This is a genomic window from Paenibacillus sp. FSL M7-0656 (assembly GCF_038003225.1).
Taxonomy (GTDB): domain Bacteria; phylum Bacillota; class Bacilli; order Paenibacillales; family Paenibacillaceae; genus Paenibacillus; species Paenibacillus amylolyticus.
Window position 1 is genome coordinate 1,845,486 of record NZ_JBBOOT010000001.1, and the last position, 57,671, is coordinate 1,903,156.

Consider the following 57,671-nt stretch of genomic DNA (forward strand, 5'->3'; position numbering starts at 1 on the left):
CGTCATAATACAGATTGGAGATTGGCGCACGCCAGTCGTAGACCAGAAAAGATTCTTCCTTCTCATCCAGCAACGATGCAATGCCGAGATAAATGCGTTCTGCATTTGGATATCCATCTTCCTTAAAATCAATGCGGCCAAAATACGGTGAATGATGCAGTCGTTTCATTTTATCCAACGCAGCTGCTGTATTTAGATGGCTGCGCTCCCGATCGGACAATACCTGTGACTGCTGCCGCATGCTGGTTGAAGTCTCCCCAACATCATCCGCTTCGCTAAAGTTCATCGTGACTTCGTCCCAGAAGTCTTTTCTCATGCCAACCACTTCGTCACGGAAGGAACCAACTTCATCTTCCAGCGTTGTGATCTTGCGTTCAATCTGATCGGTCACGGTGTTGACCCGTTGTTGTTCCTCATTCCATTGCTGATCTGTACTCATATGTTAATAGCCCCTCTTTCCCCGGATTGTGTCCTCATAATCCCATTTGACAAGCCCGAAAAGGCAATGGTATAATTATTAGAAAGTAAACATTTTAATTATATGTTAATTAGTTCTAATTTTCTGAAAACCATTTTTTATTGTACCAGTGACAACGTCCCGATGCAAGCGGAGGCGTTTTTTGTTGTTTTCTTCTTCATTATTACCCAATCACCGGGTCCTCAACTGACCTAGCTACTCCTGCCTACTTTCGTAATTCTTCAATTGTCTCTTTCCAGCGTGTAATTGCTCCAAGTTCATCTTTTAATTGAAAGGTTATTCCTGAAGTGATCTCCGCATATGGCGCGTGATCCACACGTACATGGAGCACTTGTGCTTCAAAACGATCTCTCGGATGAACAGCCCCCTTCATCTCAGGCAGCCGTTCTACTTCTATACGGATATGCAACAATCGATGTCCTTGAACCGCAATCAAGGTAGCCTTGCCTGTTTTGCTCATGTTCATACTGGTCTGTGTACCTTGCCATAGAGCCAGTCTAAGCTGATGCGGATTTATCGCAATCACTTCCCCCATACTAATCATCGCCTGATGCGGCCACTGATCCTCAGATACAGTTAGCAGTTGCATGGCTTCATGCTGTTTATGCTCCAGATTTGTCCCACTCAACCATTCCATTAGTTCAGCGTCTAATTCCTCTATAATCATGTCTCTATCCCTCAGTTCGTTAATATTCATTCATGCCCTTCAGCCCTATGTATGACAAAACAACCCGGACACGATTGTCCGGGCTATGTTGTAACTACATTGTATATGATCGCCAAGCAGGTGCGCAATTCGCACTTAGAGGTTGTTCAAAAAGTCTAATTTTGATTACGAATCATGCCTAACGGCATCATCAGCATCGAATATGAAATTCAGCCGAAATGTCCGTTGCTCACGTAGTTTTCCTACGCTCCGCTACTCCATTTCTATCTTCATTCCATCTTCTTGGTACTGAAAACCAGACTTTTTGAACTTGAATTTAAGGCCACTTAAGCCAATTCAAAATTTTGTCCTGTGATTCTTTGTCTTCACTGGCGCTATGCACATGTTCGGCAAGTCGATTCAGACGTTCCAACTGATATCCATAATCATAAATGGCAGCAGCCACGATGGACAATCGTAACATCCCTTCCTTGTCGATATCAAACTGGGTGATCGCCTGCTCCATGAAACGGTCATTATCCAATACAAACTGTGCAGCCTCTTCCCCATTAGGTTTCAGCTTATCCTCGAACTTGAGCAGTGCATGCTCATGGAATTTGATAACCAGTTCAAGATGTGAGTCAAAAAACTGATCCATGGCCGTTGTCCGCGGTGCCTGGAAATAGTGGCGTTCCACCGAATCCAGCACCTCGTACCCTTTTTGCAAACTCAGCAGCATTTGTTTGTAGACCACCATCTGACGAGTTTCGCTGAATTTCGAACGTTTCATCTTTTTCTGTTCCTCTTCGAACAAGTTATACTTGTCGGAGAGAGACTTAATGGAACCGCCCAGGTTACTTTTCTCCTCCCGGAATACAACTTCCTTGATCTCATCCGAGATCGAAGTTCGCAGAAGCAACGACATACCGCTGAATACACTATGGATCTGCTTCACGAACTGAACCTTCGGTTTCGGAGGAAATACCGTAATGTTGATGAGAAACGCCGATACAATACCAACCAATGTCAACAGAAAACGATTGAGTGCAAAATGCCAATCACCCGAGGCTTCCATAATGGATACAACCGTGACCAGTGTCAGGCCAACCGTCTCACCCATATTCAATTTAAGACAGATCATGATGACAAGTACAATAATTAATCCAACGGCGATTGGCTCATTGGACAACACCATGCCCCCCACCAGGGCGACGATAGCTCCCAGCGTGGTCGTTTGCAATTGATCCAGGAAGTATTTCCAGGAACGATAGATGGAAGGCTGCATGGCGAATATAGCCGCGATTGCGGCAGGCACGGGAGATTGCGGGTTCAAGAACAGGCTGCTTAGGTACAAGGCAAGCGTGACCGCGATCCCCGTCTTAAGTACACGCGCACCAAACGACATGGTGGTGACCCCTCCTCTTTACCGAACCTGAAATTTTACATTTGATAATCATGTTCATTATTACCTCATATTTCTTTTTTTGCCTGAATTCATTCAGGAGAACGATTTATTGTACCATGTAAGGTCTTCCGTTGCCATGTCATAAGTCAGAGGTATTATGAAATTGATTTCTTTATGTATGTTAATACACATTATTAACCCAAAAAGAAGCAAATCTTCAAAATGGATTTTCGCCACTTCAAAGATTCGCCTCTGTTACTAATTATACCTCTTTGGAATACTCATGCTTATTATGCCTGCCTAACGGTCCGTGCCCTCCCATTCCCTTTTGAACTGGTCCACAAACTGCACCATATAATCATGACGCTGTTCCGCCAGCTCCCTGCCATAGGAGGTATTCATCAGATCCTTGAGCTTGAACAACTTCTCGTAAAAGTGATTTATCGTTGTGCTGCGCCCATTGCGATATTCCTCACGGGTCATCTGCTCTCGTGGGGGAAGGGACGGATCGTACATCTCGCGCCCTCTGGCGCCTGAAAAGGCAAAGGTTCGCGCGATCCCAATCGCACCCAATGCATCCAGTCGATCCGCATCCTGTACAACCTGTGCTTCAAGCGAGCTGACCGCAGGACGCTGTCCTCCCGCATATGAGATGGTGCTAATAATCCCCACAACCTTATTACGTATATCCGGGTCAAGAGGCTGGGTATCCAGCCAGTCATTTAGTTTGGCCATCCCGGCTTCCAAGCTCTCATTCAGCTTCTCATCCGGTACATCATGTAATAATGCAGCCAGTTCGCAGACAAATGGATCTGCACCCATACGGTGAGCGAGTTCAACCGCAAGTGCGGTTACCCGTTCAATGTGCGGCCAGTCATGACCATCACTATGCTTGGATGAGTCCCCTTGAACAAAGGATCGGGCGGCGCGCAGAACAGCCTCTCCTACCGTTATTCCATCTATATTATGCATGTGCCCTAATTCTTGCAGATTCCCACCAGGTTGAAGAGGGTTCTCTGACATCTTACGATTCCCCGCCTTCACGGGCCTGTTCACGAGGAATACGTCGAGCTACACCCGTCTTAATAGCTGCTTCAATTACGCGACTGCGCATCGATTTGACTACTTTATCATTGAACACACTCGGAATAATGTAATAACGTGTACGCTCTTCGTCCGTAATGGCCGAAGCAATCGCTTGCGCGGCTGCCAGCTTCATTTCTTCATTAATTTCGGTGGCTCGGCAATCCAAAACTGCCCTGAAGATGCCCGGGAAACATAACACATTGTTAATCTGATTCGGATAATCGGATCGTCCTGTTGCCATTACAGCCACAATGTCTTCCACCAAGGCAGGCATAATCTCAGGCACCGGGTTTGCCATTGCAAACACGATTGGATCTTCTGCCATGGTCTGTACATCTTCGCGAGTTAACAGATTCCCGCGGGATAGGCCAATGAACACATCGGCTCCACGAATGACATCACGCAGCGAACCAGTCTCCAGTTCGGGATTAGTACGAGCTGCATAATCACTCCAGACTTCATTCTCATAGGTTTGTGTCCGTACAATTGCACCTTCACGATCGACACCTATAAGCCGGCTGGCTCCCGCGGACAATAATATATTGCTGCATGCCACACCTGCTGCACCGATACCACAGACCACAATCTTCACATCTTCAATGGACTTGCCCACCAGTTTGAGTGCATTGATCAGACCGGCATATAACACAACCGCTGTGCCATGCTGGTCATCATGAAATACAGGAATGTCCAATTCCTCATTCAGACGACGTTCAATTTCGAAACAACGCGGTGACGAGATATCCTCCAGATTAATGCCGCCAAAACCAGGTGAGATCGCTTTCACAGTACGTATGATTTCCTCGGTATCCTGTGTGTCCAGGCAGATTGGGAAAGCATCCACACCAGCAAACTGTTTGAATAACATCGCTTTACCTTCCATGACAGGCATCGCTGCACGGGGACCAATGTTGCCCAGTCCAAGTACCGCACTGCCATCAGATACGACGGCTACTGTATTCCGTTTAATTGTCAATGAGAAGGCTTTGCCGGGTTCTTCTGAAATGGCTGAACACACACGAGCCACATCCGGAGTGTACACACGTGACAGATCTTCCCGGTTTTGAATCGGGGTCTTTGGTGTTACTTCGATCTTACCGCCCAGATGAAGCAGGAACGTCCGATCCGATACATTAATAATGGACACACCTTTAAGCTGGCGCACCCCTTCTATAATTTTACTGTTATCTTGTGCATCTGTAACTGCGACCGTCAAGTCGCGCACGCTTACATCCTGATTGGTGGAAATCACGTCGATGGCAATGATGTCTCCCCCAGCTTCCGAGATGACCGAAGCCACTTCGCCAAACTTGATATCCTTAGTTGTCATTTCCAGTCGAATAATAATGCTGTTACCATCCAGATTTCTTTGATTCATTTCCATTCCTCCCAGACTGAAAGTCTTGAGTTACATGTTACGTGTTTGTCTTCGCTACGCGGACACGTTTATCCTTTATCTTGTCCAGAAAAAATGGTTCAACAGCCAAATGCATAAAATTAAAAAAGATGCCCTGAACACCAATGCAGGCGTTCAGAGCACTCTTTGTCTAATTACTAACTTCATTTATTTAGTAACATATAGAATCTACATTATTTCCGGGCAACCGGTCTGCGCAGAACACAAATGTCATATGGCTTCAAGCTGAGACTTGCTTCCACAGCATCACCACTGAGCAGATCGGTATAGGACTGTCCATCTAGTTTAACCAGCTTCTCATCTGGCGTGTAGTTCTGTACAAACACATAATCTGCTGTACCATCTGTACGCGTATGTGCCGTTGTTCCGGCAGGCAGCTCGGTTTCAAGTCCACGCTCAATGTTCAGGTCAGCGATAAGCTTCGCATAGAAATCATCATAGAATGGTGCTTTCAGACGTGTCGCTACGTAATATGCTTTTCCTGAACCCAACTGGTTAACCGTCAATGCCGGACGTCCGGCATAAAAGTCAGAACGGTACGTAGCCAGGGACTTCGCGCCTTCGAGATGAATAAGATCACACAGTTCAATTGCATCATACGCTGTATTGAGCTGAAGCTCATTGCCCTTCTCAGGGATAATTCCGTTCAGATCACGATCATGCAGTCCGTCAATTTCCTCGGACCAGATGCCAAGTGTCTTACGCAGCGGGCCTGGGAATCCACCCAGGAAACACAGATCGTTTTCGTTAACAATACCAGACCAGTAAGTTGCTACAAACGTACCACCTTGTTCTACAAACTTCTCAATACGTTCCCCGACACCTTCACGTACCAGATAGAGCATTGGCGCAATCAGCAACTTATACTTGGACAGATCTGCATCCATATCAATAACGTCTACAGCGACTCCCTTTTTCCAAAACGCTTCGTAATGCTCTTCCACCGTCTGCTCATACTTCACACCGATATTACGCGGACCCTGGGAATCATTAACGGCCCAGCGGTTTTCCCAATCAAATATGATTGCAACTTCTGCCGGAACCGCTGTTCCTACAATAGCTTCCATGCCTTCAAGAGCCGTTCCTACGTCGGTGACATCTTGGAACACTCGAGTGTGTTCCGTTCCTACGTGGTCTACCACCGCACCATGAAGTTTCTCACTGGACCCCCGGCTTTTTCTCCACTGGAAGTACTGAACACTATCGGAGCCGTGTGCCACAGCCTGGAGAGAAGAGAGCAGATGCATGCCAGGTTTTTTCAGCTTGCTGACATCTTGCCAATTCGTCGAACTTGGAGTACTCTCCATCAGCAAGAACGGCTGACCGCCTTTGATGGAACGAACGATATCATGCATCATCGCGATACGTGATGCCTGTTTCGCGTCGTCATCTGCATCATGCCAAGTCGGATAACTGTCCCAAGAGAGGAAATCCAGAATATCAGCGAACTTCCAATAGTTCAGACCGCCATAAAATTCCATCAGGTTGGTTGTGACTGGCAGATCAGGATTCTGAGCTTTTAACGGTTTTGTTTCATGCACGATAAAATCAGCTGTCTGATCCGTAACGAAACGGCGCCAGTCCAGATTCATTGCGTGTACCTGTGTCTCACCGTGTGGCGCCGGAGATTCCACTTGACTCCAGTCTGTAACCGTATGGCTCCAGAATGTGGTCCACCACGAATGATTCAGTTCATCGAGTGTTTTATACTTCTTCTGAACCCAACCACGGAATGCTTCCTGACAATAATCACAATGACAGTCTCCGCCGAACTCGTTCGAGATATGCCAGCCAATTACAGCCGGATGATCCGAATAACGTTCTGCCAGTTTTGTGTTGATCGCAGTAACCTTCTCACGGTATACCGGGGAAGTATAACAGTGGTTGTGACGGAAACCATGCAGATTGCGGACACGCTTCTCGGATACACGGAGCACTTCCGGGTACTTCGCGGACATCCAAGCAGGTCTGGCACCACTTGGTGTAGCGAGGAATGCATAGATGCCGTTTGCTGCAAAACGATCCAACACCTGATCCAGCCATTCAAACGTGTATACGCCCTCTTCCGGCTCAAGGGATACCCACGAGAAGATACCAATGGACATCACGTTACACTTGGCAAGCTTCATCAAGCGAATATCTTCTTCCAGAACTTCAGGATAGCGGAGCCATTGCTCCGGGTTATAGTCTGCGCCATGCAACATGTGCGGGGCTTTGGAACTTACAGGTGGAAATTTGTATGTCATAAGGACAACTCCCTTGCTTTAATTACTGTTTTTTAGTTTATATACGATAACGATAACAACGACTTCACAGACGATACGTATTACGCTAGATTACACGTATGTCACGACATCTGATTCTTCAACAGTAGCAAGTGCTGTAAACGATTCCAACTTGCGACCTTTAAAATCAAACATGGTGAGGTTGCCCCAGTTATTCGGATGTCCGACGGACCATTCTTCTTTACTTGGTATCCAGGCAGGTTCCCAATAATAGAATCCGTGCCCCAAACCACCAGGAACTTCGCGAATAATCTGCAATAGATCCTTCAGATATTTGGTCTGTCCCTCTACACTTGCAGGGTATCCTGGTAACAACATATCTTCCTGATTCAAAATCCATTCAATGCCTTCCGGCTGCTCCAGCGTCCAGGGATAAGCGGTTTCAACTACATTGATAGGTTTGCCATAACGCTCAGCCAGATCATGAAGATTGTCACGTAACGCATCGAGTGTTCCATGCCACCAAGGGTAATACGAGAGACCAATGATATCAAACTCCACACCCAGTGCTTCAAAGCGATCGTAAAACTTGCGGCTCTCGGCGTTATCTCCACCACGATCAATATGTATCATAATCTGAATATCCGCGTCAACGGATTTGACCGCAGCAATTCCATACTTCACAAGGCCTGCAAAACGCTCCCACTGTTCATCCGTATCATGCTCTTCTCCACCGACACGTCCCTCATTCCATAACATGCCTGGTGTAATCTCGTTGCCCACCTGCACCATGTCCGGAAGCGCATCGTGTTCCTTCAACGTTCTCAGAACGTCAGCCGTATACATGCATACCGCACGTTGAAGCTCTTCATAGGACAGATTCTCCCATGCTTTCGGCTTCCATTGATTGGCTGGATCAGCCCAGCGATCAGAATAATGGAAATCAAGCAAAAATTTCAATCCCTGTTCCTTGATCCGTTTGGCTACCTCCACCGTCCGCTCCAAATTGCAGAATCCACCAACAGGATCATTCCAGATTCGAAGTCGTATGGCGTTAGCGTCATTAATCTTTAGGATGGACAGCAAGTCTTGTTCCTTGCCATCCACATCACTATAACTCCCGCCATGCTGTTCGATTTCATCCATAAAGGACACATCCATTCCCAGAATGAATGTCTTTTCCGTCAAGTTGCTCACTGTATCAACCTCCATTAATTTGGGGTACAGGCTCAGCCTTTAACTGAGCCCAACGTCATACCTTTAACAAAGAAACGTTGCAGGAAAGGATACACAATCAAGATTGGTGCACTTCCGATGAAGATCTGAGCTGCCCTTACCGTAGTTTGAGAGAGAGCTTCCATTTCTTTTGGATTCATGCTCATGCTACTCATATCACGTCCAATAATGACCGTTTGCATAAATGTAGCAAGTGGGTAATCCTTGGCGTTATTCATGTAGAGCAATCCATCAAACCAGGAATTCCAGTGAAATACCATACTGAACAATGCAATTGTTGCAATGGACGGCATCGAAATGGGAAGGAAGATACTGAATAATGTTCTGAAATGATTAGCTCCATCCATCAGCGCCGCTTCCTCCAGCTCTTTTGGAATACCGCGGAAGAAGTTCAGCATCAGAATGACAAGGAATGTGTTAACTGCTCCTGGGAGTACCAGTACCCAGAAGGAATCCATCAACCCGATCTTCTGGATAACCATATAGAATGGCACCAGTCCCCCGTTGAAAATCATACTGAATACAAAAATCCAGGAGTAGATCGTTCTGCCTTTGAATTCACTATTCTCTTTGGACAACGGATACGCCGCCAGGAACGTAATCAGCAAGGTAATAGCTGTACCAATCACTGTACGTAGAAGTGAAATCCAGAGTGAGTTCAAGAAAATTGGATTGTTCATCGTTTTTTTGTAAGCCTCAAGTGAAAATCCTACGGGCCAGAGATTGACCAGATTGGCGTCGGCAGCTGCCTTTGTACTAAAGGATACAGCCAGTACATGAACCATCGGTATGATACACATAATGGCGATCAAAATCAGAAAGCAGGTATTGACTATATTAAACACGCGATAAGGCAATGATTTATGATACATCGTGGTCCCTTCTTTCTCTGTTCATTCGTTTAGAATATGCGATATCCAGCGTATTTTTTGGCTAAGCTGTACGATACAAGAATCAAGATCATACTAATAACCGATTTAAATAATCCGATCGCGGTTGCAAAGCCCATCTCACCATTCTGCATTGCGGAACGATATACGAATGTATCAATGATGTCACCCGTTTGATATACGAGCGGGTTATACAAGTTGAATATCTGGTCAAATCCGGCATTCAGTACGTTACCAAGCGCCAGTGTCCCTACAACCATCAGCATCGGCACAAGCGAAGGGATTGTAATGTGCAGTGTCTGTTTCCAGCGTCCTGCTCCGTCAATTTCAGCTGCTTCGTACAATGCTGGATTAATTCCGGCAAGGGCAGCCAGAAAGACAATCATGTTATAGCCAAATTCTTTCCACACATCTGTCAGAATGACCGTAGATCGGAACCAACTGTTGTCTCCCAGGAAGAAATATGGCCCGAGTCCAAAGGTTCCCAGAACCCGGTTAACCAAGCCGCCTGTTGACAACAGATCTATCAAAATCCCGCCCAGAATGACCCAGGACAAGAAGTGAGGTAAATATACGAGTGTTTGAATTGTTCGCTGTATAGCCATCTTGCGAACCTCATTCAAAAGAATGGCAAAAACAAATGGAACAAATAAATTGAAAATCAGTTTAAGTACAGCAATAATCAATGTGTTCCAGATGACCTGTAAGCTGTCTTCACGTTCAAACAAATATCTAAAGTTGTCCAGTCCAACCCATTCAGAACCGCTAATCCCAAGCCATGGCTTGTAGTTCTGGAATGCCATAACGATCCCGCCCATAGGCACATAACTGAAGATGATCAGAAAGATAATGGCTGGCAACAGCATAACGTGGAATGGCCAAGTGCGTTTCAAAGTTCTCATGATTGCTCCCCCTGTATTTCTTCCTACTCAAGTACTCCCTGAGTGGCTTATAATGCGATTATATCAACCTTTTACGGGGTCCAAACAGCACATAAAAGCAATATAAATGGCACAAATTCAACCACTTTGCCTCAGCTTGAATAAACAAAAAAAAGCGCACAGACGAGTACCGTCTGTGCGCAGTTAAAAACTATTTTTTCACACCGTCATACCATTCGTTGACCTCTTGAGTGATCTGGTCACCGCCACCGGATTTCCACGTTTGTACAAAAGTATCAAACGCATCCGCTGGATTTTTGCCATAGATAATTTCGTTAAATGCTTGATTCTCGATTTTGTTCAGATAGTCCAGCTTCGATTTCATCGTCTGCGTTGTTGGACCTGTGAACATGTTTTTGAAGGAAATTTCTTCTTGGCTCAGCAATACTTTCGCAGCAGCAGGGGTTTCCTTACCATAGTTCACGGCAACATCTTTTTCGAGCTTGGTTTCAGGCTCTTTGCCATCTACCAGATTCATCAGAGCTTTCATCTGAGCGTCCGGAATACGAGCGCCATCACGCACGAGCAAATAACGCACAACGTTTACATACCCGCCATCAATTTCTTCAATCGGCATTTGTTTACCATTACCATCCAATTGATAGTCATAGCCTGCAAATAGACCGTTATCATATTCACTTCCTGGTTGCGGATCTGCGTAATTATCATAAAGATAGTTTTGGTAAGTAAAGAATGCTTCCGGATTTTTCATATCTTTCTTGATCAATGTTACACCATTAACAAAATGTGTACCATGACGCATCGCTTTGCCTTCAGGGCCAGTTGGAATTTCAATCGGTTTCCAAACCGCACCTGGGACATTTTTTACCGTATCCTTCAGCGGCCATCCACTCATCCAGTATGGACCCGGGATAATGCCGGCTGTGCCTGCAACTGCTGGCTCTGCCGTTTTGTTTTCATCCCACAACGCTGCTTCCTGCGGGATATAACCTTTTGTGAGCCATTCGCTCAATTTGGTCAAACCTGGCTTCATACCTGGATTGATAGAACCATACTCCAGCTTGCCATCCGCAGCCAGATTCCATTGTTGAGGTAAGGTGCCATATGCACCAAAGATCCAGGATACATCTCCCATCCATGTATTCATGGATGTTTTGAAGCCAACGCTGAGCGGAGTGACTTTATCTGGAGCCAAGCCGTCAGGGTTATTATTCTTAAATGCTTCCATCACTGCTTCCAGTTCGTCGATGGTTTTTGGTGCCTTCATGTTCAGCTTGTCCAGCCAGTCCTGACGAATCCAGAGAAGGTAGTCATTGTTGTAGGCATAGTCCAGAACAGGGACACCCATTCTTTTGCCATCACGACTGTACGGGTTCCATACATTAGGGTCCTGCTCCATTGCTTTTTTCCATGTGTCGGAAGCGTATTTGTCGAACAGTGGTCCCACTTCCTGATACATACCGGAGTCAATTAAATCTTGAGCAACTAAATTATCCGGCTGCCCTATTGTCACAATATCCGGCATTTCTTGGCCGGAGGACATAGCGAGACGAAGCTTGGTCGCAAATGCACTGTTCGTATCTGTCACGGACCACAAGGATTTGATTTCAATTCCGAATTTGTCCTTGGCCCACTTGGTTGCCACGTTATTTTCCATGGATTCGCCATTTTTAAATTTCAGCTCAGGATCGATTCCCCATGCTGTAGTAATGGTAACTGCCGGATCATACTTTTCTTTGTATTCGTTTTGGGTTCCAGATGTACTTGGTGTTGCACTATCTCCGCCCCCACTGCCTCCTGAACATCCTGCAAGAACGACAGTTAGACTCAGCGTTGTAGCGAGAAGCGTCAAGAATCTCTTTTTCGTTGATTGCGCTCTCATGTTGTTCCCCCTTAAATCATTTTGGTTACCCTTTCATTATAGGCTGACCAGGCCTTTGAGCCTATGATACGAAATCAAGATTTCTGCACCTTTGCCAACCTATATTCTGGAATGTTGTTGAAATTATGCCTGATCCCGAAATTCATTTGGTGTCATACCATAATGTTTTTTGAACATTTTGCTGAAATATTGCGGATTTTGATAGCCAAGTTCACTCGTAATCTCGTATATTTTTTTGTTGCTATTCTTAAGCAGATATAGAGCACGTTCCATGCGCATACGAATCATGTAGTCCCCAAGACCTTCCCCAGTCTCTGCCTTGTAAATTTTCGATAGATATACGGGGTGTAAATATACCTTGTCCGCAATCATCTTCACTGACAGATCCTGTCCTGTATCTCTTGTCACCAGCTCCTGAACCTGCTTGATCACATGTCTGCGGCTCTGCACACCTTCCTGATCGGACAACTCTTCCTGAAGCTTCGCCAGCATCTCGGTAGCCCAACGCCGCAGCTTCTCGGGGGATTGAATCAACTGATGAGCAAGGAGCAGATCGAATCCCGCATGATCAATCTCATGGACCAGATGCCCCTGTTTATGAGCGATATACATAAATGCATTGGTTACGGACAGATACATCTCATACACATGTTCTCTCGACAATCGTACCTGTTCGGCCGCATCAAAGACTGTGTTCAGCTTACGCGCTGCCGCTTCCCATTGCTTGGTCTCGAGCAATTGCGGAAGTACAGGCGGTTTGTACAGCTCTTCGAGCGCCTGCGTTGCATCATTCTCCGGTCTTTTGCTGAGTGCCTGATCCATGTCCATATATATAATCTTGTGTTCTTCTGGTCCTGAAAGGACAAGCGAACCCAGACTTTTCCGATAAGCTGCTGTTAACTCATTAAAGGGAAATGACGGTGTAACTACCATGGACAGATCTCCCTGTAAATATCGAATGACATGCTCACGGAAAGTTTCAGCTGAGATTCTCAACGTCTCCAAGTCCATCTGCGGAGCTTCGATCTGATCTTGATTCTGCAAGAACATAACCAGACACTCATGGGGTCCGCGACCAAACCACACGTTAAATTGCTCTCCAAGTACTTCCTCTGCAATATTACCTACCGCAAAATCCATCAGATCCAGAGACTGCTGGTCCATCGATGAGAAGCGTCCTGAAAGGCGAATCAGCATCATCACAGCCGATTGTTCCGGATCGATATGAATCTCATATTGTTGCAGTTGTTCCCGAAGTGCCCGCGCCGTGATCTCACGCCCCAGCAGCAGATCATGCATAAGATTTTCCCGTAAAATCTTATAGTCAGACTTCCGACTGTATAAAAGACGGTGATATTTATCGAATTCATCCCACTCATCGCGAAGAGACGTGATAGCTGCTGACACCGATCCCATAAACTCATCATCGTTTACGGGTTTCAGGATATAATCCGCTGCCTGCAATTGAATGGCTTTTTTAGCATAATCAAAATCACTGTGACCCGTTAGTAAAATACAGCGGATATGAGACCAGCGCTTGCTTACCTCTGCAATGAGATCCAGTCCTGACATGCCAGGCATGCGAATATCGGTAACTACGATGTCTACTGCATTTTCCTCCATAATGTCCAACGCTTCTTTACCGGATGCGGCACGCAACACGGTCGTTACTCCAAGCTCTCCCCAGGGGATCGTAAGTTCCAGACTTTCTGTTACGTATGTCTCATCATCTACCAGTAATATATCAATCAAGTGATTCACTCCCTATTTCGTTCATTCTGCAAATGGATTCCATCGCTACCATTCCAAGTGCTTATCCTTCATTCTCCAGAAGAAACTCCTGTTCGGCAGGCCATGACAGCGTAACGCGTAATCCACCAAGTTCCGATTCCGTTACACCCAGCCCTGCCTGCTCCCCATATCGAAGCTGGAGTCTCTGATTCACATTCCACAGGCCACAGCCCATCTCCTGATCCATCGTTCCCCTGAGCTTATTCAGAAGCGCCTCACGTGCCTCCTGCGTCATGCCTTGCCCATCATCTTCAACTACAAGAACCATGACACCGCCCTGTTTTTCCCCGGATACTCTTATTTCTCCGGCCTCCGCGTCCGCTTCGATACCGTGAATCACCGCATTCTCCACTAGTGGTTGCACGATGAGTGGCGGTACCTCCTGTCTTAACATCTCATCAGACAGATCAATCTTGTAATGAATGCGGTCCATACGCATCCGTTGGATCTCCAGATAACAGCTGACAAATTCAATTTCTTCTGTCAACGGTACCACGTCCCGCTCCTGTCTTGTCGTATACCGATAATATCGCGATAGATTATGTGACATCGCTACAACAGCGTCCATACGCTTGAGTTTCGCCATACTCGTAATGAAGGAGAAACAATTATAGAAAAAGTGCGGGTTAATCTGCGATTGCAGCTGCTTCAACCGAGCTTCACGTACATGAATCTGTTCCAGGTAAACGTGTTCAAATAACTGCTGAATCTGCTCCACCATCAAGTTGAAACGTTCGGACAGGAAACTGAATTCATTGCGGCCCTTTGGCTTAATCCTCACGGAATAATCCTCCTGCTTCAACCGCTGGAACCCGCGAATGAGTTGTTTCACTGGTACCTGCACCTGAACATAGAACAAATACGCCACACCAAAACTCATTAACAACAAACAAATCATGGAAGAATAGAACAGCATATTGGATTGATGAATGGGCTTCAGAATATCTGATAGCGGCATATAGTCCACCAAATACCAGCCTGTTGTACTGGATTTCACCGTGTTGACCATGTAAGGCTCGTTCCCGATCACTACTGTACGATTATCAACGTCCTGAAGTTTATGGATGGACAGTTCTTCCATCAACTGATTCGTTAATGAACGATCTGAAGTCCGGTTATAGATAACCCCCGATTCTTCACGGAAATAGAAGGGGTCATGCCTGCCATCGTCCTTGAATTTGTCCAGCATATCCCGAATGTTATCACTATCAAACTCCAGTTTAATAATCGTTTCCGCATTATTAGCCGGGTCTTTAATACCGTATGGAGATACCGTAATCCAGCTAAACATGAACCGATCATCTTCCCCATCCTGAATTTTGCGTACATCCCAGCCGGAAATGATATTTTCCCTTAGCGCTTCTTTATCGTAAGAACGTGCGTCCCTTTCGGAAACCACCCTGCCCAGCGAAGGAGAATACAGATATAATTTCGTGGCCCAATTGGATGAGCTTTCCTGAATACTCAGCTTATTCTGAATACGTTTGACCAGGTTGATCGCATCCAGATCAAAGTAGTTACTGTCCGCATAGATTCGCCGGAAGCTGCCAATATCAGGATCATGTATGAGCAGATTAGGCCATGAGGATAACAGTTCGATGTGTGTGTTCACTTGATTTTGGAAAAATTCAAGCTGGTTACTATTCGATCGATTCAACTCATCTCTGAGAACAGCTGTTGTTTTGTGATTGGAGTACCAGTACAAAAGCACTACAGGAATCAGCATAATCAAAATAAGAATGACCATTTTGGAAAACAGGTTTGTCCGATATGACATTTTTTCATCTCACCTTGTCTTAATTTGTCGTGACATTAATTGTAATGATGTAAGCGCTAAAGACAAACTATTTTTTTGAGACAAACCGATTCATTATCTAGCGTAAGCGTTACCAATTCAAGGTGAAAGGAGATAAAACCAATATTTCTGCACTAAATGCAACTTCCACGCACAAAAAGAGCCAGCGATTAGCCAGCTCTCTATCTAATTTCAGTATATATCTTTAATCGTTCTATTCAACTCAAACCTTATTCCACTTCTGTTTATGTAATTATTCTTTTTTTCTATAAAAATATCAACTATGGAATATCATAATCAAATACCGTATTCGCTCCATCCACGCCTACATCCAGCACAATATCCATAAGTTTCCCATTGACGAACAGAGGGGATTCCGCTTTCCCGTAAAACTCCAACTTACCTGTAAACGTTCCATGGCGTTCAATCTCAACATGTACGGGCCTTAATTGGACAGACTGCAAGGCTTCCAATAGTGGATCGTCCTTAAACTTATAACTGCGTGCGAGATCAGGCAATAACACGGCGGATACGGAATCTCTGCCGTAATTTTTGAGTGTCAGGTCACAGGTTGCTCGGGTCTCACCCGTTTTCAGCACGTTAAAGGTACAAGAACTTGCATTCTGTACATAGGATACCGCATTAATGCCTGAAGCTCCCCACTTGGCTACATACATGAATTTATCCGTCATGTACGAATAACTGAGAACGATAGCGATAACTACGATCCATAACCCTTTTGCAAGACCGGGAAATGATTTCCCAATCTCTTTGCGAGTAAGGTAGAATCCACACGCGAATATCCCCAATCCGAGGAAAAGTGTGATATGAACTCCACTCAAGTAAGATGTAGTATACGGTGATATACCTATTGCTGACAGCATGGTATCTCCAACAGAAAAACCAAGATGATGGTTAAATGTAAAGATGATAGCAAATAGCAATAAAGCCCCTGAGAACACAAGTCTGGTTCTCGACACACGAACACCCCCTAATCAACCACCTTATTATATCATATTTTTCCTATTTATGATTAACAATCCAAATCAAAAAAACAACAATAAAAAGAACGTCTTCGGTTGTTCACCGAAAACGTCCTCCATTTTCACCGCTGACAAGAGCTTGTAATAACACAGGTCTCTCTGTCATGGCTGACGATCATTTATTGCTTAGCCAAAAATGCATCGAGTTGTTCCTGTTTGGCTGCAATAATTTTATCAATTCCCGCTGCTTTCAATTTCTCCAGATATTTCGGAATCATCTCATTTGGATCAACTGCGCCCGATGTCATACCCGGCTTGAACTGTTTGTTCACGTTGTTGACCGCAGCAATTTCATTTTTGACAGATTGGCTGTTGAACGTAAAGCCCAGTGCTGGCGACTTCACACCTTTGGCGTTAAACTCTTTGAACTTCTCCCATTTCTGTGGATCTTCATTATCCCAGAGGAAGTTCAGGAATTGGTTACCCAGTTGCCATTGTGCACCTGGATTGTAGGTACGACTGTTGGCATCTACACCATCAGGGAGAGCAATGATATTATCCTGTCCGTCTTTTTTCACATAATGTGTACCTTCAATTCCGAAGTTTAACAAGTTGTTAATTTCCTTGTCGGAATGCAGCAGGTTAATGACCTGCATCGCTTTCTCCGGTTGCTCGGAAGAACGGGAGATTGCAAGCATCGCTCCAGACGCATCACCCGTCGTGATTGTTGGCTGTGTCATCTCAATCTGAGTCAGTGGGAAACCCACATACCCTTCTTCTTCTTTATCCTTGCCTGGCTTCATGCCATCCGTCCAGAGAAACGCTTTTCCAGCCTTCGCCTGGTCTTTCGGGAACACATTAGACGTAGCAGCATCACTGTTGATATATCCCGCTTGATACCACTTGCGAGCAAGTTCAGCCGCTTCTTTGAATTCTGGGGTCTCCACTTCATTCAGCACCGTTGTTCCGCCTGCTGTTTTGGAGATAACTCCAGGTACGGAAGCATCACCGAGATAATCCCAATCCAGATTCTCTAACAGCCCGTTACCATTGGTATTGGACATATAGAATGGTGTGATGGCTGGCTCGTTTTCCTTGATTGTTTTGAGAAGTGGCTCCAGATCAGCCCAAGTTTTTACAGCTGTCAGGTCCAGTTTATACTTGTCAGCCAGATCTTTACGTACCAACACACCACGTGTCGCAGCGAGTTCCTTATTCGTAGGAACGCCGTAATTCACGCCGTCCACCTGGGAACCTTCCAGAAAGGCAGGGTCCAGGTTTTTCTTAATATCCTGACCATGTGCATCAAGCAGATCATTCAAGGGCAAGAATGCGCCTTTAGCTACATTCACCGTGTAGTTCTGCCAAGCCGCTGTGAAGATAATGTCTGATTTTTCACCTGAGGAAATCATGAGATTCAGCTTGTTATCCCACTGTCCCCAGTCAATTGCATTGATCTTAAGCGTGGCTCCGATCTTTGGTTCCATCTTTTTGTTAATCTCGGCTTCCACCAGAGCGACATCCTTCTGTGGTGTCCCTGGGTAGAACAGTGTCACTTCATAGGGTTTGCCCCCACCTTCACTTGCTCCTCCGCCTTCTGCGCCAGGTGTTGTTGTTCCACCCTTGTCTGATGAGCAAGCAACCAGCACCAGGCTCAGCGCCATAACCGTTGCCATCATGCGTGACCATACCTTTAATGATCTAACCAATTGAACCCCTCCTGTCATGTGTTGAACCATACAACCGAATTCCCCAATTCACAATTAAACCGATAACTACTTCTGTATATGCCCTTTCAGTCCATCTTCATTTACCTTGCCCACTCCGCTAACCGGTTCAGAGTTATCCCTTCACAGCGCCAACCGTAAGACCTTTGATGAAATAACGCTGGAAGAACGGATATGCCAGTACAATTGGACCAATACCGACTACAGCCATCGCCATTTGCAGAGTTTTGTTAGGCAGATTCAGTAATCCACCCTGCGACGAAATCTGTGAAGAGACGTTGGAGTTGGTTGTTAAATATTGAATATCGAGCAGCGTCCGGTACATAAGGTACTGAAGGCTGATCGTCCGGTTATCTGATATAAAAATCATACTAAGGTACCAGTCATTCCAGTAATTCAATGTACTGAACAACGCGACGGTTGCCATTACGGGGAGAGAGAGCGGAAGCACGATACGTGCAAACGTTCTCAATTCTCCCGCACCATCAATCCGAGCCGATTCCAGAATAGACACCGGAATGGAGTTCGCGAAGAATGTACGCATGACCAGTACAAAAAATGGGGATAGCAGTAGCGGCATAATGAGTGCCAGTAGGGAGTTTTTCAGATCCAATACGTTGACATAGACCAGGTACCAAGGTACCAGCCCCCCATTGAACAACATTGTGAAGAAGATGAAAAAGGCGAACCAGCCCCGGTAAGGCAGATCTCTCCGTGAGAGCGGATACGCATACAATGCGGTCAGTGCAACACTTGTAATGGTACCTACAACGGTAACGATAAAGGATATACCATACGAGTGAATGATCTGATCCATATCTCTGAACAGAAACTCATAAGCCGTCAGGCTGAATTTCTCTGGAATAAGCTTATATCCATTGGCAATTACTGTTGTCTCGTCCGAAAATGAGATGGCGAAGACAAGCAGGATCGGCACGATACAGGCAATGGCATAGAATAGAAACATCGCATGAATAACGGATGCGGAACGCTTCGATACGGCTAGTGGATCACGTGATTTCACAGCTGACTTGCCTCCTCTCAAAATAATGCATTATCTTTATCTATTCGCCTTACGATGGTATTGGATACAAGAACCAGCACAAATCCAACGATTGCTTGGTATAGACCGGCTGCTGATGACATCCCGATATCTCCACCGATAAGGAACGTACGATATACGTAGGTATCCAGTACATTCGTTACAGGGAACAGCGCCCCCGATTCCAATGGAACCTGGTAGAACAGACTGAAGTCTGCATAGAATATACGGCCAATTTGCAATAAAGTCATAATGACGATTAATGGGATGAGAAACGGAATGGTAATGAAACGGATCTGATGCCATTTGGTTGCGCCATCGAGCACAGCTGCTTCATAATATTCTTCATCGATACCCACGACAGCTGCCAGATAAATGACGGCATAATATCCAATATTTTTCCATGTGTTCACCAGTGGCAAAATATACGGCCAATACTTCGGCTCTGAATACCAGTCGATCGGCTGACCGCCGAACATCTGCAGAACCGTTGAGTTCATGAAGCCTGAATCCTTGCCCAGGAAAGCCAGTACCAGATAACTGACCACAATCATGGACAAGAAATACGGTAATAACATAAGTGATTGATATAACTTGGACATTGCCTTGTTCTTCACTTCATTGAGCAGAATAGCAAGCCCGACACCTACTAAGAGATTTAGTGCAATAAACACCGTGTTATACGCGAGTGTATTTCGGGTAATTTCCCATGCATCACTGGTTGAGAACAAATATTTAAAATTGTCCCATCCACTCCATGGGCTACCCCAAATACCATCAGCATAGTTTACATTTTTGAATGCGATCAGAACGCCGAACATCGGCATATAGTTGTTCACCAGTAGAAACAGGACACCTGGCAAGAACATGAGATACAGCACCTTGAATTTGCCAAGATTGTGCCACACAGACTTGCGCTTTCGGACTGTTTCTCCCGGTATTTCCGATATCCGTACTCCCTTACCCGCCTGGGGTTGTGTCTTCATAACTTGTTCTCCCTCACTCCTCTTGAATTCTTCCTCAGGATGAAGCTCCGTTGCGGCTCCTGTGGTTCAAGTATACGGCGGGGCGAGTAAGACCTCTATCTGCTGTGGTGACCTGTTGACTTATCAAATTATGACTTTAGATCCAGAAAAAACAAAAGACGCAGCATGCTGCGCCCTGAACTATACGGTACGTGACTGTTTTCGAAACTCCTGTGGCGTTATACCCGTGCACTTTTTGAACATTTTGGTGAAATGCGAGTAATTGTAGTACCCCACCTTGCCAGCGATATCCGTCACTTTGACGGTGGACTGGGACAACAATGTCTTCGCTTTGGCTACTCTGCCCTGCAGGATAAACTCAGATAGGGACATCCCCTTCTCTTTCCGAAACAGACGTGATAGATAAGCGGGATTGAATCCGGCAAAAGCTGCAAGCTCCTCTCGCATAAGTTCTTCACCAATATGAGTTTCAATATAAACGCACAACTGATCCACAATGGTCATGGGGCTGTGATCGTCCGGGTACAATACCGGGATAACACGATCAATCAGATCAGCCGTCCACTGTTTCAACTGCGGCAACGACCTTGTCACCATACTCTCTTCCGGCTCCCGTTCACCCGGATAAAGACTGCGTATTGACACGTTTTTCTGATGAAGCAGCGGATAGACCACATGCAGCATGGCATGATAGTAGAGATGCAGCATTTCAGGAGACAAACCCTCCTGGGCAGCAAGCAACTCAAAAATCTCATCCACACGTTCTCGCAAATCTCCTACTTTACCTGTCTCAAAAAGAATAGATAATTCCGAAAACCATGGAATAGGCAAAAAGCGATCTTCCTGATCTCTTCCCCGCTCATCATAGACAAAAACTTCTTCAAGCTCCTTAATATTGCGCCGTTCCATATCCATCAGTTCATTTAACATGCCTTGCAACTCAGTTACAGCAACCGGGGCACCAACATAACAGGACAACCGACAGTAGAAATACGTACCACATTCCTGAATATATCCCTGACAACGTTGTGCCACTTCGCTCGCACTTGGAATGATGCCATCTTGCTCATAAGCAAGCACAATATTTAATCCACTTTGATCCTGAAACACCTCACCGGGCTTGTCGTCAAGCAGCATCTCTTTGGCTGCATTACGAAGGGCATATTCTAATACCTCTTCGTCACGCAAATCAAAATCACGCACCCATTCCTCTACCGATATTACAATGGGTAACACACGAGCCTGCGGATCAATCTCGGCACCATACAGTTCTGCGAGCTCTTGCAACCGTTGTTCGGTTAACGTGATACGCTGAGAGATGGCATCTTTCCAAAAGCGTTCCGTCAGTAGCGGTTTATGGGTTTTCCAGCGTTTGTATACGGTCTCATAAACTTCGTTGGTACGGGTACGCTGCTCTCCATCCTTGATCTTCTCCACCGCCTGGGTGACTACCTTAATCAATTGATCCGCTGGAGCCGGCTTCAACACATAATCAAAGCTGTTTAGCTTAATGGCTGTCTGTGCATAATCGAATAAAGCATGCCCTGTCAGGAAAATGGTCAGTATGCCTGGATCATGTTTTAACACCCAACTTTGCAGGTCAAGCCCTGTTTCACCAGGCATCTCGATATCACAGATCATGATATCAATAGCATTAGCCTTTAAAATCTTTCTTGCCTCTTCGGCATCACCAGCACTGTATACCTGGTCAATGCCTGCTGCTTGCCAATCGACTCCTTCCACCATTGCTTGTAATGCATACACTTCATCATCCACGATCAACAGGTTCCGCATAGGCTCCCCCTTCTTCCTCTTCGGTCTGAGCGGGTAAATCAATGATGACTTTGGCGCCATGATCCACCTCATTGCCAAACTGCAAACTGGCTTGATCACCATACTTCACTAAAAGCCGATGGGCCACGTTCCATATACCGATATGCTGTCCACTCGGATCTTCAGCGTATTGTCCATGTTGCAGACGCCCCAACAATTCCTCTTCAAATCCAACACCATTGTCCACAATCATCAGTTGAAGCACCGTCCCATCGACCTGACCGGACGACTTCTCACCGAGGCGCGCCACGATCCGAATGACAAATGCTTGTGTCCGGCGCTGAAATCCATGAATAATGGCATTCTCCACAAAAGGCTGAATGGTTAATGGCGGAATCACATAATGTCCCAGATTCGGTTCGATATCCAGTTCAAAATCGAATCTGCTTGGAAACCTCAGCTTTTGAATTTCTAAGTAATGACGAATGTGCTCCAGCTCTTCATCCAGACGAATAACACGTTTGCCTGCACGCAGACTGAATCGAAAATAATCGGCCAGATGACCAGCCATCTGCTGCACCAACTCATGCTTTTGCAAGGAAGCCAGACTATGAATAATATTGAGTGAATTCAGGTAAAAGTGAGGATTGATCTGCATCTGCAGTTGTTTGAACTCTGCCTCCCGCGTCCGCAACTGTTCCTCATACACATCAATCTTCAGATGCCGGATCTCACTGGTCATTTGATTGAAACTTCGTGTCATAAATTCAAGCTCCGAAGAAGATGGCGGGTCCAGCTTCACATCGAGATCTCCACGGCTCACCCTTCTCATGCCTCGGATTAACGCATTCATCGGGCGGAATAACAGATGCCGCAAAAAGATCAGTGCAGTAACCAGAATTACTGCCGCGCCAATGGGAAGCAGACGAATGATCTGCTGGAAAAACGGGAGGTTACGCATCATGTCTTCCTCAGGAAGCAGCACGATATAATTCATCTCGGACATGGCCGAGGCAGTACCCAACATCAAATATTGACGTGCTTCTCCCTTGTTCACAACTTCAGAGATCACCTGATACGGATTCTTCAGGCCGGGAAGATGCGCTGCAGCCAGCTGAATCTGTGCAGTATTTAATGTGGAATCCGATAGTGCCCCACCGTCTGTTCCAACAATGACTGCGCCTCCCCGATCTCCGGATTCAGTGAATTGTTGTGTATGATTCAGTGCATTCATATCAACAAGTGCACCTGCATAGAACTGCTGGTTGATTCGCACCGTTTTCACCAGCGCATTCCACGTCCCGCCACGCACGATGCTCCATTCCGGCTTCTGGATATCCCCTTCCAATTGCTGCATCTGGACTGGCATACTCTCCTGCACAACCGACTTTTTGACATCATAATTGCCTGAAGTCGCGAGCAGCAAATCATCATTCACGGCATCATATAGAAAAAAAGAATCGATTAGATTATAAAAACCGATATCTGTCATGAATTTGTTCATAATCCGTTGCTTTGCAATGATATAATCGCCGCTGCCGTATTTCAGAAAAAACAGAGAGATAATATCCGGGTCCCGCTCGCCCAGACTATACAAATACCGATTCGTCTCCTGTAACACACGTTCATTCTGCTCCACACTCTTGGCGAGATGATTCATATTGGTGAGGGATACTTTGTCACGTACAACTTTCATGGCGTAGACATTGTTGTAATAAAGCAGCATGAATAATGGCAGCATGATCAATGTAAGACCCACTATAAATTTAAAACGAAGTGAACGGATCAAATTCATGGATTATGGATTCCCGCCCTTTTAGAGGTAGTTCAAAGAGTCCGCTGTACTGAAAACCAGACTTTTTGAACGCACACTTTATTTCAACATAGTTTTTCTATTTTCTTCCTTATGATGGCATGTTTATTGTAATCACCCCTGCTTGCCATTGTCTATGGGGTCCCGTGACCTTCACATATCAATTCTGGTGACTTCCATCCGCTCCAATTTCAAAAGTAACAAGCTTCATGTAGTAATAAATTCTCCAGTTGTAAAAAAAATCCTTCATTATTACTCAGAAGCTTCTCCCTAAAAATAAATGCTGCGGCAAGCCCCGGACTCCACGAACGCCCGATCTTGACATGCATACGATATATCACTCCTCGGGTTAGTCACCAGGATGTAGGGAGGCCTGTTCGATGAATATTCAACTCACTGCGTTACACTATGTCTATCTGGCCTTTATCGTCTTGATTATTGCGGTAATGATCCGGCGCAGGGACACCACGATCATCTGTGTTGCGGGTATTATGACCATTGGACTTCTGGCAACCGAAACCTTAAGCGGGTCAGTTGCTGGGATCTTCAGCAGTTTTATCTATGCAACAAAAGAATTGCTGAGTACGATCTTTATCATCTCGATTATTGTGGCAATGAGCCGTGTTCTGATCAGAACAGGTATTAATGAGGTCATGGTAACACCCGTCACAAGGTTTATCCGTTCTCCTCAGGTCGCGTATTGGGGTATCGGATTGATCATGATGGTAGTATCACTATTTTTCTGGCCATCCCCAGCAGTAGCTTTGGTCGGTGCTGTACTGCTTCCAGTAGCCGTGCGTGTAGGCCTTCCTCCGATTGGAGCTGCTATTGCGATGAACCTGTTTGGACATGGGATTGCACTGTCGGGAGATTACATTATTCAGGGGGCTCCCAAACTTACAGCTGATGCGGCGGGTCTACCAGTCACTTCCGTCATGACGGCCAGCATTCCTTTGGTCATTGTCATGGGCACCGTATCTACACTTACAGCCTTCTGGATGCTGCGCAAAGAGATGAAATCAGGTTCACCTGTTCATTCCCCAAACGTTACATCAGGTACCGTGAGCACGGAACCTTCTTCTTCATCAGAGGCTGTGTCCACCTCCCTACCCGCTAATCAGCCTGTTCAACGTCAAGCCATGTCACCCCGTCTGCAAAAGGCGTTCGCTCTGCTTATCCCTCTGTTATTCGCAGTTGATGTGATTCTGATGTTTATATTGAAGTTGCAAGGCGGTGACGCAACAGCTCTAATTGGCGGAACCGCTGTGGTTATACTGATCGCCGTTACCCTTGCCGCACACCGATATGCGGGACCAGAGGAAACGACCAATTATTTAATAGAAGGATTTCAGTTTGGTTTCAAGGTGTTTGGACCGGTTATTCCCATAGCCGCATTTTTTTATCTGGGAGATGCTGCGATTACGGAGTTGTTCATCAACCCTCTTCCTGAAGGTTCACACGGGATTGTGAATGATCTAGGGGTCGCACTTGCTGGACTGGTACCATTAAATGATACGGTGGGCGCCATTACAATGACGGTAACCGGAGCAGTGACCGGAATGGATGGTTCGGGGTTCTCGGGGATATCCCTGGTTGGCTCGATTGCGTCCATGTTTGCAGGTTCGGCAGATTCCGCACCTGTGCTGACAGCATTAGGTCAGGTTGCAGCCATATGGGTAGGTGGTGGAACCTTGATTCCATGGGCATTGATTCCTGCGGCTGCAATCTGCGGAGTCAATCCTTTTGAACTGGCAAGACGCAACCTGAAGCCTGTACTGCTGGGACTCACGGTAACAACAATTGTAGCCATCTTTCTGATCTGACCAAAGGTTATTTACACTGACACTACGATGACAGAAGCACCTTCCAATCGCTGTTATTCCCAGATTTTTTTGATCCCCTTTCTCAAGGGGAAATCCGGTAATAAAGGCGAACGCTTCGCTTTTTCAGGTTCTTTCTGTCCTCTCCGTTATCGTGTAAATGATTAGTTCATCTCAAATAGACATTTTAAAAAGACGTGCGCGAACGCGCCCAGTTCCAGAGATCTTCACGTTTCATCTCTGCCAGATGCAGCATGTCCACATATGGATCTCCCTGTAGTCCAAGTACAGAAGCAAATGCAGGCTCCGTCTTCCACCCTGCCTGTTTCAGTCTGCGGATCTCACGGTGTCCCGCGTCTCCCCACAGTTGCAACAATCTCCACTCTACGATCATATGTAAGTATGCATTCTGCCTGTAAACTGGCACGGATTGGGCAAAAATCTCCACAGGCCAATGTCCCACTTGCAAATTACAAGTCACATAAGGACGTTGGTCTGGAAGATCCCCACCACGTACACATTCATACTCAGCAACGGCTCCAATTCGATTGTGTATCTCGGCTTCAAACAAGTCCAGATCCTCTGCATAACACAGCAGATCCAGATCACTGCCAGGTATATCAATATCAATTGGTACCGTTCCTGCTGGATATGGGTGATAGTCAGCTAATATATCGAGCAATCTACTGCTCTGTAACATATGATATGCGTCCTGCTGACGTGCATTACCTGAAGCCAGATGTGCCATTACTTCTGCGGTAGTACTCATCTCCCCGCCTTGGACCACAGTTAGTTCGAGCCTCCTGTAATGACCTGTTTCACACGTCCTACTTGACCACTCGTCAGTCGTACTTTGATTCCGTGTGGATGCGTAGGTGATTTGGTTAACAGATCCTTCACAATGCCACGTGTCAGCTTACCTGTAGCTTGATCCTGCTTCAGCACAATGTCCACTTCCAGACCTGGCTTAATATTTACGCGTTGTTGTCCATTCATTATGTTCACTCTCCTCTATGTCGTAATTCATATCTTGTATACTAGCTAACCCTTAAATACAAAGCTCCATCTATTGTAGACGTTTTGGTTTCAAAACAAAAGGGACACGGCAATAACCTCCTACGCCTGATTCCATGGTTGATATGAAGACCAAGATAAAGAAACCGCAGGTCTCTTCAACTGAGACCTACGGTTTCTAATTGGATTACCATGTTCAGGGCTGCACATGCTTCAACGAAGAAGAAGGTGAAGTCCCATCCTTCGCGGCTTCGCGTGCCTTTACAGCAAGTAGCTCAGACACCGTAACGAATTGGTACCCCTGCTGCTGCAGTTTCGGCAGAATCGTTTTGAGTGCTGCTACCGTATGCGACTTGCCTTCCACCTTATCGTGAAAAAGTACAATATCCCCATTACGTGCGTTCTTCAACACTTTGTTAACGATAGCCGATACACCTGGAGAAGCCCAGTCCCGTGTATCCTGATGCCAAGACCAGAGTACAATGGTATACCCTTTTTGTTTGGCAGCCTGGATGACCATGTCATTGTAATAGCCGCCCGGTGGTCTGAACAACAGGGGACGCTCCGCGCCAGCTTTAATGATGGAACTTTCCGCTTCGTTCATATCCTTCATGTACTTGTCCGCACGTGTTGATCGAACTGCATACGTGTGCGCATACGTATGGTTGGCGATTTCATGCCCTTCGAGCTGTTCCTGCTTAATCAGTTTAGGAAATTTATCTGCCCATTTGCCAAGTACAAAAAAAGTTCCTTTAGCATGATACTGCTGTAACAAAGCCAGGATCTGCGGAGTCTGAATCGGATCTGGTCCATCATCAAAGGTAAGGGCGATGAGTTTATCCTGCGTGGGAACCTCCCACACAATCTCTCCTCGTTCCTCATAATACTGACGGTTCTTCTGTACAGGCTTTGCATAGGCAGAACTGCTACCTAGCAAAATAATTAGCGTGAACATTCCGATGACTCGGGCTGCCTTCAGGTTCATGTGGTGTCCTCACTTTGTCTTCATACGTAAACTCCCTGTTAGCATTTCCCGATTCACCCGAACTCATTAACGAAAGATCTGATCCACGACTGCAATTTCCTCAGCAGTTAATTCCACATTTAATGTTTGCAGATTGTTAATGACCTGCTCTGGTCGCTTGGCACCCGGAATCAATGCATCAATAGAAGGCTGAGTCAGGTACCAGGCCAGAACCAGATGCGCGACCTCAACATCTTTGGATTGTGCTATGCTGCGCAGTTGCTCAACTTTATCGAGATTTTCAATGAAAGCTTCACCTGTAAACAGCGGGTTCTTTGCCCGTCCATCCTGAAAGGTTGTATCACGATTATATTTCCCGCCCAGCAGTCCCGCTGCCAGAGGGAAGTAAGGAACAAAAGAAATGTTATGCTCAGCCGTATACGGCAACAGCTCTTTTTCCGCATCTCTTTTGAACAGATTATATTCAGATTGCAGTACGTCTACATGCCCGTCCTTGTTGGCTTCACGCAACTGATCAATGGAGAAATTAGATACGCCAATGGCACGAATTTTGCCAGCGTCTTTTAAATGTTTTAACGTATCTACCGCTTCATCCTTAGGCGTATGTTCATCCGGAAAGTGGATGTAGAACAGATCAATGTAATCGGTTTGCAGACGTTTCAACGCCTCATCCACGGCTGTTTTCAGAAAAGCAGGTGAGTTATCTATGACAATCTTGCCATCCACAAATTTATGCGCTGCCTTGGTTGCAATGATGGTATTCTGCCGCTGACCAGTTTCCTTCAGTACTTCACCAATCAGTCGTTCGGAATGCTCCGGTCCATAGATGTATGCCGTATCCACAAAGTTAATACCTTGTTTCAAAGCTGTACGAACCACTTCCTTACCCGTCTCATCATTCAGCATGTCCGGATAGATATTATGTCCGCCTACTGCATTCGCACCCAGTCCAATGGGATTCACGATCAGATCCGTCTTGCCCAACCGAATTTGTTGTTCTGCCATGTCTCATCTCTCCTTCACTGATCGAATAAGTACAATTTAGTTGTAACGTCTTTCTTGTCCCATATTATATCAAACCATTTAGCATATTTAAAATATCGGATTTATCGGATTAAGTGTTTTTCAGCGCAGTTGCTTCCACGTCGTTAATAAACCGGCGCAGTTTTGCAGCCACATCACGGGTGATTTCGCCGTTTTCATACAGTTGTTGCACTGTATTACGCTGTTCCTGAATCGCCACCATCTGCAACTCCAATTTCTCCTGATTAAACGGATCTTCCGTTTTACCCTGGTTCCAGGTGCGCAATTTGGCAATTACACGCTCATACTTGGCAATGACCGACAGTGCGACGACTCGATTCCCATCATTCATATGGGCACGAATAGCCTTAATTGCCGCTTCAGAGGTGCGCAACTTTACCTGACGGAACAGTTCTGCATTTTCAAGCATAAATGGTTGATTCGGCTTCTGGGACCGGTTGGTGAAGAGATGTCCTAACACACGACCGATCTCGCTGATCGAAGTCATGAACTGAGTGTTTGCACGATTCGCCAGCATCATTTCCTTGCGATCCAGCCAGCTGTCACATTTGAAGGCCGCATCAGAAGCAATTGCATTTTCGTCTAACATTACTTCAACTTCTTTACGCTCCGCCCGGGTAGCGATCAGGTTAATAGCCGTTTCTTGTTTCTGAATATCTTTACGTTTATCGGCGGTAAGCTGACCTGCGGCCTGTCTGATGTACTTGGACAAGTCGGAGACAACCGCGAGTGCCGCAGCTTTGTTCTCATCGTTCATTTCGGATTTGACAGCTCGTATTGCCGCATTCAGCATAATGTCATGTGCTTTTCGTTCTGACTTCTGCGGTGTTTCTTCTGTAGATTTCCCATCGTCCTTGGCCAGAACTGGAAGAAACACGCTCGCCGCAATCAGGGAGAAGAGGATAACCCCTGCCGCGAGGAAAATAATCAGATCCCGTTCAGGGAAAGGTGATCCATCCTGAAGCACATAAGGAATGGAGAACGCACCCGCCAATGTTACAGCCCCCCGCACTCCAGAGAGGGAAATGATCGTAATATCCTTGAATCTGGGCCGACCAATAGAGGATTTGGTACGCAGCAATTCATTCCCTTGCCAGAACAGATAGATCCAGAGAAAACGCAGAACCAGCAGTAGCACCGAGATCAAGCCCACATATCCCAACACCTGCAGATTATTAAACGAAACATTTTCAAAGATGGTACTCAACACATCCGGTACCTGTACACCCAAAATAACAAACACAAGGCCATTTAGTATAAATAAAATGACTGACCATGTGCTCGCAGATACCACCTGCATTTTCAACTGAACCGATTCAGCGCGGTCACGCTCAATGGCGTGGATAATACCGCCTGCCACTACCGCAAGAATACCTGATACCCCAATTTCTTCACTCACCAGATAGATGATAAATGGCGTCAGGATTTGCAGCAGCATGTGAATGGTCACATCTTCCATGCCCAGTCTACGGATCCATACCCCTAGCCTGATTAACAGAAAAGATAACAATGCCCCGACAAGAAGTCCGCCAATCGCAATCAGAATAAAACTGAAGGTTGCATTCGCCAGGGAAAATACACCTGTAACTGTGGCTGCAATTGCGAATTTGAAGGCCACGAGGCCAGATGCATCATTCATTAATGCTTCACCTTCAAGAAGCCTATGTATGCCTTTGGGCAAATGTACCCGGCCCGCCATGGCGCCAACGGCCACAGCATCTGTCGGGGACAGTATGGCTGCAAGAGCAAAAGCAGCAGGTAACGGAATCGAAGGAATCAGCCAGTGAATGGCATATCCCGCCACGACCACCGTCACGAATACAAGCCCTAGTGCAAGCAGAAGTATCGGTGCACGCAGATTCCATAATTCATTCCTTGGCGTTCGCTTACCATCGTTGTATAACAAAGGAGCGATGAACAGTACAAAGAACAATTCCGGATTCAACGGCAGGTGAACACCTGCGGGAAGCAAAGCTATAGCTACACCAAGCACGATTTGAATGAGCGGAATGGGAATAAAAGGTACAAACCGGTTTAAGATATTGGATAAACCAATCAGTACCAGTAACACAAGTACGGCAATAAATATTTCCATGATGACAATCCCTTTCCGCTATAGAAGTGGTGAAACCTTTGTTGTATAGGTTTATTTTAACATAATCCAGACTTTATTATAAAAATGTTGTCATATTCATATACCCAATCAACTCGCCTCAGACTAGTCTGAATGAAAGATTTCTGATGGATTCTGTATATAAGATGTTACAATATGCTCAGGACAATACCCGTTTGGAAAGGAACTTGCATCTATGGCATTTGGAATTAAACGACAAGAGCTTGCTGCGTGGAAGGAACAAGTGGCTCGGGGTGAGATTGCGTACCTCACTCATTTCTGGATTGACAACCGATTTCCCGGTATCACCAGTGTCACCAAAGTTGGCTGTGCAGATCTGGAACGTCTCGAACGTTGGTGCAACGATCATGGGCTGGACCCGCGATACATTCATCGGCGGCAGCCCTTTCCCCACTTTGACCTGATGGGCAGCAAGCAAAAAGAAATTTTGATCCAAGAAGGCATGACAGATCATGTGGTTCGCTTTCATTTGTAAACCAACTCAAAAACGCCAGTCTTCAAGGTTCATCCCCCCGCAATTAGGGACGAACTCATGAGGACTGACGTCTTCAAGGAATCAAGTCATATTATGGACTACCGGTGGATCTGCTCAAACGACTTCATGTTCTCCAGCAGTTTCAGTTCAATTTTCTTCAGCATGCCAAACATCTGCTGTTGCTCCTCTTCGGAAAGTGCTTGCAACAATTCCCACGTCATTCGGCCGCGATTCGCATTAAGTGTCTTGGCAAGCTGCGCGCCTTCATCCGTTAAGGACAGCCACACAATTCTCCGGTCTTCTTCACTGCGCACCCGCTGGATCAACCCTTCCGTCTCCAGTTGATTCAGTACAATGGTGGTTGCGCCGGAAGACAAACTGAGTTGTCTAGCCACATCAACCGCCATGCAGCGTTTTTCACGTAAAATCATGCCCAATATATGACTTTTTGTCGGATTCAGTTTACAGTTGGTTTCGGTCTTCTGTTGCTGATCCAATACTTTATTTTTATATCTGAAGAAGGCCTCCAACAATTGATCTACGTTTGCCAATTGAGAGTTTCGCTCCGTATCCGGGCTCATAAACGTTCCTCCTGCCTTTCATCATAACCTACCTTGTATTGTAACATATTTACACTATGATGTTTGTGAAAAATGCGCTTGTATCCGACATCCTATCGTTGACTGCAAGACTCTTGTTTTATTTTGGGTTTCGCCTATTGCATTATGGCAACGGGTTTGTTTATAATAACCTATATCTTTAAAGTTACTTTTAGTTACTTAATGATTTTAATAAATCTGTTGTTATAAAGTAAATAAAGCGTCACCATTATAATGCAAGGGACTTATGCACATGAATCAGAATACACAATCACAACTCAAAACGGATGTTTGCATCGTCGGCGCTGGACCTGGCGGTGCTTTGCTTTCTTATTTACTGAATCAAAAAGGAATCTCCACGATGCTCATTGAGCGGCAGCCCCACCTGCACAAGTCGTTTCGCGGGGAGTTGCTCAATGTGGACGGCGAAGCCATCTTAAATAAACACGGCATCTATTCCCTCATTCAGGAACGCGGAGCGCTGCTCTTGGAACAGATTCAGTATTGGGAAAATGGGCAGATTATTCATACGGTATCACCGGGCAATGGAGAATCTCATGTTGGTATTCATGTACCCCAAGATCATCTCCTGGAAGCCATCGTGTCGCATGCTCAGCAGCACAATTCAAACGAACAAGTACTATTCAATACGATTATGACCGGTCTGTTACGAGACAAGAACGGCCAGGTCGTGGGTATTAACATTCGGCAGAAGGGTGTTCCTGCCTCCATTGAAGCATCTGTAATTGTGGGTGCTGATGGCAGATACTCTGCTGTACGCAAACATTCCGGTATGACCCCGGAGATTCGTAAGCATGGGTATGATCTGCTCTGGGCACGCATTCCGGCACCCGTAGGTTGGGAACCCGCTGTTCGAATGGCCAGCATGGATGGTCAACAGCTCGCACTGTTCTCACAGTTCGGCGGTTATGTTCAGATTGGATGGAACATTCCCGAAGGAGCTTACTCCAAGCTGCGAGAGCAGCCGATTGCTCCTTTTGTAGATAAACTTGTATCTGCTTTTCCTTGCCTGTCTGATTCTGTAGCTGCCAACATTCAGAGCTGGAGTGATTTTGTTCTGTTATCTGTCGAAAGCAGCTATTGCCCGTCGTGGGCACAGGACAATGTTGTACTCATCGGTGATGCCGCTCATACCATGACACCAACCGGTGCGTTTGGACTTAATGCGGCGCTCGAAGATGCGGATGTGCTCTCCGAATTACTTGTCCAAATGGCTGCAGATCAATTCAGTTCCACTGCACAACTTCAGGAACTTCAGACGATTCGCGGTGCAAAGGTACAGCAGCAACTTGCACGACAAGTGGAGATGGAATCCTCTTTCCAACAGCGGTATGAATCCTTTCTCTAAACCCAGTTAATACAGATAAAATGCCTATATGCCCAAACAGCCGATCACTTCCTCATAGAGAAGAATCGGCTGTTTGGTTTGTTGGTTTATCTTTTTTATGTAATTCCGTATCCTTCTTCATTTTCGTTTGCGTGGAGCAAACGTGTCTTCTCTGGGTGCTTCTTGTACAGTATCAACGTCCTTCGGATAGGATGAGATGTTATCTTTTTCATATACTGCTTTCTCCAGATTGCTTAAGCGGCGCAATACTTGTTTGCTTTTACGAACGATATATACAATACCAATAATCAACAGGATCAACATCAGAATGAATATAACCATCCCCGGGTAAAAGACAAATGACATGAATCCACCTCCTTTGAAAACGATTTCTCTATATCATTCTAACCTTAATGATTCAAGATGTGAACCCGATTGGAAGTTTCGCTTGTGGAATAAGGACTAAATTACCTGACACAACGACATGAACTCACCCTGCTGCAAAAGTAAAAAAGGTGGCATCCCTGATCAGGATTACCACCTTGAACCTCGAATAAGATTCGAAGTCTGTGATTATTATTTTATCCTTCTCTGCCGTTCATGGCACTAACTCGAAGTTCTGTCAGTGGCAGAGACGTTTGCTCTGGGTGAAGTAGTCTCACTGTTCGGCTCTCACCGGGGAGCAGATCGAAATAATTGTCACTGAATCGGACACGCCCAAGGGGAAGCTCCAGCTTCACCAATCGTGCAATCCCACCACTGGCCGTAACCGTAACAGACTGCTCCTCCTCGTTCACATGTACGCTCAATTGCGACTCTGGCAACGTCACATCCTTAGGATCGCGCAAGAAGTAACGATTACTCGGTGCCGCAAATCCTTCGGATACCAACTCAACCATTACTTCCTCCGCGCGTCTACCCTGTAACACCTCTACTTCAGTTAATTCAACAATACACCGTGAGGATTGGGATGTTACTTCAACAGCACGTGAGCTGGAGTAGATCTTCTCTCCATCCAATGCATAGACATTGAGTCGAAGCTCCCCTTTCAAGACGTCACGTGTATCGTTCACAACCCACAACGCAAGCGGCTCACCCGGCTCATGCTCCAGTGACAACAGGACAGGATGAAAGAATATTTTCCCATAATAAAAGGATGCCTTCGGCAGCAGTTCATAATCAATCATGGACCAGCTTGTTCCTGGCCAACTATCGTTCAATTGCCATACAAGCGCTCCGCTGTTGCGGTGATTGATGCGCCGGAAATGTTCAATTCCATATCGTAACCCTTCTGCTTGAGTAAGCATGGAGTAGTTCATATACTCTTCTATATCTTGCGGAATCCCTGTGTAACCCTCCATCAGCAAAATACCTTTTTGATGATTGGTATCTTTGTTACGATAGTCCATCTCCGGACTGCCCCAGTAAAACTGACCTGCGGGCATATTTTTCTCCAGTGTGTAACGATTGGCCGAGGCATGCATACCAAATTCACTGCTGAACAACGCATGATCCTTTTTATAATTTTTGAACGTTACACCTTCAATGCTGTAGTCCAGCAGCGGTGGCTCTCCATGCTTCCTTGGATAGACCGAACCATGCCATACCTGCCAGTTGTGGCGATCCCCCACATCCGGGTCATTCGCATCCTGACCGTTGCTGTCTCCGAACGGCGAAGAAGGCCAGTACGGACGAGACAGATCCAATCGCTCCAGCACTTCAGGGATCAGCTCATGATAGATAAGTTCGCCGTAGAACGGGCTGGTAATATCTCCACTTGCAGACTTCATATCATAGAGCCAGTCAATCTCGTTATTCCCACACCAGATAGCAAGCGAGGCACGGTTACGCAGACGTAGGACATTGTTTTCTACCTCATGCCGTACATTATCCATGAAATCACGATTGAAATCCGGGAACAGTGCATTCGCGAATGCAAAATCCTGCCACACCAACACCCCTTGCCGATCACACTCATCGTAGAAGACATCCTTCTCATATATACCACCAGCCCAGACACGCAGCATGTTCATATGCCCTTCCACCGACAGCTCGACAAGCTCACGATACCGAGAGTTGGGGATGGCGCCAATCAGATGATCAGCCGGGATCCAGTTGGCACCCTTGGCGTAGATCTTGACTCCGTTCAGAATAAAAGTAAATGCATCTTCACCCCGTTCATTGTGAAGAGCCAGCTCAATCGTTCGTAACCCATAAGGCTCGCTATAACGATCCACCTCAACGCCATCGGCGAATAATGTAACCTCCAGCGTATACAGATACGGCTCACCCAGATCATGAGTCCACCATAACTGAGGTGACGTAACGTTTAGTGTGGTATCTGCTATACCACCCTCTACGGGTAGTTCAGTGACACCTGCCACCTCGTGTCCACTGCGATCCAACAGACGAACATTACAGGTCACAACCACAGCCTGCTCACGTTTCTGTCTGTTACGGTAAGACAAGACCGACTTCACATCCGCCGTGACATGTAAGACAGCTAGCTCTGAACTGACTGATTCCGTTCGAGCATATACACTTTCCAGCTTGGCGATTGTTCGTTTTTCCAGCCTTACCGCACCCCAGATCCCCACCGTAACCATGCGTGGACCCCAGTCCCAGCCAAAGTTCATCGCTGCTTTGCGCAACCATGGCCGTTCCTTCGTATACGAGGACCAGTCAAAGGTTTCTTTGTCCCGGTGATGCATGTGAAGCGGATCAAACTTGACAGCAATCGCATTCCAACCGCTGCGTACCAGAGACGTTACATCAAATGCATGTGACATAAGCATATTGGCCGTTTTCCCGACTTCATGGCCGTTGACATATACCGTTGCAAACGTATCCAATCCTTCGAACACCAATTCAAAGTGCTCCTCCGTCTCTGCATCTCTCACCAGATTGAAGGTTGTGCGATACCACCATTCCTTTTGCTCAATCCAGCGACTTTTGGCATCATTATGTCCGTAATAGGGCGGATCAATGATACTGCGCTCAACCAATGCAGCATGTACATCGCCAGGCACTTCAGCCCCGATCCAGAAACGGTCATCCAGTGCAGCTGCTGCCACATCCATTGCCCGCTTCTCTCCAACTTCAAAATGCTGTATCTTCCATTGTCCCGATAAATCCTGACTTGAACTATAGGTCTTCATCCGTATGCCCTCACTCTCCAATAACCCTGAGTAATACCATATCGAAAACGTTTGCAATAAGGCAAGACATGTTTCCTAATCTGCTCATTTCTAACTTCCCGAAGGCTTGAACGACAACGCCTCTTCGCGATATTCACTCGGGGTTTTGCCCGTATGTTTTTTGAACAGTCTGCTAAAATATTTCACGTCCTCGTAGCCGCTGATTGCAGCGACTTCACTGACCTTCGCTGGAGACACCGCGAGCATATCCATCGCTCTTCGTATACGCATATCGGTGACAAAATCTCCGAAGGTCACACCCATTTCTTTTTTAAACAGCTCACTGAGGTGACCCGGATGCAAATGAACATGTCCAGCTACCTGCTGCAGATTAATATCCTGCGCCAATGATGATTCAATATAACCGATAGCCTTCTGCACATGGGCAGCCTGTCCCTGGCCCATTCGGCTATGATATACATGCATCAGACCATACAGATGATGGAACAGCATATCCCCAAGCTCCGCAGCTTCGGCATCCGGTTCCGGCAACCAGGGCTCGAGCCTTGCGGGTTCTTCACGCCCTGTGGCTCGCATTGTGCGAGTCAGCCAGCGATGACCTGCAATAACGGCCGAGTGTAGACAAGCATTGAACGATTCTGGTGTGACCTCCGTTTCTGTAATCAGATTAGCCACAAGTTCCCGCGTCCATGTCGTTAACGTGACTGAATCATTATCCAGCAATATTGTACCAAGTCTGGTCTCCTCTTCGTGCGTAAGTACAGTTTTACCACCTTGGCGATTCTGAACGTGCTCATAATGCCATACTTTATCATCCATCAAACCCCGATATCGGAATGCAGCCGAGGCAGTAATGTAGCTTTCGTGCAAATCTGCATATCCACGCACTGGCAGACCCACCGCTACGCGCAGGGTGCACTTCAGTAACTGCTCCACCCGACGTAATGCACTCTCCAGCCTGAATGTAGTTTCATGTTCCACAGGCGGCCATGAAACTACACAAATAATTTGCTGTTTCTCTACATGAGCAATGGCACGAGGTAACATATCCTCCAGGGTATTCTGCACCGCAAATCGTAATAGCGCATCCGAGGATCGATCCCAACCCTCTGCTCGAACAATAATGACTTGTCTGAGAATCTGTTCATCATCAAAGCCAACAACCCCTGCCTCTTTTCCAGCATCAGATCGTAAAAATGAAGGGAAATGACCCGAAGCGGTGTCACCATCAATGATCCATCCAGCAAATAACCGCTCTCGATTCTCCCGCATAAGCTGGCCCTCTTTGGACTTCTCTGCCCAACGTTCCGTGATTCGCTGTTTGGCCTGTAATACGGTTTTGATGATCTCTTCCGGCTTGCTTGTTTTGAGCAGATAATCTGTAACGCCTTGGCGAATCGCCTGTTGGGCATAAGAAAAGTCATCGTATCCCGACAAAATAATGACCTCCAGCTCAGGTAACAATCGCAGGCCCTCTTCTGCCAGTTCCAGCCCTGATCTGCCTGTCATCCGAATATCCGTCATCAGGATATGTGGACGTTCCTCAGCCATGCGTGTTAACGCCTCCTCTGCCGAGGCAGCAGGTTGAAGAAGTTCAATTCCGAGTTCATGCCAAGCGATAACGCTGGCAAGCCCTGTACGGATAATCACTTCATCATCAACAATTAATAGTCTCATGGCGAACCCTCCAAGATTGGAATGGAAAACGAAATCCGGGTACCTCCCCCAACCCTGCTGTCTACTTCAAGCTGTGCATCCGCTCCATAATGGAGCAGCAGTCTCTCATTTACATTGCAGAGCCCATAACCGCCTTGGTTTAGCTGTTTTTCCGGCTGTTTTCCCTTCCATTCCCTAATGCTTATCCTTAATTGCTCCAGTCTGTCCGGCTCCATGCCAACACCATCATCCAGCACCAGCACATTCATCTGTTCATTATCCGGGTCCTTACGAATCATTATGGTGATGGTACCCACGCCTGCTTTGGGCTGAATGCCATGAATCATGGCGTTCTCAACAAGCGGTTGCAGCAATAACTTCAGCATCATTCGCTTCTCAAGCGCTGGATCTACGATATAATGCAACACAAATTGATCAGGGAAACGAATCGACTGCACACGCACATAATGGCGAATATGAGCAATCTCCTGTTCCACAGGGCAGTAATCCTGACCATTGTTCAAGCTGATACGTAGAAAATCACTTAGGCCCTCAACCATATCCGCAATCCGCTTCTCTTCAGACATCAAGGCAATCCAATGAATTGAAGAGAGCGTGTTATATAGGAAGTGCGGATTAATCTGCGCCTGAAGCACCCGAAGATCCGCTTCTTTTTTGCGAGCTTCACCTCGAATAACCTCTTCCTTTAATAACTGAATATGTGCACCGAGCAGATTGTAACTCTCCCCAAGCCTGCCAATCTCGTCATCACTTTCAGATCGAAACAGAGGAAGCGGGCGTTCCGGATCAATTCGGGACAGATGCCGGGTAAGCACACGAAGCGGCCTCGTCACACGCCGCACCGTAAACCAGACCAAGCCAGCACTGATCACAGCAGACATGGCAACGGCGCAGCCGGTTAGAATAAGAATGTACCGATTCTCGGACTTGTACTGGTCGTATGGGACTGTTCCAACCAACGTCCACCCCGTCAATTCTTCCGGATAATAGAGCAACGTCCGTTTATCGTCACCACTGCCATACGTGGTGGTTCCGCTACCGCCATCCTGAATTAACGTCGAAATCCCTGGTTCGACACCTTCCAGCTTAAGTCCAAGCCGAGATTTGTCCATCGAAGACAGAATCTCTCCAGAACTGCCGATGAGCTCCAGTCTGCCTTGCCCTCTGCCTAATCCCAGAGCCGCCCATCCCTTGGATATGGCCTTCTCATCCAGACTAATGGCTAACCAGCCGATGGGTCGATAATCATGGATACTACGGATTGGCCGAACCAATGTGATCACATTTTGAATACCCGCGTAATTCTGCACCGGGTATACCCCCGTCCATTTTTTCACTGCTTCACCGCTCGGCACTGGTGGATAAGATAAGCTTGAATTATTGGATTCATACCAGGTAGCCGTAGACAATGTGGCATCGAATCGGCTTGGATATATGGCGATGTTCGCAATATATTTCTTGGAAGCAGCCAGATTGGTCATCCTGCCCAGGATATCCACCTGTTCCAGCTCATGATCTTCATTGTGGCTAAGATACTGCTGGATGTCCCGTTCTCCAATCAGGAAAATCGATAGGTTCTCGGCATCTTGTAACATATAACGAAGATTCGCTTCCACCTGTTTCAGCGTATCCATGCCGGACAGCTTTGTTTTTTGCTCTGTAATGCGGGAAGAGATCAGAAAGGCGAACAGACCCAACGCCAGCAATGGCACAATCATTGAAGCCGTCACGACGACCGATAGCTTCCTTTGTAACGAAGATGTGAGCCAGCGTGCCAAACGTTTCTCCTCCTCTGGATGCGCTTTCGCTTATCCTTTGACAGCTCCTGCTGTCATGCCTTTCATAACTTGTTCCTGGAATATGAGATACAAGATAATGGTTGGAATGACCGATAGGGTCATGGCAGCAAGCGTTAATCCGTAATCGGTTTGATACCCATCCGCAAAGTTCGCAATGGCCAGCGGTAACGTTTTCAATCCGGTTTTGTTGATGAATACAAGCGCAAATGAAAAGTCATTCCACGCATGCAGGAAACTCAGGATCGTAACCGTTGACAACGCAGGTACAGACATGGGTAACATGATCCGGGTAAACAGCCCCCAAAGTCCTGTTCCATCAATAAAAGCTGCCTCTTCAATATCACGTGGAACACTTGTCAGATAAGCCGTAAGCACAAAAATGGCCGTAGGCAATGCAAAAGCCGTATAAGGTAATATTAAGGCCCAGTACGTATTTAGCAAGGACATCTGTTTCATTAGAATAAATAAGGGGACAAGCGTACTATGGATCGGAATGAGCATACCAACAACAAAAAAGGTCATGATTAACCCTTTCCAGCGAAACTGGAAACGAGCCAGGATGAATGAAGCCAGCGCTGCAATAAACAGCGTCAGAATAAGTGATCCCACCGATACAATTAGTGAATTGCCAAAAGCGGTTCCCAGCCTGGAGCTTTCCCATGCATTGCTGAAATTGGCAACATTCCAGTTTTCCGGCAGACCAAAGGGCCTGCTATAGAAATCTTCATTTGTTTTGAATGCACTAATCACGAGCCAGTAGAACGGATACAATGTTAAAATACCATAGACCGTTAGCAGCGTCCAAACAATTCCGCTACGTAGGCGACGAATCGGATGGCCCGAGCTGCTTCGAGGTGATGGCATGGATACAGGTGTCACGCGCATGATAACTCCTCCTCTCTATTGATTCTCTTTTCGTTTGCGACTGGTTAGCCACTGGCTTGTTCCGATCAGAAGCAGCGAGATCAGTACGATGGTTGTTGAGATCGCACTACCAAAACCATATCGGTATGTTGTAAAGGTTGAATTGTACATATACGTTGCAAGCAGTTCTGTCGCATGTGCCGGACCACCCTTGGTCATGATGTAGACCAGATCAAATGATTTCAGACTACCCGAAATACATAGAATGATCGCTACCTGAACCGTACCCCAGATTATGGGCAAAGAGACCGATACCAGTTTCCGGATTCCTGAAGCACCGTCTATTTTGGCAGCATCATGAATCTCGCCTGGAATATTCTGTAGTGCCGAGATAAAGATAATCAGATACAACCCGACAAAGCTCCAGAGCAGCGGCGGTACCAATGAGAAAATGGCAATCTTGTCATCGGAAAGCCATTGCAGCTTCCAACTTTCCAGCCCCAGTGCGTCCAGCAGAAAGTTCAATATCCCGATCTGCGGATGATAGATATACTGCCAGATCATACCGATAACGACAGTGGATAACACCATCGGCAGAAATACGGCTGAGCGCAGAAACCGCTGTAACGGATTACTTTTGTGTAATATGACCGCCAACATCAGCGCTAACGGAATTTGTCCAAATACCGATGCCAACACAAAAATAACGTTATTTTTCAGTGCCCGCCAGAACACAGGATCATGCCAGATCTCCACGTAATTATCCATACCAATATATTTGGATGCGCCGATACCGGACCAGTTGAAGAAACCGTAGTATGCCGACCACACGACCGGTACAAATACAAACAATGCATAAATGATGACTGCCGGGGCCAGCCCCAGCATAATAAAACGCCGACTGCGCAGTGCGTTCATCTGTTCACTTCCCTTCCATAAATGCCTTTACCAACTTGCAACTGACTATCTCATCCATACTTAAAACCCCTCCCCTGCCGGGAAGGGGTTTTAACGAATGGTTACTGACTAACTGCATTGGCTTGAGCCGCCTGAATTTTAGCCGCAATGTCTTCGGCCTTGCCGCCCATAAGCAACTCTTGCAATGCATTATTAATAACCTCAACCGTTGCCGATCCCAGCTTGGAATCGTATACTGGCGTGATCTTCACTTCCTGCATCAGATCATATAATTCAACGAACAATGGATGTGCTTTGGTTTTGTCCAGATCAATCTTGTAACTCACCAATGTGCTGCTATCCAATGTGGCCTTCTGACCATCAGGTCCTGCCAGCGCGTAGAACAGCTCCATCGCTGCCTCTTTTTGCGGACCGCTCAGCTTTTTACTTACACCCAACCCGGTTCCTACTACACCGGATGTTGTTCTTGGTTCACCCTGACCTCCGTCCACTGGAGGAAGAATCGTAATATGTGTGTTGTTCAACACCTCTTCAGGTGCATTGTTCACCAGATTTGCCAAGGCCCATCCGCCGTTCATGACCATCGCTGCCTTACCTTGGAAATAAAGCTGCATCATCTGTGTCTCATCGATACTATTGAATCCATCCTGGAATGCCTTGGTGTTGCCAAGCTCCTGCATCTTGTTCAAGGCTTCAATAAATTGCGGATCGGTAAAACTTGCACCATCTTGTGCTGCCGCTTTCAGGAACCAGTCTGTGCCGGTAATCCGATCAGCCAGTGTACTGAATATCGTTGATTGAGCTACCCAGTTGGCTTTGTTGCCAAGTGCCATGGGAATGACTTTATTTTGATTAAAAGTAGCAATCGCTTGTTCCAGTTCCGCCCAGGTCTCAGGCACTTTTACGTTGTACTGTTTGAAAAGAGCTTCATTGTAATAAATGAAGGAACTTGGCGCCAGATTCATCGGCACGGAGTAGATATTCCCGTCTACGGTGTATCCGTCCAGTGCATTCGGGATAAAGTTATCTTTCCACTCCCGCTTTGCGTCCAGCTCTGCATTAATGGGCTGTAACAGATCCCCTTTGACAAATTCCTTCGTCATGGCATCCGGCCACATCACGAACAGGTCTGGCATCTCGTTGGCAGCTGCCACCGTACGAAGCCGGGTTTTGAGACCATCTGTTGGCAAGCCTTCATCCACAACTTCGATATCTGGATGCGCCGCGCGGAAATCTTCAATAATTTTGCGCATCGCAACCGCCTTTGCATCCTGTCCGGTCCAGTTGTGCCAGAGTGTGACGCTTACTTTGTCATTGCCGCTGCCTCCTTCTGAAGTGTCCCCGCCAGCACAGCCAGCCAGAATAATGGAGAACAATGTTATTGCCAGGAAACCCGAAAGCCATTTTTTCAACATCTCTATAATCCCCCTCGGCGATTTGAATACACTTATTGTAAATGTTAACGCTATCATACCGTAAGGTGACGATCCACGGATGCAGGGGTGAAAAATATCGGTTCCCCTGTTTGAAACTTACTTTGCTGGCTTATTTGTTCATAACATATAAAAAGAGCCCTCACAATGAGAGCTCTTTCTTGTTGCAGCCGTCGGCTGCTTCACCCCAGGCTATATATAATGAATAAGTGCTAAATCGTATTAAATATGGATTGCGTATTATTGGATACTGTTTTTCACCAGTTCTGCAAAAGCTTCGGACCCTTGCGTAGTGAGATGTACGCCATCTTTTTCAAAATATTCGTCATGTCCCTCACTTGCACTGTTCCAGTCAATCAACGAGACATTGCTGTATTTGGATGCTGCCTCATTCAACGCCCTGTTCACCGTTCGTTCCCACGGACGAGGTACGCGCACAGTAACCAGATATACCCGATCCTCATCTTTCAGATAATCAAGCACAGCATTCAAGTTTTTGGAGTTAAAGGAACCATTCGTCCCGAGCTCCAGCACCACTTTGCTGCCCATTTGGTTGTTTTGCTTCAGACCTTCCAATACATCGCCTGCCTGCCACATCTGACGACCAACATGTCCGTCCACATACACTCCCGATATACTTTGCTCCAGATACGGTTTTGCATCCAAAATGACCGAATCTCCAATAACGGTATAATGAACTTTTCCATCCTCGGCAGGAGGAGCCGTTTCTTCATTGTCCTGAGATGAATCAGGTGCATCATCCGTATGATCCGTATTATCGGATTGATTCGATCCGGCGTCATCCGGTGTATCATTCTCGTTCGTCACGGAGTCATCAGCCGGCTTATCTTCAGACTGACCGTCCTTGCCAGCATTCACTGAATTGTCTTGGTCGTCAGGTTTTGAGTCTGGAGCAGGCTCTCCTGTTGGCTTCTCATTTTTCCCCGGATCATCTTTCGTTCCTGCTTCCGGTTTATGGGTATGAGCATCGTTCTTTTGGCCAGAGCCTGACGTTCCTGTAATAGCTGGCAACACATCCTGTCCCTGTTCCTCCGCTACGGAATTCTCTCCATTTAATGTGTTGGACATCGATACCGAATGGGAATCGGAGTTCGCTGCATGGGAGACCATCATCTGAGATACCGTATAGGACAACAGCAGAATCGTCATCAACAGACCTGCCCGCTTCCACCATACGTTACGTATACCGATTGATGAACGCCCTCTTCCCCATAATCGGGACCAAGAATCACGGAATCCATTGTACCGAATCGGATTTTCAATATATTTAAGGGACAATGAGGCCAGTACAACCGTTGCAGCAACCTGTAAAATGATGCGTACAGGATGTGCTCCTCCCGTATCCACCGCGGGATTGGTTAAAATAATGACTGGATAATGCCACAGATATAATCCGTAGGATCGCTCTCCGATCCAGCGTAATGGCTTCGCGCCAATGATACGTGCCAGTAAAGACGATGGGTGAGCCAACACCGCTACCAGCAACGTTGTTGCGATAGCCTGAAGAACCATGCCCCCTTGATACAGAAACGGATCATATTCACTGCTGTTCAGCATCATGTAGATTAACAAAGCGAGCGCAGCAAGTCCCGACACATCGAGCACAAGCCGGTTCATGCCAGACAGAGAGTTCGATAGCTTGCGACTAGGCCACACCACGGCAAGAGCAGCACCAGCAAGCAGTGCAAATGCCCGCGTGTCTGTTCCATAATATACACGGCTCGGGTCCAAATCCGGATTATACATGATGGCCATTGCGCCAGCAGATAATTCAGCTGCGACGACAATGAAAACGACCAGCCATCCCTTTCTTTTGAACACTACGATTGCTGCGATCAGTAGAAGAGGCCATATAAGATAAAATTGCTCTTCCACAGCCAGTGACCAGAAATGTCCAAACGGTGATGGAGGGCCAAAACTTTCGAAATAGGAAACGTTGTGAAAGATATACCACCAATTGCTTATGTATAATACACCCGAAACGATATCACCACGAAGCGCAGCAAGCCGGGATGGATCTGTACAAGCCAACCAGATCATCACCACAGCTGTCATGGTCAGCATGCCTGGAAGCAAACGCCTTACCCGTCTTACCCAGAAATCACCGAGTGAAATGCGTCCATGTTCCTGCCACTGTGACACGAGAATATCTGTAATTAAATATCCCGAGAGAACAAAAAATATACCTACACCGAGCAGTCCGCCCGGAATAAAATCCAAATTTAGATGATACGCGATTACCGCAAGTACAGCGATGGCTCGCAAGCCGTCAAGTCCGTTCATATGTCTCTTACGATTTAACGATTGTGACATGCATGCCCCTCCTTGTTACTGTGAGTCAACAACATCGGTGTTGGGGGCATAAAGGAACTCCTGATCGTTCTGGTTGTCATTAACATACGTATTGCACCTTCCATCTTTCATTTACAACATAAGAAAAGCTTCTGTTCGAAGCACGATCCGATGATGCGACATTCTGTGTGAATTCTATAATCTTAAAGAAGACGAGTTGCCTGTCCATTAAGTTTAATTATTAAAATATTCTTTATATTCATTCGTGAGTTCACGTTTAGCATTATACGCCCGTATTAAGCCTTATACTTTACAGGAATAGTTACAAACGATTAAACCGATGTAACCTTTCCTGCCAGCTCATATAGCTGTAAAATCATACTCTAATTTTGTCGTTAAATATAGTACTTTTCATCGAGTGGCTAAAATTACCTGTCCCGCTTGCGCAAACCAGCATACCCACGCACACATCGATTGAAACAATTGAATTCATAACAAAAGGCTGCCGACTTGCTCAGCAGCCAATATCCATTATAAACCTATGTCAGACCGGATTGAAAGTTTTGCTCATAATTGCTTCTTCTTGCCTAGGACCCTAGAGGTGGAACGGGTGAATCTTTTCTTCTGTCCTCGCATCCATGATCCGGTATGCTGAACGCCCTGTGTACATTGGGATTTGCAACTTCTCCAGATCAACCATTCCATTCTCCAGAAAGTACTTCTGATCCTGATATCGCTGCAATACTTCGCCTGCAATCCATTCATGGTCACCATATGTCGTAATCTCCATAACCTTGCATTCATAAGCAAAATAAGCATCTGTCAAAATGGGTACACTTACCTTGATTCCTTCCTCATACGGAATGCCGAATCTTGTGAATTTATCCGTATCTCTCCCACTGAACGTTCCTGCAGCTTGAATCCACTCCGATCGATGACCTGGCAGGAAATGAACACCGAATACGCCACTCTTCTCAATGAGTTCATAGGAGTATGTTTCCTTACGAAGGGAGATGCCGTATACGCCTGGTGATGATCCGATGTATGTATGCCATCCGGACGCCATCACATTCTGGACTCCCTCATGACGTGAAGTCACCACCGCTACCATTCCAGGATAAGAATAAAATATGGGTTCTTCTATCGGCTGACGCATCTAATCCCCTCTCTTCTTCGTTATAAAGACAATTTTAATTATAAAGGAAGGAAACAGGTTGAAAAAGCGTTTTGCAGACGATTTCGCTATAAGCGACATATTCACTATCATGGTATACTGAAATGGTCAATTTCTAAAAATACGATACTGGGAATGTGATAGGATATGGTCAAATCAGTCAAATATACCTCCTAAATAAATCCATTATTCAAATTTAGGAGGTTATAACTTATGTTTAATTCAATCGTGTTAGATCAGTGGGATCGAAAGCCATACTTTGACCACTACTTGAATCAGGTCAGATGTACCTACAGCATAACTGCTAATCTGGATATCACTCTATTGATCAACGAACTGAAGCTTAAAGGATTGAAGTTCTATCCCGCTCTTATTCACATGATCTCTACGGTTGTCAATGCACACAGGGAATTTCGAACTTGTTTTGACGCCGAGGGGAGATTGGGCTACTGGGACGAAATGTCTCCGAGTTATACAATTTTTCATGAGGACAACAAAAGTTTCTCAACGATCTGGACAGCATTCCATGAAGATTTCGAGACGTTCCACATTCGTTATCTGGAAGATATGAAGAATTACAAAGATCACAAACAATTTGTTGCCAAACCCAATGAACCGCCAAATACTTTTCCCGTTTCCAGTATTCCTTGGGTGAACTTTACGGGATTTAATCTGAATATTTACAATGAGGGAACCTACTTGTTGCCTATTTTCACGATGGGGAAATATGTCCAACAGAACGATAAAGTATATCTTCCCTTATCCGTTCAGTTACATCACGCCGTGTGCGACGGCTACCATGCTGGTGTTGTATTTAATGAATTGCAGTCACTTGCAGATCGATGCCAGGATTGGTGTTAGTTAGCTAAATGACAAAAAGGCATTCCTGACTTCATGATGGAGTCAGGAATGCCTTTCTTTTGCTCTTTTTTTCAAAAGATATTTAATTGCATTTACTGTACCCACAGTTGCTGCATGTTTTGCATCCTTCCACATTCATCAGGGATGCCGAGCCGCATGAAGGACATAAATCTCTCGATTCGATAAAGGTTTTCTGATCCTCCACTTTGGGATACGTGCTCTCCACTTGATTCTGTTCTATTAATGCTCCAGTTTCGTTCTCCTGCACATCGCTCTGTACATGACATTCCAATGCTTTGGCGACTGCATCAGCAATCGATTCAACCCTATTGGCCCCGAAGCCAATCGCTCCCGAACCACCGATTCCCTTGAGATGTTTGATCAACAGTTCAACCTTGTGCCCATGATCTCCGTATCGAAGGAACAGAGAGCATACTCGACCGAGTGCCTCAGCCATGGCAAACACGTCCGATCCCGCTTTGCCCACGTTCAGGAAGATCTCACCCGGCGTTCCCTCCAGATCATTGATCGTAATGTAAGCCATCCCAAATGGCGTATTGATTTTGTATGTCGCACCGCGCAGTACTTGAGGACGGCTTCTGTATTGTTTATCCAGCACTGTAGAAGAGGACGGGGCTTGATCGAAAGAATGCGTTCTAACACCAACCTGGCTATTCGAAGTTCCATCACTTGCCTGTACTTCAGCATTATTCGGGTTTTCTATAGCAGATACGACTGTCTTCTCTTCAGCTTCCGCCGTGTTCTGATCTTCACCTTGGGTCTCTTCCTTCTTCGACGTGGACAACACCTGCATATCCCTGCTGCCATCACGGTATATCGTTACTCCTTTGCAGCCAAGGTCGAAGGCCAGTTCGTACAGCTCAGCCGTATCCTCCACTGTAAAATCAGCCGGACAGTTGGCCGTCTTCGAGATCGAACTATCCACCCATTGCTGAATCGCTGCCTGCACCCGTATGTGATTCTCAGCCGACAGATCCATCGCCGTCACATAATAATCTGGTAAAGCTTCACCCGGATGTTCATCCAGCCAATCTTGTGCAATCGGTACGAACTGTTCATCATAACCTAGACGGCTTTGACGGAAATACTTGAAGGCGAAATACGGCTCAATACCTGTTGATGTGCCCACCATCGTACCTGTACTTCCCGTTGGCGCTTGTGTGATCAGTGTGACATTTCGAATGCCCTGTTTACGAATGGCCTCTCCCACTTCAGGGTACGTCGCAACCATGTTTTTCATGAATCCACTCTGTAAATACGGTTCAGCTTCGAAAGCTGGAAAAGCTCCCTTCTCTGCTGCAATCTCTGCCGATGCCAGATAGGCCTCCTTCGCCATGAATCCATACAGTTTATCCAGAAAAACAAGAGATTCAGGACTGCCGTATCGAATACGCAGCTTAATCATCAGCTCTGCCAGTCCCATTGTGCCAAGCCCAACCCGGCGTTCACGCTGCTGATTCAGTCTATTTTCCTCAAAATGATATGGTGTTGCATCGATGACATTATCCAAAAATCTAGCCGAGATACGAGTGGTTTCCGCCAGTTCATCCCATGCCACATCATGATTTGTTTCATCGTAGAATTTGGACAGATTGATCGCAGACAGATTACATACACCCCAGGCAGGCAGACCCTGTTCCGCGCACGGATTAGTACAGATAATCGGATTGAAGTACCAGCTGTTGGACATCTGGTTATAGTACTCCATGAATACCACACCAGGCTCTGCCGATTTCCAGGCTGATTCAATAATGGTATGCCAGATTTCGCGCGCCTTCAGTGTACGATAGTGCACCACCGAATGACCTGCGGCTTTCCATTGCTGCATATCCCCGTTCCACTCGATGTCGTAGTCCGGATCGTTCGTATCGGGGAAAACCAAGTCCCAATCTCCGTCCTGCTTGACAGCCTCCATAAATGCGTTGCTCACACATACAGACAGATTGGCATTGGTCACCTGCCCCATCGTTTGTTTCACAGTAATAAAATCAAGCACATCCGGATGCCAGTCATTCATCATCAGCATGAGCGCACCCCGGCGGCTTCCGCCCTGTTCAATCAGTCCAGTCGTATAACTGAACAATCCGCCCCACGATACGGAACCGCTGGATGATCCGTTGACACCTTTCACCACCGCTCGGCGAGGACGCAAAGAGGACAAATTAATGCCTACGCCTCCCCCACGTGCCATAATCTCCGTCATCTCGGTCAAGGTTCTCATGATGCCACCCCGACTGTCTTGCGGAGATGGAATGACATAACAATTGAAGAGTGTCAACTCATCGCTTGCCCCCGCACCCGCAGCAATTCGGCCTCCGGGTACTAACTTCCAATCTTCCAACACAGAGCGGAACTTGGACTCCCACGTTGCCCGCTTATCGGCTGTGGATTCGACAGAAGCCATCGCTTTGGCAAGACGGTCCCACATCTCTTCCGGTGTTTTTTCTATGTTGAGTGTCAATTTCTCCACACTTGTCTCGATCATCTCTCCGCTTCGAGTTCTTACCTGTACAAGCTGACCCTGGCGTTCTATGATTTCGCCCACTTCCTTGGTTGGGAACTTCGGATCATCCTTCGTTAATACCAATACCACATCTCCGACCTTGGCATGATTCGAATCAGCGTCCTTCCAGGCGTATCGGTCCAGAAATATTTTTTCGCTAAGTCCTTCTAATTGGTACGATCGTTGGTTCGATTTCATCGCTACGTTCAACCTCCCCGGTATAAAGCTCCATTTTAACTATAAGAATAAATTATGACCAAACACCACATATAGTGATATAAAAACAGTATATTACACCATATATTGATTTTCCATGCGACTTTTATCACAGGCCTTATTTTATAGACCCCCCTGCTCGGACAAACTTCTTCACACACCCTCATACGCATGAATACGACATCAGTGAATTTTTTGGGACACAAAAAATCTGGGGATAACAGCGATTGGAAGGTTGTTCTGTCATCGTAGTGTTCGTGCAAATAAAATGTAGTTCAACTTATATAGTTATGAACTGACTCTCATTCGTCCATACTATTACCTACGAATAAAACGTCATCACGTATGGCAGGGGAGGAAACACCATGAACCGGAAAAACCCGCACCACATGAATCAACCTGTAGCCGAGCTGCCCGTTCCGTTGGAATTTGATCGGACCTGGATTAATCAATTGGAATCACGACTGGATAAAGGAGGTCCTTGGGGGGATTACCGACTCTTTCAACTCGGCATTCAAGCCGAAGAGACCAACCTTATTCCCAATTTTGACGAGATCCAATGTCTCAAGCATCTACAAGGCCTTACCCCACTCCCTCACCAGATGGACACTGCACGCAGAGTATTATTTGAAATGTCAGGCCGGGCCATTCTCGCCGATGAGGTGGGTCTGGGCAAAACCATTGAAGCCGGTCTCATTCTGAAAGAATATATGGTTCGGGGTCTCGTATCCAAGGTACTCATTCTCGTGCCAGCCTCTCTTGTGTTGCAATGGGTACGGGAGTTGAATTCAAAATTTGGCATCCCTGCTATTGCCCAGAAAAAGGCCTATTCCTGGCAGAATGAAGTGGTTGTTGCTTCCATGGATACAGCCAAACGTGACCCGCATAAAGATATGCTGCTGGATACCGACTACGACATGATTATTATTGACGAGGCTCATAAACTCAAAAACAAGAAAACAACCAACTATCAATTCATGCTGAAATTGCGCAAAAAGTATTGTCTGCTGCTCACAGCTACACCTGTGCAGAACGATATGAGTGAATTGTTCAATCTGATCAACCTACTGAAGCCCGGTCAACTAGGTCGTCAGGGTGACTTTGCGGCCAACTTTGTTGTAGACAAACGGGTTCCGAAAAATCAGGAACAGCTTAAGAACGAGTTATCCAAAGTCATGATTCGTAACCGCCGCGGCGAAGGCCCTGTTCAATTTACCAAACGGAACGTCTCCAACGTGAATCTGCAACTATCGCCCGAAGAACAAGCGCTTTATGATGGCGTGACTTCCTTTGTTAAAGACCAGTACCAGGAAGCTGGCGGCAACCTGAGCAGCATGCTCTCCCTGGTTACATTGCAGCGTGAAGTGTGCAGCAGTCGGGATGCTGTATTCGTGACGCTGGTTAATCTGTCGAAGAAACTTCCGCTGGACTCTCCCCTTCGGGACAAGATTTGGGAACTCGTTGCCCATATTAAAGCGATCAAGGAGAATACCAAAGCGGAGAAAACGATGGAACTGGTTCGGAACATGAATGAAAAAGTAATTATCTTCACTGAATACCGGGCCACGCAGGAGTATCTGCTAAACTATTTCCGCAACAATGGGCTTACGGCTGTACCCTATCGGGGTGGCATGAATCGAGGCAAAAAAGACTGGATGATGGATCTCTTCCGCGGGCGTGTGCAGGCCATGATTGCAACCGAAGCAGGTGGTGAGGGCATCAATCTGCAATTTTGCCATCATATGATCAACTTTGATTTGCCTTGGAACCCTATGCGGGTTGAGCAGCGGATCGGTCGGGTACACCGGCTGGGACAGCAGAATGACGTGAACATTTTCAATTTATCTACGACGGGAACCATAGAGGAACATATTCTGAATCTGCTGCATGAGAAGATCAATATGTTTGAGATGGTGATCGGCGGGCTGGATGTCATTCTGGAACGGCTGGAGAAAAAGGAGTCTATTGAGAAAAGTTTGTACAAAATCATGCTGGAATCACAAACTGATGAAGATATTCGCCGTAAAATGGATTCACTTGGACAATCGCTGAACTCTATTCAACGTGAGGTTTCAGATGAAGGGCCTGCCGTATCCGGGTTGTTAGATCTTCGCAAAGGAGGTAGCTAACTCATGACCATGACTCCCCATGAAGTGCAGGCTTATGTTCTCACCTATCTGGAAGCACTGGATTGTCAGATTATGGAGCGTTCCCCTGCCCATGTTACAGTCAAACTCTCGCCTGAGGCGGACAAAGCGTTGACCAATCGCCCCTATTATTGGGGGTTCGTGGAACGAACCGGAGCACCCGCTGAGACAATGTCCTTTACATTTATATTTGATCCTGACAGTTATCAGCAGGCCATTGAAGCAGCAGAAGCCACAGTTGCGCAAGCATCACCTCCTGCTGTTCCTAACCCTGATGGAACGAATGGCGTAACCAACGGTAGTCCTCAAGGCGATCCACCAAAAGAAACTATTCTAGGCCGTTACTTCGGAATTACGCCATCGCTGCCACAGCTGGGGCCAGGACGAATATTGCGTGAAGAAGTGGTGTACGGCAGTCGCAGACTGCAGCAGATTTTCGGCGCTGCCCGTGAAGGCGGTGCCTTCGTGAACCTGTTCGAACAGGCGGCCAAACGGCAATTGCGGGCTACAGCGCCAGCCGTATATGAGCCTTGGCTTGGTGTCTGTTTCAAGGTGGAATTCGCCTGTGATTTGAAACGGGAGGAACTGCATTTTCTCGGCATCTCCCTTCGCTCAGGTGAAATTATAGAGAAATTCGGCACGAAGCTGAATCGACGTGACCTCAGTCCGAGGCTCGCGGAGAACATGCATGTGCAGACAGCTAAAGTTTCGTTATCCGATGCAGGGGCTGCTTTGGAATCTCATTTGACGAACCACTTGCAGAAACTCGATTACAGCTGGGCAGAGAAAGCTCAAGAGCGACTTGATCTGGAGCTGGACGTGTTGGACACCTACTATGAGGCGGTACTTCGGGAAGATACCCCTGAGGTAGAATCACCAGGTAACATAACCTCAGACACAGAGAATGTCACTTCTGACCGCACGCCACCTGTACCACTGATAAAAGTTGTGGATATAACTAACGCTAAACCCATTGGAGCAGATGTAGAACTGGCGGCAGAGGCCGCAGTACCGATCGACTCCGAGACAGATGCCGAAGAAGAGAAAGCAAAACAGGCGGTAATCGATCGTGAGGCTATGAAACTGCAGTATGAGACACGCCGGACCGAGATGATCTGGCAATATGAACCTAAAGTGAAAGTGACTGCCATTAGTAGCGGCATGTTTCACTTAAGATAGACGAAGACACTACTTTTCCTGCAAATGCTGGCAAAAGTAGTGTTTATTTATGATCAGCTACCCGACAGGTTGCAGCAACCTTTGCATAGCCTGTCCCCTAGAATGAAACTAGGACCCGCTCAGGTAACGGATAAATGAAAAAGTAGGTGTAAATTTGAAACGATTCTTTCATACGTGTTGGAACAACGCTCGGAAAACAACCTGTATAACCTTAGGCTTGCTCAGTTGGCTTGCCCTATTCTCTTTTTGGTCGATAGCCAATGCAGAGGAACTAAAAATGTCTTCGCTATCCCCCGCATCATCAACAGAGTATAGCCCCAAACATCATGCCATTCAGAATGAAAAGCTAGCTCCCGCTGCTGTGCAACAGTTTGCAGAGCAACAAGCTGTTACACTTGGTACAGCTAACGGCGAAGTGCATTGGAAGAACGCCGACCTGGACTTCTACCCTCTGGGGCCGGGTTTACATAGCTGGCTTGTACAAGCTGAGTTTGAAGGCAAACCTATCGGATATATGATTATTACGGCCACAGAGCAGGGTCAGTTGATGCTTAGTGAATATGGTCATGGAGAACAGTCACCATACAACAATGAACTTCTTGGACAAGCCTTGGATCGACAACATGTGAACCTTAAGGCATTACTTGCTGGCGGAGGAGAGCTTCATCTTGGTTATGCTCTTCCTCTACTGGCTTATTGGAAAGTGGAGCAACCTAATCATCCTGCACTTTATATTGATGCTACGAACGGAGATGTACTACCGTCAGAGTTCCTGAAGCTGCTGGAGGCTGATTCCAAACATGCCTCTGCCAGCATAACTGATTTATCCACAACGCTACCTTTATCAGTCGATCCACTTCATCTCCGCCCCGTCTTCAATCCGGCTGACAATCTGTTGTGGATTACCTCCAAACCTGTTGCTGCCGACCGGGCACAGGATGTGATACAACACGGGGAGAATCAAGAGATTGTTTTCTCAGCGGGTGATCGTAATGCCGTATACGGTGGTCCTCTACCCGTTAGCGGTTATCAGCTATGGCATGCAGATCAGGAAGCAGAGTCCATTCTATATGTATCGCTAGGTGGAAAATCATCCATTCAACGCTTTGTCCCTTTAAGCACATTGCAGCAAGATGGCCATTTTTACCTCGTAAATCCTTGATCATCAGCAAATTCTTAACATACAGTCAGATAACCTGTAAAAACAACAAACATCCACAACAAATAAGACGCCTTCCCATTTTATTAAGGGATTGCGTCTTTTGGTTTACCATTAGTGAAATAGGTAAGCGATAGTCACCCTTTTCCCGAAGAACTTCGTTTATGAGACTGTGTATCGAATTCTTTTTCCTTTTTCCCCACCCACAGAGATACAGCGAAAGGAATCATACCAAACCACTTCATCGCCCACGGCTCTTTCCTTTTGGTGCGGCTTTTCCGCTCATCCTTCGGCGTATCGATATAATGAACAACACGCTGCGTAATGTATTTTACTAACTCATCACTTTTGGCCATAATTCTGCCTCCTTCGCTCCTGCACATTCGCGGAGCTTACGATAGTTCTATTGTGTGCAGGATGTGCAGTGGTTAAACATTTTTTTATTGAAAGAAGTATGAAAACCCTCAAAATGCACAGTCTAATGCCAAAGGTATCCATACAGTCTGTAATCTGCATCGAGTACCTATTTCATGAAGGAGTGTGTATTCCCATGTATAAGCTGCTGACCGCTTCGGTGGCCTTGCTCATTAGCTTCCATTGTCTTCCCATCCTGCCCCACCATGTCGCGCATGAAAAAGCAGCCCCGTCCCAGAACAGTCCATCCATGCTGCCAGTGACCGATGGAGATGCTTATCGCTCAAGTCATCATGCCTTTGCAGCACCCGTTATCCTGCTCGACGTAGGCCATGGCGGTATTGACGGTGGTACGTCAGCCCAAGGTGTGCTGGAAAAAGATATCAACCTCGCCATTAGCCAAAAGGTCTATCTCCTGCTTCGCAGCAAAGGTTATGCCGTTATCATCAATCGGCTTGGTGATTATGCACTTAGCGATGAGAACCGCTGGCTGAACAGCCGCTCCCGTCATACCAGAGATCTTGCCCAACGTAAAAGCCTTAGCGAAGAAGTAAGTACAGATATCGTGGTCAGCATTCATGCGAACTGGAGTCCCCGATCGAATGCACACGGCCCGGTGGTATTGCACCAGAAAGAAGGCAGGAGTTATTTGCTGGCCCAATCCATTCAGGACGCCATGAACGAGTTATACGAAACGGAGCACGGGGTCGTATGGGGCAAGCCCTTTTATATATTGAATTACGTGAAGCAACCTGCCGTCATCGTCGAAACCGGATTTTTGAGCAATGCGGCAGATCGAACCAGAATGAGTGACCCCACTGAGCAAAAACGAATCGCCCAGTCCATTGCCAATGGCATTATTTATTATCTGTCGGTAGTGTAGGAGCAGAATGCCATTGCCACACATCTCGAACCAGATCACCGATTCCTACAAATTGAACCTGATTTTGCAGACGGGAGACAGATTCACGAATTACTGCGGATGTGTTCATCCCTGAATGGCCGACATGACCAATGACAACACAGATATCCTTATCGATCGCACGCTGAGCAGCCAGATCCAGTTGCTTGCGAATGTGTTGCTTGGAGTTTTGATCATCCAGGAAAATGTCATTACCTACAGGTGGCATGTTTTTGGATACGGCCAGTTCCCCCACTACGGAGCGAAAGTTCGTACGGCTGTCTACAAAGAAGAGGCCCCGCTCTTTGCATACATCGAGCACAATGGACATGATGCGTTTGTCCGAAGTAATTTTGGAACCCATATGATTGTTCATGCCAATGGCGTGTGGCACATCATCAATCGCTTTCTCCACACGTTCCCGTACTTCTTCATCTGTTAGATTGGATGTGATTGCACCCGGGCCCAGCCATTCCGGTCGTCCTTTCTTGGGTTCCATGGGCATATGCACAATCACATCCATCCCCTTTTCATGTGCAGCTATCGCATCTTTCTTCGTTGTTGGCAAAAAAGGCATGACCGCTACCGTTAGTTTAACTGGCATCGCCAGGATCTCTGCCGTACCCTTCATGTCATTACCAACATCATCGATGATAATCGCTAACCGTTTGTGATTCGATGTGGATTCTGAAGCTGTCACTGTAGGCCCACCTGCCGATATGCCTGCGTAAAACACAATCAATAATGCCATGATAGTTGCAATGAATCGATAATTCTTTCTCTGTACCTTCATCATGATTCCCTCCCCGTAACTTCTGTGATCTCATTGTTTGATAATGAAGGGAGGAATATGTAAGCCAAAGCCTTCCTTAATGATAATATCCCCGCCATTGAAGACCTCTATCTCTAGTGAAGATCTCCATCATTCCAGTTTTCTCCTTAGCATTCAGACAATAACTGTCATTGAACAGTTGGAAAATAGAGATTAATTAGAAAAAATACTGTAATTTGTCAGGTTTTCAGTTTAGGAATTATTTAGTAGAATCAACAAATGAAAGAGGTTCTATGCTTCATTTCTATCCTATGATTTATGGAAGGAGGTTTTGAAAGGGTTTACATAAAATAAATGCCAGACAATCCGCTATTTTGTTTGTTATTCCTGGTTGCGGTTTCTCTATGTAACTTACTATTATCGAGGAGGATGAAAGTAGTGAAATTCAAACTAAAAAAGACGATTAATGTTCTTTTGGCCTGTTTAACAGCCCTGCCTTTGATGTTAACCCCGACAAATGTGTCAGCAGCCAGTGATGCCAACATTAATTTGTCCTCGGAAAAACAGCTGATCAAGGGCTTTGGGGGCATTAACCTTCCTGCCTGGATTGGTGATCTGACTCCCGCTCAACGTGAAACTGCTTTTGGTAATGACCAGAATCAATTA

45 protein-coding genes (2 of these 45 cut by a window edge) are annotated in these 57,671 nt (G+C 46.3%); 9 read left to right on the forward strand and 36 right to left on the reverse strand.

Translation table 11 applies throughout. The annotated features are described in order from the left end of the window. The 18 genes from helD to MHI01_RS08010 all read right to left on the reverse strand — a co-directional run. Positions 1–439: the beginning of an RNA polymerase recycling motor HelD gene (helD, locus tag MHI01_RS07925; protein WP_340982885.1), read on the reverse strand. 1,937 nt of this gene lie to the left of the window's left edge; the window shows 439 of its 2,376 coding nt (coding positions 1–439); the start codon lies at positions 437–439; its stop codon lies beyond the left edge, outside the window. Positions 440–683: 244 nt separating this feature from the next. After that, on the reverse strand, positions 684–1,115 hold the full coding sequence (locus MHI01_RS07930) for a pyridoxamine 5'-phosphate oxidase family protein (protein WP_340982886.1): 432 nt from the start codon (positions 1,113–1,115) through the stop codon (positions 684–686). 346 nt (positions 1,116–1,461) lie between these two features. Next, the gene (locus tag MHI01_RS07935; RefSeq protein WP_017689291.1) at positions 1,462–2,529 is read right to left on the reverse strand and encodes an FUSC family protein; all 1,068 of its coding nucleotides are present in this window, start codon (positions 2,527–2,529) and stop codon (positions 1,462–1,464) included. Between the two features lie 300 nt (positions 2,530–2,829). Further along, positions 2,830–3,552, reverse strand: coding sequence for an HD domain-containing protein (locus MHI01_RS07940; RefSeq protein WP_315372052.1), 723 nt, complete (start codon positions 3,550–3,552; stop codon positions 2,830–2,832). Between the two features lies 1 nt (position 3,553). Then, the gene (locus MHI01_RS07945; protein WP_076326908.1) at positions 3,554–4,993 is read right to left on the reverse strand and encodes an NAD-dependent malic enzyme; all 1,440 of its coding nucleotides are present in this window, start codon (positions 4,991–4,993) and stop codon (positions 3,554–3,556) included. A 212-nt stretch (positions 4,994–5,205) separates the two neighbouring features. Next, positions 5,206–7,278 (reverse strand): beta-galactosidase, encoded by a 2,073-nt coding sequence (locus tag MHI01_RS07950; protein WP_340982887.1) that lies wholly within the window; start codon positions 7,276–7,278, stop codon positions 5,206–5,208. A gap of 90 nt (positions 7,279–7,368) precedes the next feature. After that, complete coding sequence (locus MHI01_RS07955; RefSeq protein WP_082219046.1) at positions 7,369–8,454, reverse strand: glycoside hydrolase family 53 protein; 1,086 nt, start codon at positions 8,452–8,454, stop codon at positions 7,369–7,371. A gap of 32 nt (positions 8,455–8,486) precedes the next feature. Further along, positions 8,487–9,365, reverse strand: a complete 879-nt coding sequence (locus MHI01_RS07960) for a carbohydrate ABC transporter permease (protein ID WP_091032085.1) — start codon at positions 9,363–9,365, stop codon at positions 8,487–8,489. Positions 9,366–9,394: 29 nt separating this feature from the next. Continuing rightward, the gene (locus tag MHI01_RS07965) at positions 9,395–10,285 is read right to left on the reverse strand and encodes an ABC transporter permease (RefSeq protein ID WP_076326911.1); all 891 of its coding nucleotides are present in this window, start codon (positions 10,283–10,285) and stop codon (positions 9,395–9,397) included. A gap of 190 nt (positions 10,286–10,475) precedes the next feature. Continuing rightward, a complete protein-coding gene (locus tag MHI01_RS07970; RefSeq protein ID WP_282321975.1) occupies positions 10,476–12,167 on the reverse strand; it encodes an extracellular solute-binding protein in 1,692 nt (563 codons plus the stop codon). 123 nt (positions 12,168–12,290) lie between these two features. Next, the gene (locus MHI01_RS07975) at positions 12,291–13,919 is read right to left on the reverse strand and encodes a response regulator (protein ID WP_340982888.1); all 1,629 of its coding nucleotides are present in this window, start codon (positions 13,917–13,919) and stop codon (positions 12,291–12,293) included. Positions 13,920–13,980: 61 nt separating this feature from the next. Continuing rightward, positions 13,981–15,735, reverse strand: coding sequence for a sensor histidine kinase (locus MHI01_RS07980; protein ID WP_036670219.1), 1,755 nt, complete (start codon positions 15,733–15,735; stop codon positions 13,981–13,983). Positions 15,736–16,034: 299 nt separating this feature from the next. Further along, positions 16,035–16,733 (reverse strand): hypothetical protein, encoded by a 699-nt coding sequence (locus tag MHI01_RS07985; protein ID WP_036609558.1) that lies wholly within the window; start codon positions 16,731–16,733, stop codon positions 16,035–16,037. A 182-nt stretch (positions 16,734–16,915) separates the two neighbouring features. Then, entirely contained in the window at positions 16,916–18,445 is a 1,530-nt protein-coding gene (locus tag MHI01_RS07990) for an ABC transporter substrate-binding protein (protein ID WP_340982889.1), read from the reverse strand. Between the two features lie 133 nt (positions 18,446–18,578). After that, entirely contained in the window at positions 18,579–19,487 is a 909-nt protein-coding gene (locus MHI01_RS07995) for a carbohydrate ABC transporter permease (protein WP_017689303.1), read from the reverse strand. Between the two features lie 17 nt (positions 19,488–19,504). Beyond that, positions 19,505–20,491, reverse strand: a complete 987-nt coding sequence (locus tag MHI01_RS08000; protein WP_211081719.1) for an ABC transporter permease — start codon at positions 20,489–20,491, stop codon at positions 19,505–19,507. A 180-nt stretch (positions 20,492–20,671) separates the two neighbouring features. Then, on the reverse strand, positions 20,672–22,285 hold the full coding sequence (locus MHI01_RS08005) for a response regulator transcription factor (protein WP_340982890.1): 1,614 nt from the start codon (positions 22,283–22,285) through the stop codon (positions 20,672–20,674). Continuing rightward, positions 22,260–24,059 (reverse strand): sensor histidine kinase, encoded by a 1,800-nt coding sequence (locus MHI01_RS08010; protein WP_340982891.1) that lies wholly within the window; start codon positions 24,057–24,059, stop codon positions 22,260–22,262. The genes MHI01_RS08005 and MHI01_RS08010 overlap by 26 nt, the downstream gene beginning before the upstream one ends. A gap of 398 nt (positions 24,060–24,457) precedes the next feature. Here MHI01_RS08010 and MHI01_RS08015 point away from each other — a divergent pair, with 398 nt between their 5' ends. Beyond that, positions 24,458–25,900: a hypothetical protein gene (locus tag MHI01_RS08015; protein WP_340982892.1), complete on the forward strand. Its 1,443-nt coding sequence runs from the start codon at positions 24,458–24,460 to the stop codon at positions 25,898–25,900. A gap of 184 nt (positions 25,901–26,084) precedes the next feature. Here MHI01_RS08015 and MHI01_RS08020 read toward each other — a convergent pair whose 3' ends face one another. From MHI01_RS08020 to MHI01_RS08040, 5 genes are all read right to left on the reverse strand, one after another. Further along, positions 26,085–26,666, reverse strand: a complete 582-nt coding sequence (locus tag MHI01_RS08020; protein WP_340982893.1) for a DUF4269 domain-containing protein — start codon at positions 26,664–26,666, stop codon at positions 26,085–26,087. Between the two features lie 20 nt (positions 26,667–26,686). Further along, complete coding sequence (locus tag MHI01_RS08025; protein ID WP_026081155.1) at positions 26,687–26,893, reverse strand: YwbE family protein; 207 nt, start codon at positions 26,891–26,893, stop codon at positions 26,687–26,689. Positions 26,894–27,107: 214 nt separating this feature from the next. Continuing rightward, positions 27,108–27,896 carry a polysaccharide deacetylase family protein gene (locus tag MHI01_RS08030; protein ID WP_340982894.1) on the reverse strand — a complete coding sequence of 263 codons (789 nt, stop codon included), beginning with the start codon at positions 27,894–27,896 and terminating at the stop codon, positions 27,108–27,110. A gap of 66 nt (positions 27,897–27,962) precedes the next feature. Further along, positions 27,963–28,901, reverse strand: coding sequence for an aldo/keto reductase (locus MHI01_RS08035; RefSeq protein ID WP_340982895.1), 939 nt, complete (start codon positions 28,899–28,901; stop codon positions 27,963–27,965). Positions 28,902–29,010: 109 nt separating this feature from the next. Continuing rightward, on the reverse strand, positions 29,011–31,035 hold the full coding sequence (locus MHI01_RS08040) for a Na+/H+ antiporter (protein ID WP_036609574.1): 2,025 nt from the start codon (positions 31,033–31,035) through the stop codon (positions 29,011–29,013). A 214-nt stretch (positions 31,036–31,249) separates the two neighbouring features. Here MHI01_RS08040 and MHI01_RS08045 point away from each other — a divergent pair, with 214 nt between their 5' ends. Continuing rightward, on the forward strand, positions 31,250–31,549 hold the full coding sequence (locus MHI01_RS08045; RefSeq protein WP_047842412.1) for a hypothetical protein: 300 nt from the start codon (positions 31,250–31,252) through the stop codon (positions 31,547–31,549). A gap of 98 nt (positions 31,550–31,647) precedes the next feature. On the opposite strand, the gene MHI01_RS08050 is transcribed toward MHI01_RS08045, so the two are convergent. Then, the gene (locus MHI01_RS08050) at positions 31,648–32,130 is read right to left on the reverse strand and encodes a MarR family winged helix-turn-helix transcriptional regulator (RefSeq protein WP_036609579.1); all 483 of its coding nucleotides are present in this window, start codon (positions 32,128–32,130) and stop codon (positions 31,648–31,650) included. A 271-nt stretch (positions 32,131–32,401) separates the two neighbouring features. Here MHI01_RS08050 and MHI01_RS08055 point away from each other — a divergent pair, with 271 nt between their 5' ends. Next, positions 32,402–33,517 (forward strand): FAD-dependent monooxygenase, encoded by a 1,116-nt coding sequence (locus MHI01_RS08055; protein ID WP_036670199.1) that lies wholly within the window; start codon positions 32,402–32,404, stop codon positions 33,515–33,517. A 117-nt stretch (positions 33,518–33,634) separates the two neighbouring features. Here MHI01_RS08055 and MHI01_RS08060 read toward each other — a convergent pair whose 3' ends face one another. The 9 genes from MHI01_RS08060 to MHI01_RS08100 all read right to left on the reverse strand — a co-directional run bounded on the left by MHI01_RS08060 (position 33,635) and on the right by MHI01_RS08100 (position 46,814). Beyond that, on the reverse strand, positions 33,635–33,862 hold the full coding sequence (locus tag MHI01_RS08060; protein ID WP_074094486.1) for a hypothetical protein: 228 nt from the start codon (positions 33,860–33,862) through the stop codon (positions 33,635–33,637). Positions 33,863–34,077: 215 nt separating this feature from the next. Then, entirely contained in the window at positions 34,078–36,654 is a 2,577-nt protein-coding gene (locus MHI01_RS08065) for a beta-mannosidase (RefSeq protein WP_340982896.1), read from the reverse strand. A gap of 90 nt (positions 36,655–36,744) precedes the next feature. Beyond that, positions 36,745–38,331, reverse strand: coding sequence for a helix-turn-helix domain-containing protein (locus MHI01_RS08070; protein ID WP_340982897.1), 1,587 nt, complete (start codon positions 38,329–38,331; stop codon positions 36,745–36,747). Further along, positions 38,328–40,109, reverse strand: a complete 1,782-nt coding sequence (locus tag MHI01_RS08075) for a cache domain-containing sensor histidine kinase (protein ID WP_340982898.1) — start codon at positions 40,107–40,109, stop codon at positions 38,328–38,330. The genes MHI01_RS08070 and MHI01_RS08075 overlap by 4 nt, the downstream gene beginning before the upstream one ends. Positions 40,110–40,139: 30 nt before the next feature. After that, complete coding sequence (locus MHI01_RS08080; protein WP_164783106.1) at positions 40,140–40,994, reverse strand: carbohydrate ABC transporter permease; 855 nt, start codon at positions 40,992–40,994, stop codon at positions 40,140–40,142. Between the two features lie 36 nt (positions 40,995–41,030). Continuing rightward, complete coding sequence (locus tag MHI01_RS08085) at positions 41,031–41,912, reverse strand: carbohydrate ABC transporter permease (protein ID WP_036609591.1); 882 nt, start codon at positions 41,910–41,912, stop codon at positions 41,031–41,033. Positions 41,913–42,013: 101 nt separating this feature from the next. Next, the gene (locus MHI01_RS08090; protein ID WP_340982899.1) at positions 42,014–43,327 is read right to left on the reverse strand and encodes an extracellular solute-binding protein; all 1,314 of its coding nucleotides are present in this window, start codon (positions 43,325–43,327) and stop codon (positions 42,014–42,016) included. Positions 43,328–43,585: 258 nt separating this feature from the next. Next, entirely contained in the window at positions 43,586–45,679 is a 2,094-nt protein-coding gene (locus MHI01_RS08095; RefSeq protein ID WP_340982900.1) for an acyltransferase family protein, read from the reverse strand. Positions 45,680–46,253: 574 nt separating this feature from the next. Next, positions 46,254–46,814 carry a flavin reductase family protein gene (locus MHI01_RS08100; RefSeq protein ID WP_076318443.1) on the reverse strand — a complete coding sequence of 187 codons (561 nt, stop codon included), beginning with the start codon at positions 46,812–46,814 and terminating at the stop codon, positions 46,254–46,256. Between the two features lie 231 nt (positions 46,815–47,045). On the opposite strand from MHI01_RS08100, the gene catA reads away from it, so the two are divergent. Further along, a complete protein-coding gene (gene catA / locus MHI01_RS08105) occupies positions 47,046–47,693 on the forward strand; it encodes a type A chloramphenicol O-acetyltransferase (RefSeq protein WP_340903547.1) in 648 nt (215 codons plus the stop codon). A gap of 82 nt (positions 47,694–47,775) precedes the next feature. On the opposite strand, the gene MHI01_RS08110 is transcribed toward catA, so the two are convergent. Then, complete coding sequence (locus MHI01_RS08110; protein ID WP_340982901.1) at positions 47,776–50,415, reverse strand: adenosylcobalamin-dependent ribonucleoside-diphosphate reductase; 2,640 nt, start codon at positions 50,413–50,415, stop codon at positions 47,776–47,778. A gap of 383 nt (positions 50,416–50,798) precedes the next feature. Here MHI01_RS08110 and MHI01_RS08115 point away from each other — a divergent pair, with 383 nt between their 5' ends. The 3 genes from MHI01_RS08115 to MHI01_RS08125 all read left to right on the forward strand — a co-directional run bounded on the left by MHI01_RS08115 (position 50,799) and on the right by MHI01_RS08125 (position 54,921). Next, a complete protein-coding gene (locus MHI01_RS08115) occupies positions 50,799–52,562 on the forward strand; it encodes a DEAD/DEAH box helicase (protein ID WP_340982902.1) in 1,764 nt (587 codons plus the stop codon). A gap of 3 nt (positions 52,563–52,565) precedes the next feature. Further along, the gene (locus tag MHI01_RS08120) at positions 52,566–53,759 is read left to right on the forward strand and encodes a YqhG family protein (protein ID WP_340982903.1); all 1,194 of its coding nucleotides are present in this window, start codon (positions 52,566–52,568) and stop codon (positions 53,757–53,759) included. A gap of 277 nt (positions 53,760–54,036) precedes the next feature. Continuing rightward, positions 54,037–54,921 (forward strand): hypothetical protein, encoded by an 885-nt coding sequence (locus MHI01_RS08125; RefSeq protein ID WP_340982904.1) that lies wholly within the window; start codon positions 54,037–54,039, stop codon positions 54,919–54,921. 134 nt (positions 54,922–55,055) lie between these two features. Here MHI01_RS08125 and MHI01_RS08130 read toward each other — a convergent pair whose 3' ends face one another. Beyond that, positions 55,056–55,274, reverse strand: coding sequence for a YqzE family protein (locus MHI01_RS08130; RefSeq protein WP_047842397.1), 219 nt, complete (start codon positions 55,272–55,274; stop codon positions 55,056–55,058). Between the two features lie 194 nt (positions 55,275–55,468). Between MHI01_RS08130 and MHI01_RS08135 the strand changes: the two genes are divergently transcribed. Next, a complete protein-coding gene (locus MHI01_RS08135) occupies positions 55,469–56,215 on the forward strand; it encodes an N-acetylmuramoyl-L-alanine amidase family protein (RefSeq protein ID WP_047842396.1) in 747 nt (248 codons plus the stop codon). Here MHI01_RS08135 and MHI01_RS08140 read toward each other — a convergent pair. Continuing rightward, positions 56,190–57,029 (reverse strand): divergent polysaccharide deacetylase family protein, encoded by an 840-nt coding sequence (locus MHI01_RS08140; RefSeq protein WP_445744899.1) that lies wholly within the window; start codon positions 57,027–57,029, stop codon positions 56,190–56,192. The genes MHI01_RS08135 and MHI01_RS08140 overlap by 26 nt on opposite strands. 405 nt (positions 57,030–57,434) lie before the next feature. Here MHI01_RS08140 and MHI01_RS08145 point away from each other — a divergent pair, with 405 nt between their 5' ends. Further along, positions 57,435–57,671, forward strand: partial view of a carbohydrate-binding protein gene (locus tag MHI01_RS08145; RefSeq protein WP_373461327.1) — the 5' end (the start) only. Its footprint extends 1,458 nt past the window's final position; 237 of the gene's 1,695 nt are visible here — the first part of the coding sequence; its start codon is at positions 57,435–57,437; its stop codon lies off the right edge, out of view.

Excerpts from the sequence above, each read along its gene's own strand:
- MHI01_RS07930 (WP_340982886.1), bottom strand. The coding sequence starts at position 1,115 with ATGGAATGGTTGAGTGGGACAAATCTGGAGCATAAACAGCATGAAGCC.
- MHI01_RS07935 (WP_017689291.1), bottom strand. The coding sequence starts at position 2,529 with ATGTCGTTTGGTGCGCGTGTACTTAAGACGGGGATCGCGGTCACGCTT.
- MHI01_RS07940 (WP_315372052.1), bottom strand. The coding sequence starts at position 3,552 with ATGTCAGAGAACCCTCTTCAACCTGGTGGGAATCTGCAAGAATTAGGG.
- MHI01_RS07945 (WP_076326908.1), bottom strand. The coding sequence starts at position 4,993 with ATGAATCAAAGAAATCTGGATGGTAACAGCATTATTATTCGACTGGAA.
- MHI01_RS07950 (WP_340982887.1), bottom strand. The coding sequence starts at position 7,278 with ATGACATACAAATTTCCACCTGTAAGTTCCAAAGCCCCGCACATGTTG.
- MHI01_RS07960 (WP_091032085.1), bottom strand. The coding sequence starts at position 9,365 with ATGTATCATAAATCATTGCCTTATCGCGTGTTTAATATAGTCAATACC.
- MHI01_RS07965 (WP_076326911.1), bottom strand. The coding sequence starts at position 10,285 with ATGAGAACTTTGAAACGCACTTGGCCATTCCACGTTATGCTGTTGCCA.
- MHI01_RS07970 (WP_282321975.1), bottom strand. The coding sequence starts at position 12,167 with ATGAGAGCGCAATCAACGAAAAAGAGATTCTTGACGCTTCTCGCTACA.
- MHI01_RS07980 (WP_036670219.1), bottom strand. The coding sequence starts at position 15,735 with ATGTCATATCGGACAAACCTGTTTTCCAAAATGGTCATTCTTATTTTG.
- MHI01_RS08000 (WP_211081719.1), bottom strand. The coding sequence starts at position 20,491 with ATGAAGACACAACCCCAGGCGGGTAAGGGAGTACGGATATCGGAAATA.
- MHI01_RS08005 (WP_340982890.1), bottom strand. The coding sequence starts at position 22,285 with ATGCGGAACCTGTTGATCGTGGATGATGAAGTGTATGCATTACAAGCA.
- MHI01_RS08010 (WP_340982891.1), bottom strand. The coding sequence starts at position 24,059 with ATGAATTTGATCCGTTCACTTCGTTTTAAATTTATAGTGGGTCTTACA.
- MHI01_RS08015 (WP_340982892.1), top strand. The coding sequence starts at position 24,458 with ATGAATATTCAACTCACTGCGTTACACTATGTCTATCTGGCCTTTATC.
- MHI01_RS08020 (WP_340982893.1), bottom strand. The coding sequence starts at position 26,666 with ATGAGTACTACCGCAGAAGTAATGGCACATCTGGCTTCAGGTAATGCA.
- MHI01_RS08025 (WP_026081155.1), bottom strand. The coding sequence starts at position 26,893 with ATGAATGGACAACAACGCGTAAATATTAAGCCAGGTCTGGAAGTGGAC.
- MHI01_RS08030 (WP_340982894.1), bottom strand. The coding sequence starts at position 27,896 with ATGAACCTGAAGGCAGCCCGAGTCATCGGAATGTTCACGCTAATTATT.
- MHI01_RS08035 (WP_340982895.1), bottom strand. The coding sequence starts at position 28,901 with ATGGCAGAACAACAAATTCGGTTGGGCAAGACGGATCTGATCGTGAAT.
- MHI01_RS08040 (WP_036609574.1), bottom strand. The coding sequence starts at position 31,035 with ATGGAAATATTTATTGCCGTACTTGTGTTACTGGTACTGATTGGTTTA.
- MHI01_RS08045 (WP_047842412.1), top strand. The coding sequence starts at position 31,250 with ATGGCATTTGGAATTAAACGACAAGAGCTTGCTGCGTGGAAGGAACAA.
- MHI01_RS08050 (WP_036609579.1), bottom strand. The coding sequence starts at position 32,130 with ATGAGCCCGGATACGGAGCGAAACTCTCAATTGGCAAACGTAGATCAA.
- MHI01_RS08055 (WP_036670199.1), top strand. The coding sequence starts at position 32,402 with ATGAATCAGAATACACAATCACAACTCAAAACGGATGTTTGCATCGTC.
- MHI01_RS08060 (WP_074094486.1), bottom strand. The coding sequence starts at position 33,862 with ATGTCATTTGTCTTTTACCCGGGGATGGTTATATTCATTCTGATGTTG.
- MHI01_RS08065 (WP_340982896.1), bottom strand. The coding sequence starts at position 36,654 with ATGAAGACCTATAGTTCAAGTCAGGATTTATCGGGACAATGGAAGATA.
- MHI01_RS08070 (WP_340982897.1), bottom strand. The coding sequence starts at position 38,331 with ATGAGACTATTAATTGTTGATGATGAAGTGATTATCCGTACAGGGCTT.
- MHI01_RS08080 (WP_164783106.1), bottom strand. The coding sequence starts at position 40,994 with ATGCCATCACCTCGAAGCAGCTCGGGCCATCCGATTCGTCGCCTACGT.
- MHI01_RS08085 (WP_036609591.1), bottom strand. The coding sequence starts at position 41,912 with ATGAACGCACTGCGCAGTCGGCGTTTTATTATGCTGGGGCTGGCCCCG.
- MHI01_RS08090 (WP_340982899.1), bottom strand. The coding sequence starts at position 43,327 with ATGTTGAAAAAATGGCTTTCGGGTTTCCTGGCAATAACATTGTTCTCC.
- MHI01_RS08095 (WP_340982900.1), bottom strand. The coding sequence starts at position 45,679 with ATGTCACAATCGTTAAATCGTAAGAGACATATGAACGGACTTGACGGC.
- MHI01_RS08100 (WP_076318443.1), bottom strand. The coding sequence starts at position 46,814 with ATGCGTCAGCCGATAGAAGAACCCATATTTTATTCTTATCCTGGAATG.
- catA (WP_340903547.1), top strand. The coding sequence starts at position 47,046 with ATGTTTAATTCAATCGTGTTAGATCAGTGGGATCGAAAGCCATACTTT.
- MHI01_RS08110 (WP_340982901.1), bottom strand. The coding sequence starts at position 50,415 with ATGAAATCGAACCAACGATCGTACCAATTAGAAGGACTTAGCGAAAAA.
- MHI01_RS08115 (WP_340982902.1), top strand. The coding sequence starts at position 50,799 with ATGAACCGGAAAAACCCGCACCACATGAATCAACCTGTAGCCGAGCTG.
- MHI01_RS08120 (WP_340982903.1), top strand. The coding sequence starts at position 52,566 with ATGACCATGACTCCCCATGAAGTGCAGGCTTATGTTCTCACCTATCTG.
- MHI01_RS08125 (WP_340982904.1), top strand. The coding sequence starts at position 54,037 with ATGTCTTCGCTATCCCCCGCATCATCAACAGAGTATAGCCCCAAACAT.
- MHI01_RS08130 (WP_047842397.1), bottom strand. The coding sequence starts at position 55,274 with ATGGCCAAAAGTGATGAGTTAGTAAAATACATTACGCAGCGTGTTGTT.
- MHI01_RS08135 (WP_047842396.1), top strand. The coding sequence starts at position 55,469 with ATGTATAAGCTGCTGACCGCTTCGGTGGCCTTGCTCATTAGCTTCCAT.
- MHI01_RS08140 (WP_445744899.1), bottom strand. The coding sequence starts at position 57,029 with ATGATGAAGGTACAGAGAAAGAATTATCGATTCATTGCAACTATCATG.